Below are 55,335 nucleotides of genomic sequence, written 5' to 3'. Positions count from 1 at the left end.
CGCTACCGTGCGTGCGTCTCCTGGCGCGGTCATCGGCGTCCCCGCCTGTACCGCGGCTCCACCATCGCGCGTCAAGGTTAACACTCCGTTGCTTCTTCTGGCCGGAAATATCCCGGGGTGAATTGGCCGCAGGCCAAGAGGGGCAGCGCCCCTATTTCAACTGACTGTCCTTCGACCCGCGCCGGTTGACGCCGCCGCGCGGGACATTTCTGCGGTCACGCTCGGACGCGCAGTCGATGCAGAGTATGACGCCAAGGATAGCCTCGCGGCGCTTTTCGGGAATCGGCTCCTCGCATTCGGCGCAATGGGCCAGGCTTTCGCCGCTGTGGCTGGGCCGGGCCTTGAGACGGGCCAGTTCATCCCCGATCGAGGCTTCGATCTGTTCGCTCACGGCACCGTCGCGCGACCATCCTCCCGCCATTCGCCTGCCCTCCCTTGCGTCCCCAGGTCAGTCCAACTCGGTCCAAGGCCAGGGCTTCTCTTCCGAGGCGAAGGCCTGGTAGCGAGCGGCCTTGGCCACCCACATGCCCATGGTCGTTCCGAAATCGGCGGCGCGGTCGTTCGGGACCTTGTTGTTGACCAGCGTCAGGACGAACTGGATCACCGCGAGGATGCCGATGATCGTACCGGCGAAGGACAGCATGATCGCGATGATGATCATGTAGATGAGCCGGGTGAAGAGGTTTTCCGAGATCGGGCCCGCGGGGGCCGGCCGGGCGGTGTTCTCGGGCATCACGTCGTCGAACTCGTTGGGGTCGGGCATGGCGATTCCTCCTGTCGCCCCAGTCTAGCCCCGTCCGCCCTTTTCGAAAACAGCGTCGATCATGGACTGGGTCCCGCGGGCATCCTCCAGCATCCAGGGATAGGCGGTGCCGTCGCGGATCGTGCGGCCGAAATTCTCGACCTGCAGCTTGTAATGCCAATCCGAGGGGAAACGCTCGGTCCACTCTGACTCGCGATTGCGCACCTCAAGCTTCGCTTCGCCGTAGACAAGCGGGTTGAAGGGGGCCGTCAGCCGCAGCCAGCCGGTATCGCCCATGAAAAGCATCTCCTGGAAGGGATGCAGGCGCATCGAGTTGACGAAATGCGCGCTGAAGGTCTCGAAGCGGGCCGAAACCCGGGCCAGCACGTCGACGCCGTTCTCGAAGGCCAGGTCGGCATGGGTGATCTCGCGCGGGTCCTGCCCTGTCGCCCAACGGGTACTGCCGTAGGTGTAGACACCGATATCGGGGATGCCGCCGCCGCCCTTGGCGGGATCGTTGCGCACGTTGGCCGGATCGTCGGCGTTGTTGTAGGTGAAGACCCCCTCGACATGGGTCAGGGTCCCGATGCCCCCCGACCGCAGGATCTCGCGGGCCCGCCGCCATTGCGGATGGTGGACGATCATGTAGGCTTCGGTTGCCAGCAGGCCGGTCTTGTCGCGCAGGGCGATCAGGGCGTCGATCTCGTCGGCCTTCAAGGCGATGGGTTTCTCGGTCAGCACGTGCTTGCCCGCTTCCATGGCCTTCTTGGTCCATTCCACGTGCAGGTGGTTGGGCAGCGGCACGTAGACGGCGTCGATACCCGGGTCAGCGAGCAGGGCCTCATAGCTGTCATGGACCCGGACCCGTGGCTGAATCGCCTGGAACGGCGCGGCCTTGGCGGGGTCCGACGTGGCCAGGGCGGCCAGTTCGGCATTGTCGGCCATGTGGATGGCAGGGGCCATGTGGTCGCGCGCGAAACTGGCAGCGCCCAGGATACCCCAGCGGATCGGTTCGGTCATGTCGGTCCTCCCTTTGGCCCGCATGTTAGCGATCACGCCCGGGATGGGAAAGGGAGGTCCCGACCGGGGCAGATGATGGATTGTGCCCAGTCGTGGCGTGCGGACGGCCCTCGCCTGTGACCACATGCCAGAGCAGCGTGTTTCCGCCTTGCCGGACAGCTTGGAAACGGAAACGGGGCGCGGCCATGATCGGTGCGACCCCGTCCAGGGCCATGGGGCGGATCAGGCCGCCGGGACAATGCCTCGCTCCCGCGCGAGTTGCTGCATCTTCTTCTGCAACTTCTCGAAGGCGCGGACCTCGATCTGGCGGATGCGCTCGCGGCTGACGTCGTATTTCGACGACAAGTCCTCGAGCGTCACTGTCTCCTCGGCCAGGCGGCGCTGCATGAGGATGTCGCGCTCGCGCTCGTTAAGCACATCCATGGCCTCGGCCAGCAATTCGCGGCGCGCGTCCAGTTCATCTTTCTCGGCATAGTCCTCGGCCTGGTTGGCACCTTCATCCTCCAACCAGTCCTGCCACTGCATGGACCCTTCGCCCTCTTGACCGACGGTCGCGTTGAGCGAGGCGTCGCTGCCAGAGAGGCGCTGGTTCATGCTGATGACCTCGTCCTCGGTCACGCCCAGGTCATGGGCGATACGCTCGACGTTTTCCGGACGCATGTCACCCTCTTCGAGCGCACCGATGCGGGCCTTGGCCTTGCGCAGGTTGAAGAAGAGCTTTTTCTGGGCACTGGTGGTACCGAGCTTGACCAGCGACCAGGACCGCAGGATGTATTCCTGGATCGAGGCGCGGATCCACCACATGGCATAGGTGGCCAACCGAAAACCCTTTTCGGGATCGAAACGCTTCACGGCCTGCATAAGGCCGACGTTCGCCTCGGAAATGACCTCGGACTGCGGCAGGCCATAGCCGCGATAGCCCATGGCGATCTTGGCGGCCAGGCGCAGGTGGCTGGTCACCATCTTGTGGGCCGCTTCGGTGTCCTCGTGATCGACCCACCGCTTTGCCAGCATGTATTCCTCTTCCGGCTCCAGAAGGGGAAACTTGCGAATCTCCTGCATGTAACGGTTCAGGCCCTGTTCCGGCGAGGGTGCCGGCAGGTTGGCATAGGCACTCAGGTTCGTTGTCGTTTCTGCGTTGCTCATGTCGCGTCCCCTTGGGATGTATATGGGGTTAACATGAATATGGTCGCGATAACGGCCAATTCAAGACTTACGGGGTGAATTCTAGACGTTCCGTCGGGAGGGCGCAGCCGAAAACGGCGCTTGTTTCGCTGCGCTCACGCACATCCGATCAGATTTTACCGCGCATTGTCGCCAAATGCGAGGTTCCGTCGGCCTATGCGTCGGGATCGAGCACGGCCAGCAGCCCGGCCATGTCGGGCGGCACCGGCGCCTCGAAGCTGAGCCGATCGCCGGTGACGGGATGGGTAAAGCCGAGCGTAGCCGCGTGCAGGGCCTGGCGGGGAAAGGCCCGCGCCGCCGCGGCGCCAGCCTCGCCCGCCGCGGCGACCGGCAACTTGCGCCGCCCGCCATAGACTGGATCGCCGATCAGGGCATAGCCGACATGGGCCATATGCACGCGGATCTGGTGGGTGCGCCCGGTCTCCAGCCAGCAATCCACCAGCGCGGCGGCCGGGGGCCTGCACAAGGCGGACACGATCCGGACCCGGGTCACCGCGTGGCGCCCGCCAGAGCGGACCACGGCCTGTTTCTGGCGGTCGTGCTTGTGGCGGGCGAGCTCGGCCTGGATGCGCAGCACGTTACCGGATTCGAAACTTGTGCCCCTGAGTCCGCGCAGACGCGGGTCGCTGGCGTCGGGCACCCCGTGGCAGATCGCGCGGTAATGGCGGTCCACGTCGTGGGCCTCGAACTGGGCGGCCAGGCCGTGATGGGCCCGGTCGGTCTTGGCGGCGACAAGCAGCCCGGAGGTGTCCTTGTCGATGCGGTGCACGATGCCCGGGCGCTTCTCGCCGCCGACGCCCGACAGGCTGTCGCCGCAGTGGTGGATCAGCGCGTTGACCAGGGTGCCGCCGGGCGTGCCGGGGGCCGGGTGCACGACCATGCCAGCGGGCTTGTTCACGACGATCAGCTCCGCGTCCTCGAAGACGACCTCCAGCGGGATCGGTTCGGCGCCCATGTGGCTTTCGGCGGGGGCAGCAAGGGTCAGCACCACGCGGTCGCCCGCGCCGACCCGGCCCTTGCCGCTGGTGACAATCTCTCCGTTCACCGCGACGGCGCCATCTTCGAGCAGGCGCGCCAGGCGGGACCGGCTGAGCGCGGCATCGGCCGGCACGTCGCGGGCCAGGGCCTTGTCCAGCCGTGCGGGCGGATCGGGCTGAATCTCGAAGGTCAGGCGGGTTTCGGGCATCGGGTCCTCGGGCCGCCGGTCTCGCGACACGACCGGTCATTGGCGGGAAAGAGGTCTGATGGTACCGCCTCCCCGGCTCGAACGGGGGACCTCTAGATCCACAATCTAGCGCTCTAACCTACTGAGCTAAGGCGGCACTGGCCGGGGGATTAGCCCCGCGGTCTGGCAAATGCAAGGGGGTTTCGGGCGCCGCACACCCGCGCGAAGGCGGATTTCGCAGGCTGCGTCCGATCCGGCCGACCCCGAAGGACCGCACCGGGCGGCTGCCGGTGATCCGCCACCCCGACCGGGCATGGCGGTTGCAAGCCGCCCGATGGTTATCCCGGGGCCGCCGCCGCATCACGCGGCAAGCCGCATCGAGCCCGACTGTGATGCAGATCCACAACCACTGATGACCCAGCCCAGGTCCCCGAACAGGCCCCAGTCCCCGACCTGGAACGGGTCCAATCCAACATGCTGCACGATCCCGAGAAACACGGCCCCCTCTTGCCAAACATGGGTCTTGGCGGTAGAGGCCGAGCTTGCAAGGAGAAGCGACACCAATGGGCATAAACACCGAACGCGACATCGAGGCGAACCTCCAGATCGGGCCCACGGACAAGGGCATGGTGCGGCTGTTCGTGATCTCCGAAGGCATGGAAATTCCGATGGATTTCTCGCCCGAGGAGGCAGAGGAAATCGCCGAGGAAATCACCGCCGCCGCCAAGGGGGCACGCGCGCTGGAAAAGTGACCTGGTCCGGCGGGGCTTGCGCCGTCGCCCCCGCATCGGGCAGGCTTGCCCGGATGCGGACAGGGGGCAAGGCGTGCGGATGAGATGCGCAGATACCTGAACACGGATTCCCTGACAGGGCTGGCCAATATCGTGCTGGGCGGGGCGATCACATCGGCCGCGATGGTGGCCGGCGGGGTGCTGCCCAGCGGCGCCATCCAGGCGTCTTTCGGGCTAAGCGAACTCATGGGATCGGTCACCGCCCAGAGCCGCCGCGACATCGACATCGTCACGGGCCGGGTGCGCCGCCAGCTGGAAAGAGACTGGGAACGCTGGGCCGGTCTCGAAGCCATCGCCGACGAGGGATTGCGCGCCAGCGTCCTGCAAAGCTTCGACGACGTGCTGCCCCGGATCCGGCTCGACCCGGCGGAATTCGTCAACCAGCGGTTCGACGCCGCGGCCATGGCCGACATGATGCTGCGCAAAGCCGAACGGGAGATGCCCCAGGTCTACGGCCAGGCGCAGGCACGCGGACGGGACGGGGCGCTGGCGCGCGAGGTTCTTTGGAACCTCAGCCACCGTACCTACGCGACACTGGCCGCCGATCCCGCCTTTGCCACGCTGATTTCGCCGAAGCTGTGGTCGGGGGTCCTGTCCCAGACCGACCGCATCCTGGACGGGCAGAAGGTGCAGGATGACCGCATCGCCCGCATGGAGGACATGCTGCGAAAGGCCGTCAGCCAGGGCGCTGGCGCCCGCCAGAGCGGGATCGACGAGGCCGCGCTGATCGCGCTGGCGTCGCGCATCGCGGGCGAGGTTTCGGACGCGGGCGCGGCCCTGCGCGAACTGGAAAGCGCGGTGGAGATTGCCATGGCCGTCCAGGCCCGGGGCGACGGCGCCGACGCGGTCCTGCGGCAGGTCGCCGAGGCCTCGGCCCGGGGGGCACACGACCGCGCCGCCGAGACAATCGACGCCGAGCTTGACCGGCTCGAACAGGACCATGTCGCGCGCAAGCGCGCCCTGCTCGAGGCTGCGCTGGACCAGGACCTGCTGCGGCGCAACGCGGAGGCGGCGGCCAGGCGTCACCTGGCGCTAGCCGGTCTGGAGGCGGGCACGCCGCCCGATTTTGCCGCCATCCGCCAGTTGGCCATCGCCCGCTTTGCCGCTGGCCGTGACCGTGGCCTGCCGCTGGAGCTCGAGATTGCCGGCGCCCTGGCCCAGGTCCTGCGCGACCATGCCGCCACCGCCGAAGAGCGCGGCGCGGCGCTCAACCTCGCCGGGGTCGTGCATCACACGCTGGGCGAGCGCGCGGCAGGGCCACGCCACCTTCTCATGGCCACCGCCAGTTTCGAGGAAGCCCTGTATCACTGGGACCGCGACCGCCTGCCCGACCTCTGGGCCAAGGCGCAGATGAACCTGGCCAACTCCACCGTGGCGTTGGCGCTGCGCGACGCAGGCAACGACCGGCTGGAGCGTGCCATCGCAGCCTATCGTGAGACACTGAGCGTCCGCACCCGTGCGGCCAGGCCGGCCGAATGGGCCCGCACCCAGATGAACCTGGCCGGGGCGCTGCGGCATCTGGCCGAAGCCACGGGCGAGGCGGCGCACCTGGAGACCGCGCTCGCGATCCTTGACGAGGCCCTGTGCGTTCGCACACCGGCGGCCGATACCCATGAATGGGCCATCACCTTGCTCAACCGCGCCATGGCCAACCGCGCCCTCGGCGCGCTGACCGGAAGGGCGGCGCGGATCGAGACGGCCCTGGCCGACCTCGACCAGGCCGAGGCGGTCTTCGAGGCGGCCGAGGCCGTCTTCTACCTTGGCCATGGCGCACTTGAACGGGGGCAATGCCTATACAGCATGGCCGACCTGGTGCCCGACCACGCCGACGCGTTGCTCGCCGAGTCCATGGCAGCCCTCGGGCAGGCTGCGAGCCGCTTCGGGCCGGAGGGATCGCGCGTGGACATGCTGCTGGCGCAGGGTCACCTCGCGTTGACCCGGCTGCAACAGGGATACAACGCTGGCGACGGCAAGAAAGAGGACGCCGCCCGCCTGGACCTGGCCGCTGCAAGCGCGGCGCTGATCGAGACCGGCCACCGCCGCGGCGCCATGGTGCTGGAAGTCCGCGCACGGGCGATCGAAGGCGCGGCGCGCGGCACCACGCCGCTGCGCGATGCCGGTGCCTGAACCGACAGCCGGGCGTCAGCCGGCCTCGCGGAGGCGGGCCACGTAGCGCGCCATTGTGTCGACCTCCAGGTTGACGGCGTCGCCCACGGCCACGTCACCCCAGGTCGTCATCTCCTTGGTGTGGGGGATGAAGTTGATGCCGAAATCCGCGCCCTCGACCGCGTTCACCGTCAGCGAGGTGCCATTGAGCGCCACCGACCCCTTGGGCGCGATGAACTTCGCCAGCGCGTCGGGCGCGCGCAGGGTGACGCGGGTGCTGTCGCCATCGTCTTGCATGTCCACGACCTCTGCCACGCCATCCACGTGGCCCGAGACGATATGTCCACCCAACTCGTCGCCGACTTTCAGCGCGCGTTCCAGGTTCAGCCTTTTGCCCGGCACCCAGCCGCCACCGACATTCGTCGCGCCCACCGTTTCCGCCGAGATATCGACGTCGAACCAACCGCGAGGCTCGCTGCCCTTGGCCACGACGGTCAGGCAAACACCATCGCAGGCAATCGAGGCGCCGATGTCGATGCCCTCGATGTCATAGCCCGTGCCGATGCGGGCGCGCAGATCGCCGCGCTGGTCGACCTCGAGGATTTCGCCGATATCCGTGATGATGCCCGTGAACATGACCGCATTCCTTTTCTGACCCGCCTTGGCTAGACTGATCCGCGCGCCGGGGCAATCCCCGTTACCGGCCTTGGCCGCCGTCGCATCGCGGGCACGATCGGGTCATATTGCAGCCGCACGGATCGGTTAGGCACAGGGCATAACAGAATGACAAGGCAAACCCGCATCGTGACCGAGCCGTCCCGGAAGACATTCCTGTTCCTGCAAGGGCCGCACGGCCCCTTTTTCCACGGCCTGGGCCGGATGCTGACCCGGGCCGGGGCCGGAGTCTGGCGGGTCGGCTTCAACGCGGGCGACCGGGCCTTCTGGTTCGAAAGGCGCAGCTACATACCCTACCGCGCCCCTGCTGCCGACTGGCCCGACCGGTTCCGCGCCATCGTCGCAGAGAAGGGCGTGACCGACATCGTGCTCTACGGCGACACCCGGCCCATCCACGCCAGCGCCATCGCCATCGCGCGCGTCCTTGGTCTGACGATCCATGTCTTCGAAGAAGGCTACATGCGTCCCTACTGGGTGACCTACGAACGCGGCGGCGCCAACGGCCACTCGCCGCTGATGGACCTGCGGATAGAGGACATGCGCGCGGCGCTCGCCCGCAGCGAGATGGACCTGCCCGAGGCCCCGGCGCAATGGGGCGACATGCGCCAACACGTCTTCTACGGTGCGCTTTACCACTGGTTCGTGCTGTTCCGGAACCGAGAGTATCGCAATTTTCGCCCGCACCGCGACCTGCCCCTGCTGACAGAGACGCTGCTCTATACCCGCCGACTGCTACTGATGCCCGCCTTCGCGCTGAGCCGGATCGGGTCCACCTTCCAGATCAAGCGCGGCGGCTATCCCTATCATCTGGCCTTGCTGCAACTGGAACACGACTCCAGTTTTCAACAACATTCGCCGTTCTCCAGCATGGCCGAGTTCCTCGAAACGGTGATTGCCGGCTTTGCCCGGGGGGCGCCGCGTCATCACCACCTTGTCTTCAAGGCCCATCCGCTGGAAAACGGCCAGTCGCCGCTCAAGCGCATCATCAGCGCGCGGGCCAGCGCACATGGCGTGGCCGATCGCATCCACTACGTCCGCGGTGGCAAGCTGGCACAGCTTCTCGACCACGCGCGCACCGCCGTGACGGTCAATTCCACCGCTGCCCAGCAGGTATTGCACCGGGGCATCCCGCTCAAGGTCTTCGGCGACGCGGTCTACGCCAAGCCCGGCCTCGTCTCGGACCAGCCCGTCGAGGACTTCTTCGCAAGCCCCGGCCGTCCCGACCTGGCCGCCTACAAGGACTTCCGGCGGTTCCTGCTGGAGACCAGCCAGGTGCCCGGCGGGTTCTACTCCGCCCGCGGGCGGCGGCAACTGCTGCGGCAGGTGGTGGACATGATGCTCGACCCCGACGATCCCTACGAGGCGCTGCGCCTGGGCAAGGCCCCGCCGCGCCAGCAGTTGCGGGTGGTCAAGTAGCCATCCGCCCGATCTAGCGTTCCGGCCGCCAGGCAGCCACAGGATGTTGCGGGCGCGTGCAGCGTGGCAACACCACCGGCGGCGCGGAAGGAAATTCTGGCTTTTTCACCGCTTTGCCGGTAATTTATCAGCAAAACTTGAGGCAGAATAATAACAGGTCGAGGAGACCGGAGCAGTGACACCCTTCAGCTTGCGCCTTGCCAGGGGCGTGGCCATTCTGGCAGCCACACTGCTGGTATCATCCTGTGGCCTGCCACGGTCGGGCCCCAACAAGAACGAGATCTTCGCAGGGTCGGTCATGCGCGAGGGTGACGCCTTCGTCCTGCTGGTCGATGACCGCATCAACCGCATTGCCAGTGTCACCCCCGCACTCGACTTCTCGGAAAGTTTCCGGAACGCCGGGCGACTGGGCAGCGACACCATCAGCCCGGGCGATACCCTCAGCCTGACGATCTGGGAAAACGTCGAGGACGGGTTACTCGTGGCCCAAGGCCAGAACGCCACCGTCCTGGACGAGGTCCAGGTGGACGGTGCGGGCTTCATCTTCGTGCCCTACGCGGGCCGCATACGCGCCGCTGGCAATACACCCGAGGCGGTTCGCCGGATCATTTCCGAAAAACTGGACGAGCAGACCCCGGACCCGCAGGTGCAGGTGCGCCGCCTGGCCGGAGACGGCGCTACCGTCTCGATCGCCGGCGTGGTGGGCGGCCAGGGCGTTTACCCGATCGAACGGCCGACGCGCACGCTCTCGGCCATGCTGGCAGCGGCGGGCGGCGTCACCGTGCAGCCTGAAATCGCCCAGGTCACCCTGACCCGCGGCGATCATTCGGGCCAGATCTGGTTCGACGACCTTTATGCCCACCCCGGCCACGATATTGCCCTGCGCGCGGGCGATCGCATCTTCGTGGAACAGGACCGCCGGTCCTTCACCGCGCTGGGCGCCACCGGCACCCAGAGCCGCGTCCCCTTCGAAAGCCAGACCATCAGTGCCATCGAGGCCATCGCCCAGGTCGGGGGGCTCAACCCGTCCCTGGCAGATCCCACCGGCGTCTTCGTGTTCCGCAACGAACCCGAGCCCATCGCCCGGCAGCTACTGGACCGCGACGACCTCCAAGGCAGCCAGCGGGTGGTCTACGTGCTGGATCTGACCGGCCCCAACGGGATGTTCATGGCGCGCGATTTCGCGATCCGCGACGATGACACGGTCTATGTCACCGAGGCCCCCTTCAGCCAGTTCAACAAGACTATCTCCGCCCTGACCGGGACACTTGGCCAGACCACGTCTGCCGCGGACACACTGACCGGAAACTGAGGTGACGAAGCCTCGACCCGACAGCGCCGCGGGGGGCACCTCGCGGCGCCTTTACGTCTATAATGGCGGGTTCCTGACCCGGCCGCGCATCCGCCGCATCCTGACGCTTGCAGGCTACGACATCCGGGTTGGCCGTCCCGGCCCGGAGGACATGGTCGGCATCTGGGGCCGCTCGCCCACCAGTTGGCGCGGCGAAAGCGTCGCGGACAGCACGGGCACGCCGGTGCTGCGCGTCGAGGATGCCTTCCTCAGGTCAGTCAGGATGGGGCGGGACGGCGACCCCCCGCTCGGCCTGCTGCTGGACACCCGCGGCCTGCACTTCGACCCCACCCGGCCCTCAGACCTGGAGGTCCTGCTGGCCGAGCACCCGCTCGACGATACCGCCCTGCTGGACCGCGCGCGGGCGGGCATCGCCGCACTGGCCCGGGCGCATCTGTCGAAATACAACACCTTCGATCCCGAAGCCCCCTGCCCCGCGCCGGGCTACGTGCTGGTTGTCGACCAGACCGAGGGGGACGCCAGCGTCCGCGCCAGCGGCGCCGACCGCAACCGGTTCCTCGAAATGCTGTTCTGCGCGCGCGAGGATCACCCCGGCGCGCGCATCCTTGTCAAGACCCATCCCGAAACGCTCGCCGGGCACCGCGGCGGCCATTTTCGCGATGGTGATCTTTCCGAAGGGATGGAATTCTTCACCGATCCGGTCTCGCCCCATCACCTGCTGGAAGGGGCGGTCGCGGTCTATACCGTTTCCTCGCAACTGGGTTTCGAGGCCATACTGGCCGGCCACAACCCGGTCGTCTTCGGTCAGCCCTTCTACATCGGCTGGGGCCTGACGCAGGACCGCGCCCCGCTGGACCGGCGCCAGAGGCGTCTGACCCGGGCGCAATTGTTCGCCGCGTCGATGATCCTCTATCCGCACTGGTACGACCCCAATCGCGACCGCCTGTGCGACTTCGAGGATGCCCTGCGGGCACTGGATGCCCAAACGCGGGCCTGGCGCGACGACCGGGTGGGCTGGGTGGCCAGCAGCATGCGGCTGTGGAAACGGGCTCCCCTGCAAAGGGTTTTCGGGCGCGATCGCAAGATGGTTTTCGAAGACGAGCCCCGCCGCGCGGCGACGCGGGCGCGTCAGGACGGCAGACGGCGGATGGTCTGGGCGTCGAAAGCCACGGGACATGACGGCGCGGTCCGGGTCGAGGACGGCTTCCTGCGCTCTCGCGGGCTGGGCGCCGACCTGGTGCCGCCCCTGTCGCTGGTCCTCGATGACCTGGGGATCTACTACGACCCGAGGGAAGAAAGCCGCCTCGAACGCCTCATCATGGCAAGCCCGGATCTGTCGGTTGCCGAAACCCAACGGGCCGAACGGCTGATTGCGCGCCTCGTCCGGTTAGGCTTGTCCAAATACAACCTGAACAGCCCGACGGGACTCCCTGGCCTGCCTGCTGGGCGGCGCATCCTCGTTCCAGGCCAAGTCGAGGACGACGCCTCCATCCTGACGGGAACGGACACCATCCGCACCAACCGCGCCTTGCTTGAAGCCGCCCGCGCGGCCAACCCTGCTGCCGTGATCCTTTACAAGCCCCACCCGGACGTGGAGGCCGGCCTGCGCGCCGGAGCCGTCCTTGACGCCCGAGAGATCGCCGACGCGGTGCTGGACCGCACCGATGCCATTACCGCCATTGAAACGGTGGAAGAGGTCTGGACCCTGACATCCCTGCTGGGCTTCGAAGCGCTTTTGCGCGGCAAGTCCGTCACCTGCCTGGGCACACCCTTCTACGCGGGCTGGGGCCTGACCGACGACCGTGCCATGCCCTGCCCGCGGCGGACGGCACGACCTACGCTGGCGCAGCTGACCCATGCGGTGCTGATCGACTATCCGCGCTATCACGACCCGACCACCGGCCTGCCCTGCCCGGTCGAGGTCGTGGTGGACCGCCTGGCCTCCGGCGCGGTCCCGCGCCCCGGGGGGCTCAATCGCCTGCTGGCCAAGGCGCAGGGACTACTGGCCAGCTACGCCGCACTCTGGCGCTGAACCTGCCAGCGGTGCATCAGGTCCGGCCCAAGGGGGCGGCTTTCAATCAGGTCGAAGCGGGGCGCATCGGCCAGCGCATCCAGTCCCATGGCCCCCAGCGCCGGTGTCCCCTCGGCCCCCAACGCGACCCCGGCCGTGATACCCACGATCTCGTCCACCAGGCCGGCGCCCAGCAACGCCGAGGCCAGCGTTCCTCCGCCCTCGCAGAAAACCGAGGTCAGGCCTGCCGCCCCCAACTGGCCGAGCATATCGGCAAGATCGACCTGGCGATGCTCCACCGGGCATTCGAACAGTCGCGCGCCCCGATCACGCCAGGCCGCACGGCGGTCGCCTGTGGCCTCGCTTCCGTGGCATAGCCAAAGCGGCCCCTGGTCCAGGGTCTCGGCAAGACGTCCCTCGGGCAGATCCAGTCGGCGCGCAGCCACAACGCGCACCGGCTGCGGCATTGGCCCCAGCCCGCGCACGGTCAAGGCCGGGTCGTCGGCCCGCGCCGTGCCCGCTCCCACCAGCACCGCGTCATGCCGGGCCCGCATCGCATGAACGGTCCGTCGGGCCAGCGGCCCCGTGATCCAGCGGCTCTCGCCGGTGGCCGTGGCGATGCGCCCGTCGAAGGACGACGCCAGCTTGAGCGTGACCCGGGGCCGCCCGACCCGGCGGTTCATCAGGTAGCCGGCAAGGTCAGTCTCCGCCCGCACGCGCAGCATGCCCGTTTCGACCTCTATCCCGGCGTCACGCAGGGCTTCGATACCGCGTCCGGCGACGCGGGCGTCGGGGTCATGCACGGCCACGACCACCCGCGCCACACCGGCGGCGATCAGCGCGTCGGCACACGGTGGTGTCTTGCCGTGATGGGAACAGGGTTCGAGCGTGACATGGGCGGTGGCTCCACGCGCGGCCGCGCCCGCCATGGCCAGCGCCTCGGTCTCGGCATGGGGGCGGCCACCATCTGCGGTGCGCCCGCGGCCCAGCACACGGCCCCGCTTGGTAATGACGCAGCCCACCGCGGGGTTCGGCCAGACGCGCCCCAGCCCGCGCCGCCCGAGCGTCAGGGCCTGGGACATGTAACGCGCGTCGCTGTCGCGGGTCACTCTGACGCCGGGCCTTCTGGTTTGGCGTCGGCAACTTCGTCCTCGGCTGCCTTGGCCTGAGGCCGCAATTCGCTGACGAACTTGTCGAAATCGTCAGCCGCCTGGAAGTTCTTGTAAACGCTCGCGAAACGGACGTAGGCGACGGTGTCGATCCGCGCCAGCGCTTCCATAACGATCTCGCCGATCTGCTTGGAGGGGATATCGGTCTCACCCATGCTTTCGAGCCGCCGCACGATACCCGAGATCATCTGGTCCACCCGCTCGGATTCCACCGGGCGCTTCTGCATCGAGATTCGCACCGAACGCTCCAGCTTGTCACGGTCGAAATCCTCGCGCCGGCCGTTGGACTTGATCACGACGAGGTCGCGCAGCTGAACCCGCTCGTAGGTGGTGAAGCGCCCCCCGCAAGCCGGACAGAAGCGCCGCCGCCGGATCGCGACGTGGTCTTCCGCCGGGCGGGAATCCTTCACCTGTGTATCGACGTTTCCGCAAAACGGGCAACGCATGATCCTGTCCTTCTCGTATTTGCCGTGGTCCCTGCCGCTAGGGCCTTCTGTCCCGGTTGTCCACAGGCACTATAGGGGAGCCGCCAGGTTTTGGGTAGAGTCCAATTTTGACCCCAAGATGCGGATTGAAGCGGCGTTGCACGGGAGGCTCACAGCAGGGCACGGACGGGCAGTCCGGTCCGGCATCTGCGCGCTGGGGCCCTCGGCGATTGACGAGGCAAGACCGTCTTGGCCGGCGTGCGTTATCCCAAATCTGAAATTTCATGGCGAGATGGACGCTGGTTTGCCGGAATCAATATCTGAGAAGTGCAAACCGCGATTACGCCGGGACCATCATAGCCGCCACCTTCCGACGGTGCGCGCGGCGCCGATGTTCGAAGAGGTAGATCCCCTGCCAGGTGCCCAGCGCCAGCCGTCCATCCGTCACCGGCACCTGCAGACTGACCGGCAGCATGGCCGCCTTGATATGGGCAGGCATGTCGTCGGGGCCTTCCTGGACATGGGTCAGATAGGCCATGGCCGGATCATCAGCCGAGGGCACAAGACGGTCGAAGTAGGCCATCAGGTCGCGCTGCACCGCCGGATCGGCGTTTTCCTGGATCACAAGCGAGCAAGAGGTGTGCTGCACGAACAGCGTGACCACGCCTGTCCCCCGCACCCAGTCGGCCACCTGACCGGTGATCTCGTAAAGGCCGGGGCCGTCTGTGGCGATGGTGAACCGGGTCTGCATCGGCGCCTAGAAGATACCGTCACCCTGCTGGTCGATCACCTGCCGGCACTTCTGGAGCGTGGCATCGACGGCCTGATCGCGGTCAGCGACCACGTCGGCCCGGATCAGGCGGTGGGTCTTGGTCTCGCCGCCCACCTCGCGTTCGATGCGGCCGGCAATGCGATAGCCGCCCTCGGCCTTCATGGGCTCGGCGAAGATGCGGTAGCCGTTATAGGCCAGCGGCTCGGCCTCCTCGGGGGTGTTGCCCCCGCCGCCGCCAAAGAGTTTCTTGAGAAGGGACATGAACCGACTCCTTTCCTGAGTGGAAAGTGAAGCAGGCCGGGGCGGGGTTGTCCATGGGCTGACGGTGCTCGGTGGCGTCGCAGGAAGGGATGCGCGCATCCCTTCCAAGCCGTTTTCCGGGGTCGGATGCCCCCGGCCGTGGCCTTATTGATCCAGGAAGGAGCGCAGCTTGCGGCTGCGCGAAGGATGCTTGAGCTTGCGCAGGGCCTTGGCCTCGATCTGGCGGATGCGTTCGCGCGTCACCGAGAACTGCTGGCCCACCTCTTCAAGCGTGTGGTCGGTGTTCATGCCGATGCCGAAGCGCATCCGCAGCACCCGTTCCTCGCGCGGGGTGAGCGACGACAGAACCCGCGTGGTCGTGTCCTTCAGGTTGTCTTGGATCGCCGAATCCAACGGCAGGACGGCGTTCTTGTCCTCGATGAAATCGCCCAGCTGGCTGTCTTCCTCATCGCCGATGGGAGTTTCCAGCGAAATCGGCTCCTTGGCGATCTTCATCACCTTGCGGACCTTTTCCAGCGGCATCTGCAGCTTGGCGGCCAGTTCCTCGGGCGTGGGCTCGCGGCCGATCTCGTGCAGCATCTGGCGCCCCGTCCGGACCAGCTTGTTGATGGTCTCTATCATGTGGACCGGGATGCGGATGGTGCGGGCCTGGTCGGCGATGCTGCGGGTTATCGCCTGGCGGATCCACCATGTCGCGTAGGTCGAGAACTTGTAGCCGCGGCGATACTCGAACTTGTCCACGGCCTTCATCAGGCCGATGTTGCCTTCCTGGATCAGGTCGAGGAATTGCAGCCCGCGATTGGTGTATTTCTTGGCGATCGAGATCACCAGTCTCAGGTTGGCCTCAACCATTTCCTTCTTGGCCGCGCGGGCCTCTTTTTCGCCCTTCTGGACCTGGGCGACGATGCGGCGGAACTCGGAAATGTCGACGCCGACATACTGGCCCACCTGCGCCATCTCGGCGCGCAGGTCCTCGATCTTGTCGGTGTGACGCTCGACCAGCGCCTTCCAGCCCCGGCCTGCACGGCTGGCCATGTCCTCCAGCCAGCCAGGGTCCAGCTCGCGGCCACGGTAGGCCTCGATGAACTCGCGGCGGTTGATCCGCGCCTGGTCGGCCAGCTTCACCATGGAGCTGTCGATGGACATGATGCGCCGGTTGATGCCGTAGAGCTGGTCGATCAGCGCCTCGATGCGGTTGTTGTGCAGGTGAAGCGAGTTGACCAGTTCCACGATCTCGGCGCGCAGGGTCTGGTATTTCCTTTCGTCCGCCTCGCTGAAGGAGCCGTCCTCATTGAGGGTTGCCGACATGCGGGCGTCCTGCATCTCGGACAGCTTGGCGAAGTCGCCGGCGATCGTGTCGAGGGTTTCCAGAACGCGGGGCTTGAGCGTCGCCTCCATGGCGGCCAGCGACATGTTCGCGGCATCCTCGTCCTCGTCTTCGTCATCGTCCTTGGCGATGGGATTGCCGTCGGCGTCAAGCTCGGGGCCATCGTCCGCCTTTTCCTCGGGCTTGGGGGCGGCCTCGGGTGCCACGACAGGGGCGGCATCACCCGCCTCCTCGTCAAGCTGGTTGCCGAAGGTGGTTTCCAGGTCAATGACGTCGCGCAGCAGGATTTCCTCTTCCAGCAGCTCGTCGCGCCAGATGGTGATCGCCTGGAAGGTCAGCGGGCTTTCGCACAGGCCCGCGATCATGGTGTTGCGCCCGGCCTCGATCCGTTTGGCAATGGCGATCTCGCCCTCGCGGGACAGCAGCTCCACGCTGCCCATCTCGCGCAGGTACATTCGCACCGGGTCGTCTGTCCGGTCGAGTTTCTCAGAGCTCGAACTGCCCATGGCGACGTCGCGCCCGCCCACGGTGGCGACCTCGGTCGAGGTGGATTTCTCGTCCTCGCCCTCGGGGACTTCCTCGCTTTCCTCTTCCTCGGTGACCTGAATGCCCATCTCGTTGAGCATGGACATGACATCCTCGATCTGGTCGGAACTGACCTGGTCGGGCGGCAACACCGCGTTGAGCTGATCGTAGGTGATGTAGCCGCGGTCCTTGGCCTCGGCGATCATCTTCTTGACCGCGGTCTGGCTCATGTCGATGGAAATGTCGCCGTCCGCGCCGTTCTCGCTGCGATCCTCGGTGTCCTTGGCTGCCATGCGTGTCCCCTCTGGCTGTCTCGCAGTGATTCGGATGATTCGCGTTGTCCGAATCAATCCTGCCACCGCGCGATTCGCAATGCCCTCGCGCCCGCTTTTCAGCGCGCTGTTGCCCCGTTTCCCGTGGCGCCACGCCCGGGTCGTCGTGCCTTGGTTCGAGATGCCGCCCCAGCTAGCGCGGCCCGCGTCCCTTGGCAAAGTCGATCTTGCTTAACAATTCGTCAAAAGCGCTGCGTTCTTCCCGTTTCATGCGGGCCCCGTTCGGGCCGGTGTCATATTCGGCCCGATCATCGTCATCCTGTTTGCCAGCACGGTTCATCGCCGCGCTGGACTGGGCCAGCCGCGTCGTCAGACGTTCGTCGGCCACATCCGAGGACAGGTCCTCTATCGCTTCCTCCACCTCGTGCGTGTGACCGCGGCGGGCATTGAGCTTTGCCAGTTCCTCGGCCAGGCACATGGTCGCAACCTCGCCATTGTCGGGCCTGCGCACTGCAGGCGTGATGGCCACGTGGGCCTGCGCGAAGAGCTTTTCAAGAGGCTCGGTGCCGATCAGCGCCGCAATCTCGTCCGCCATCTCGGGACCCTCGGCGCGCAGCAGGGCATCGCGCAGCCTGGCATGGTCAGGCGTGGCGCACACCATCCGTTCCAGCTCGTGCAGGAAGTCGGGCAATAGCCCCGGGTTGCGGATCAACGTGGCCAGGATGACCGCCTCGCGCAGCTGATCCTCGACCGGGCCGCCGGTGGCCAGCAGCGAGGCCTTGCTGGCAGGCATCGGCGGGGCGATCTTCCACTCCGGCAGGGCCCATCGCCCACCGGGACGCCAGCCGCGGCGGCGCGCGCCCTGTCCCCGGGCCGGGCCCTGGCTTCGGGCCGTGCCGAACAGGTGCCCGCGCAACTCCCTGATCGCCTCGCCGTAGTGCCCCCGGATAGAGGGATCGCGAATCATGCGGATCTTGTCGCGCAGCGCCTTGTCGAGGGCCGCGCGGCGTTCGGGGCTGTCGAAGGACCTACCCTCGATCTCGCGTTGCCATAGCAGCTGCACCATGGGCAGCGCCGCGTCCAGCTGCTTGCGCATTCCGCCCGGGCCCTGGGCGCGCAGCAGGTCATCGGGGTCCATCCCTTCGGGCATCATGGCAAAACGCAGGGATGCGCCCGCCTCCAGCAGCGGCAGGGCCAGGTCCATGACACGGCCTGCCGCGCGCTGCCCGGCCGTATCGCCGTCCAGGGTGATCACCGGCTCGGGCGCGATGCGCCAGATCATGGCAAGCTGCTCTTGGGTGACGGCGGTGCCAAGGGGCGCGACCGCGGCCTCGAACCCGGCCTCCGACAGGGCGATCACGTCCATGTAGCCCTCGGCCACGATCAGGGCCTGGCCCTTGCCGGCGGCTTCGCGCGCGCGCTTGAGGTTGAACAGGCTGCGGGACTTGTCGAACAGCTCGGTCTCGGGCGAATTGAGGTATTTCGCGTTGTCGCCCGGGTCCAGTGCACGGCCCCCAAAGGCGATGCAGCGCCCGCGCGCATCGCGGATTGGAAAGATGATGCGGTTGCGGAAGGTGTCGTAGGGATCGCGCCCACGGTCGCTTTCGCGGGCCAGCCCGACGGCAACGATCTGGTCCTTTTCCACGCCCTTGCCCGTCAGGTGATCCCATAGATTGGACCAGCCCGGCGGGGCCAAGCCGATTTCCCAGCGCGCCTGCGCCTCCTCGGACAGGCCACGCCCGGCCAGGTAATCGCGCGCTGCCGCGCCGGCCTGCGTCTTGAGTTGCAGGCGAAAGAACTGCACGGCCAGTTCCATGACCTCGACCAGCTGGGTGCGCCAATCCGCCTTTTCCTGCGCCCTCGGGTCGCGTTCGGGCATTGGCATCCCGGCCTCTCCGGCCAGGATCTCGATCGCCTCCATGAAGCCGACGTTCTCGGTCTCGCGAACGAAAGAGATGGCATCCCCCTTGGCGTGGCAGCCGAAGCAGTAGTAATACCCCTTCTGGTCGTCCACGTGAAAGCTGGCGGTCTTTTCCTGGTGAAAGGGGCATGGCGCCCACATGTCGCCCTTGGCCTGGTTGGACTTGCGATTGTCCCACATGACCTTTCGGCCGACGACCCGGGCGATGCTCAGGCGGCTGCGCAATTCGTCTAGGAAACCGGGAGGCAGGCTCATGGTGAGAATATAGGCCCGGCCGCCGCCGACTGCGAGTCTTCTTCAGAGCTTTGGCGCATTGGGCGACGGCGTCACCACGCGCCGCGCCCGCGCCTCGCGCCAGGAAATGAAGCTGACCGAGGCGACGATGACCACCCCGCCCAGGATCACCCAGGCATCGACCCCTTCGCCGAAGACGAGGGCACCCAGGGTCACCGCCCAGATCAGCTGCAGGAAGGTCACCGGCTGCGTCACCGTCAGCGGCGCCGCGACGAAGGCAAGGGTCATCGCGTAGTGCCCGGTGGTCGCGAAACAGGCGACGACGAAGAACCACAGGAGCTGCGGGCCCGTCACCGGCACCCAAACGGCAAAGGCGAACGGGGCCAGCCCGATGGTGACGGTGATGGACAGCATGCCAACGATCACCGCCGCCGACACCTCGCCCGAGAGCCGCTTGGTGATCATGTAGCCTGACGCAAAGCCCATGGCGGTGACGATCATCGCAAGATGGCCCGCGTTGAGGTCACGCAGGCCGGGGCGCAGGATGATGAGCGCACCGATCAGCGCCATGATGACAGCCGCCATGCGGCGCGGCGGAAGGTCCTCGCCCATGAAGAGTGCCGCGCCCAGCGTGACGTAGATGGGGCTCATGTAGTTCATCGCCGTGACTTCGGCGATGGGAATCCGGGTCATGGCGTAGAACCAGAGGATGACCGCAACCGTATGCGCCGCCCCGCGCAGGGTGAAAAGCCTCAACTGCCGCGGCGTCAGCCGCGCGCGAAGCATGGGCCGGATCACCGGCAACAGGAAGACCAGCCCGAGCAGGTAACGCAGAAACGCCGACTGCGCCGCCGGGATGGCATCGCCCACGTGTTTGACCATCGCGGTCACCGCGACGAAGTTCAGGCCGGCGACGACCATCCAGAATATTCCGGCAAGGGGGCGGTGCTGCTGTGGCATCGTGCCAGATGATCCGAGTTTGGCAGGGGTCGCAAGAGGGCTCTGTCCGCTCTGCTTTCGGCATCCCCCTTGACGGTCTTTTCACCCCGGAAACACACGGCCTGCAGCGGTCAACGCGTCCCGGCCCGGTGGCGGCCGGACAACCAGGAACCGCGCGCCAGTTGGCATCGGCGCCTAGTGCCCCAGAACAAGGCTCAGCGCGATGGCCCACATGACGCAACCGATCCCCAGGTCCAGCACCTGCCAGGCCCGGGGCCGCGTCATCAGCGGGGCCAGCAACCGCGCACCGTACCCCAGCGAGAAGAAAAAGGCGAAAGAGGCCGCCACCGCCCCAGCCCAGAAGGCCCACGCCTGGTCCGCATGGCGCGCCGCCACCGCGCCGATCAGCACGACGGTATCAAGGTAGACATGCGGGTTGCCCCAGGTGATGGCCAGGCAGAAGACAAGCGCCGCCCGCAGGCTGATTGCCGTGCCATTGGCCGGGTCCAGGGCCTCGCCCCCCGCCCAGGCGCGCCGGAAACTCAACGCGCCGTAGACCAGCAGGAAGGCCGCGCCGAGCCAGCGCATGACAGGGGCGAGCCCCGGCAGCCACTCGGTCAGGGCCGCAAAGCCGAAGACGCCCACGCTGATCAGGATCGCGTCCGACACCGCGCAGGTCAGGACGATGGGCAAGACATGTTCGCGCCGCAGCCCCTGGCGCAGAACAAAGGCGTTCTGTGCCCCAATGGCGAGGATCAGGGAAAAGCCCAGCCCAAAGCCGGTAGTGAACGCGCCGAACATGGCCGTCTCTTTCGCCCACGGCGTGCGGGAAGGCAAGCCGTACAAACCGTAGCCTGTCGCGCGATATTCTTCACCCCACCCGGGTGCGTGCCATGGCGCCGATATGCCCGATAAACGGCGAGGCCCGCGCGCCGGATCGGCGGGCGGGCCTCGCAATTCGGTCGCGGCCCGGCCTTACTCCGCCGCGTAGGCCTCCATCACCTCGTCTGGGGCCTCGAAATTCGTGGTCACGTTCTGGACATCGTCATCGTCCTCCAGCGCCTCGACCAGTTTCATCACCTTCTGCAACCCTTCGAGGTCAACCGGCGCGGTCGTCTGTGGCCGCCAGACCAGCTTGGTCGAACTGGCCTCTCCCAGCTGGTCCTCCAGCGCGTTTGACACGTCGTTGAGATCGGTGTCGGCGCAGATGATGACATGGCCGTCCTCGGCACTCTCGCAATCCTCGGCCCCGGCCTCGATCGCGGCCATCATCACCGTGTCGGCATCGCCCGCCTCGGGCGGATACATGATCTGGCCCTTGCGATCGAACATGAAGCCGACCGAGCCGGTCTCGCCAAGGTTGCCGCCGTGCTTGGAAAAGGTCGACCGCACGGTCGAGGCGGTGCGGTTGCGGTTGTCGGTCATCGCCTCGACGATCACGGCCACCCCGCCCGAGGCATAGCCTTCGTAGCGGATTTCCTCGTAGTCCTCGGCATCGCCGCCCTGGGATTTCTTGATCGCGCGGTCGATCACGTCCTTGGGCACGGACTGCGTCTTGGCCTCCTTGACGGCCAGGCGCAGGCGCGGGTTCTTCTCGGGGTCGGGATCGCCCATCTTGGCGGCGACGGTGATCTCCTTGGCGAGCTTGGAGAAGAGCTTGGACCGCGCGGCGTCCTGACGCCCCTTGCGGTGCTGGATGTTTGCCCATTTGGAATGGCCGGCCATGATACTCCCCTGAGGTGTTTGGCGTATGGCGGCTGTCATACCCAAGCGCGGGGCGCTGGGCAATGGCGCGCGCCGATCCGCACGGCCCTGTGCAGCAATCCGAGCGGTCGCGGACGGCGGGATGCCGCTTTCGACCTATCATGGACCGCCACGCGCGGTTAGACTTTCCATCTGACGTTCACGCCAACGGGAGGGAGGACCCCATGCAGATCTACCCGACACTGGAATTGCAGGGCGGACGCTGCGTCTCGCTGCGCCGGGGCGGCCTGGACGCCCCGGAGATATGGCATCTCGATCCCGTCGAGGTCGCGCGGGATTTCACCGAGAAAGCCGGCTGGGTCCATGTCACCGATTTCGACGCCGTGGCCCGCGCCGAGACGGACAACACCGCGCTGATCGAGCAGATCATCCGTACCGTGCCCGGGTCGGTGCAACTGGGGGGCGGCATGCGCACGATGGATCGCATCACCCAGTGGGTCGAGGCCGGGGTGGCCCGCGTCGTCATCGGTCAGACCGCGCTGGTGACCCCCGACCTGGTGAAAGAGGCCGCGCTGGCCTATCCCGACCAGATCGTGCTGGCACTGGATGTCTACCAGGGCAAGGTCATGTCCGGGGGCTGGCGCGACACCACCGCCTTCGATCCGCTCGACGTGCTGGGCTGGTTCGAGAACGACGCGCTCGCCGCCATCGTGGTCACCGACATCGACGCTGACATCGAGGAGACCGAGGCCTCGGTCTCGCTCATCACCAGGGTGGCCGAGGCGTCGCGCACGCCCGTGATCGCCCGCGGCACGGTGCGCACGCTCGACGACATCAGCCGCCTGAAGTACGTCCCGCAGGTCGCGGGCACGGTGATCGGCCGGGCGCTTCTCAACAAGTCCGTCGACCTCGAAGAGGCCGTGGCCCTGGCCGCCCCCCGACCAGAGGAAACCGTCGCCCCCTTCGTTTGAAGAGGGCGCGACAGGCGATTGCCGACCGCGCATCGCCGCAATAGGGTTCGGGCATGACGACGGACCAGGCCCTTCTGTTCGCCCTGTTCGGGCTGATCTTCGCGCTGCTTCTCTGGGGGCGCATCCGCTATGACATCGTGGCCTTCGCAGCGCTGATGGCGGCCGTGGCCGGCGGGCTGGTGGAGGTGGAGGCGGCCTTTTCCGGCTTCGGCCACCCGGCCACGATCATCGTCGCGCTGGTGTTGATCGTCTCCGCAGGGCTGGTGCGCTCGGGCGCGGTCTACCTGATCACCCGGACAATGATCGACAGCACGCGCAGCCTTGGCGCGCATATCACCATCATGGGGGGGATCGGCGGGGTCCTGTCGGCCTTCATGAACAACGTGGCCGCGCTGGCGCTGCTGATGCCGGTCGACATCCAGACCGCACGCAAGGCGGGGCGTAGCCCGGGCATGTCACTGATGCCGCTGAGCTTCGCCACGATCCTGGGTGGCATGGCCACGCTGATCGGCACACCCCCGAACATCATCATCGCCTCGATCCGCGAGGACAGCCTGGGCGCGCCTTTTGCCATGTTCGATTTCGCCCCCGTGGGCGCGGTCACGGCGCTGGCGGGGCTGGCCTTCGTGGCGCTGATCGGCTGGCGGCTGATCCCGGCACAGGACGCGGCCACCGCCGGGGCCGTCGCCGACAGCTATGCCGATTACCTGGCCGAACTCATCGTGCCCACCGACAGCAAGCTGATCGGCCAACGCCTGGGCGAGCTGTACGAGACCGCAGAGAAGAACGACGTGGCCATCCTGGGCCTGATCCGCAACGGCGAGCGGCGGTATGGCGCCGCGTCCAACGCGGTGCTGCGCGGCGACGACATCCTGGTGCTGGAGGCCGCGCCCGGGCCGCTGGACGAGTTTCGCAGCGCCCTGTCGCTGAAGTTCACCACCAAGGACAACGCCGACAAGCTGGAGGCCGAGGGCGACGGGCTGGCCCTGATCGAGGTCGTGGTGCCCGAGGGCGCGCGCATCGCCGGCAAGACCGCGCAGGCGGTCGGTCTGCTCTGGCGGCATCAGACCGTGCTGCTGGGCATGTCGCGCAAGGGGCGCGCCATCAAGACCCAGATGCGCAAGACCATGGTCCAGCCGGGCGACATCCTGCTGCTGCTGGCGCCGTCGGCCCGGGCCACGGATGTCGCCGACTGGCTGGGCTGCCTGCCGCTGGCCGACCGCGGAATCTCGGTAACGGCCGACAGCAAGATGTGGCTGGCCATCGGCACCTTTGCCGCGGCAGTGGCGGCGGCCTCTTTCGGGCTGGTCTACCTGCCCGTGGCGCTGGGAATCGTCGTGACGGTCTATGCCCTAGCCCGCATCCTGCCACTGTCCGAGATCTACGACCATGTCGAATGGCCGGTGGTGGTCCTGCTCGGGTCGATGATCCCGCTGGGTGGTGCCCTGGAACAGTCCGGCGGGACCGAGCTGATCGCCGGTGCCCTGACCGGGTTGACCGGCGCCCTGCCGGCCTGGGCCATCCTGACGGTTCTGATGGTGGTCACCATGACCCTGTCGGACGTGCTCAACAACACGGCCACCACAATCGTCGCCGCGCCGATCGGGATCGAGATGGCGCGCACGCTCGATGTCTCGTCCGACCCGTTCCTGATGGCGGTGGCGGTGGCGGCCTCCTCGGCCTTCCTCACGCCCATCGGACACAAGAACAACACGCTGATCCTTGGCCCCGGCGGCTACAGGTTCGGGGATTACTGGCGCATGGGTCTGCCCCTTGAAATCCTGATCGTGGCGGTGTCTATCCCGGCCATCCTGACCTTCTGGCCGCTTTGACACATGACCAAGCCCTTCCTGATCCTGCAATTGCGCCCCGAGTCCGAGGCGAGCGATGACGAGTTCGCCGCGATCCTGCGCAAGGGCGGGCTGAGCCCCGACAGGACGCGCCGCGTCCGGCTGGACCGGGACGACCTGCCCGAGGATCTGGACCTGTCCGACCATGCCGGCGTGATCGTGGGCGGCGGGCCGGGCTGCGTCAGCGACGCACCCGCCGACAAGTCGCCCGTCGAAGCGCATATCGAGGCGGCCTGCCTGTCGCTGATGCCCGAGATCACCGACCGCGACATTCCCTTCATGGGCTGCTGCTACGGCATCGGCATCCTGGCGCACCACCTCGGCGCAGAGGTGTCGAAAGCCAGATATGGCGAACCCGTGGGCGCCGTGACCTGCCGGGTCGTGGGAGATGACCCGCTGCTTGACGGGCTGCCAGAGGTCTTCGACACCTTCGTCGGCCACAAGGAGGCGGTCCAGCACCTGCCCGAGGGGGCCGTGCACCTCTTGGAAAGCGGCCCCTGCCCGTTCCAGATGATCCGCCATGGCGAAAACGTCTATGCCACGCAGTTCCACCCCGAGGCGGATTCCGATGTCTTCGAAACCCGCATTCGTATCTACAAGAACCGCGGCTATTTCCCGCCCGAAACCGCCGACGACCTGATCGCCATGTGTCGCGCGGCCGATGTGACCGTGCCCGAACGCATCCTGCGCAATTTCGTCGCGCGCTACGGCTAGGCGCGTCTGGCAAGGCGCCTGTCGCGCTGTCCGCGCGCCAGCAGCCATAGGTTGCTGGCAACCATGGCGCCCAGCACGATGGCCCCGCCCAGCAGCGTGCGGGGGCCGGGATCCTCGCCCAGCACCCACCAGACCAGAAGCGGGCCGAATACCGCCTCCAGCAGCATCAAGAGACCGACATCGGCTGCCGGCAGATAGCGCGGCCCGGTCGTCAGGCAGGCAAAGGCCACCGGCACCACCCAGAGTCCCATCAGCCCCATCCAGATCCGGTCGCCAGCGGGCACCAACACGGTCTCGGCAAGCGCAGCGGCCGTCAGTCCCGCCAATAGCGCCCCCGCCCCCATTGCCGGCACCATCGACCGGCCCTTCTGGAACCGCGCGATGGAAAAGGTCACGGCGATCGCGAACGCCGACCAGAGTGCGGCGATATCCCCGCTGATCTGGCCGCCGCCCGCGCCCAGCGATCCGCTCGCGATCACGGCAATCCCGACCAGCGTGGCCGCGATCGTCAGCACCGTGCGCAGGCCTACGGCCTCTTTCAGCACGAAGCGCGCGATCAGGGCCGCGAAGATGGGAGAGGTCGCCAGCAGGAACAGGGTGTTGGCGACAAGCGTGTGCGTGGCCGAGTAGACGAAGGCGATATTGCCCGAGCCATAGACCACCGCCATCAGCAGATCCGCCCGCGTCGGCCGAATGAGTGGCCGCAACCCGCGCCCGCGCGTCACCACGGCAACCCCGACAAGCACCGCCAGCCCGCTGAGCGTGCCGCGCCAGAACAGCTGGGCCCAATGATCGGCCTCGATCAGCCGGATCAGCAGCGTATCGGGCGAAATGACCAGCACCCCGAAAAGGGTGATCAGGAACCCGCGCAAATAGTTCGACATCCCCGGCGTGGTCATAATGGGAACACCCATGGAATGACCGCCGAGGCCAGCAGGCCGACGGTAATGTTCAGCGGGATACCGACCCTCAGGAAGTCGGTGAACTTGTAGCCTCCGGGGCCATAGACCAGCGTGTTGGTCTGGTACCCGATGGGCGTGGCGAAACTGGCCGAGGCGGCGATCATCACCGCCACCACCAGTCCGCGCGGGTCGATCCCCATGGCCTGGCCCAACCCGATGGCGATGGGGGTCACGACAACCGCAACCGCGTTGTTCGACACCAGCTCGGTCAGCACGCTGGTCAGAAGGTAGACCGTCCAGACAACCATGAAGGGCGGCAGGGTTTGCAGCGTCGGCGCAATGGCATTGACGATCAGTTCCACCGCACCCGAGGTCTGGAGCGCCGCACCGATGGCCAGCATGGCGAAGATCAGGGCAAGCAGCCGCCCCTCGACGAAGGAGAAGGCTTCCTCGGCGTCGATGCAACCGGTGACGAGAACCACCGCCACGGCCACCACCGCCAGGGGCAGGATCGGTGCCACACCCGTTGCCGCCAGCGCGACAATGGCCAGCAATGCGCCCACGGCGATGGGGGCATGGCCGCGGCGGAATTCCTTGGCCGATGGGGTGGAGACATCGACCAGGTCCTGGTCGTCGGCCAGCCGCTTGATATCCTCGGGCGCCCCCTCCAGCAGCAGCGTGTCGCCCACGCGCACCGTCAGGTCGTCCAGCTGCCGGCCGATGTTCTGGCTGCGGCGATGCACCGCCAGCACGTAGACGCCGTAGCGGCGGCGCAGGCGCAGTGCCCCCAGCCGACGGCCCACCATCTTGCAGCCCGGCGTAATCAGGGTCTCGACCGTCTGGGTTTCCACCGCGCTGACCTGATCGACCCGGCGCAGGGACCTGTTGCGCTGCAGGCTGAGCAATTCCGTCATGGCGGTGCGCAGGACCACGCGGTCGCCCACCCGCAGGTCGACCCCCTGCAGGTCGCGCCGCAAGGACGTATCGCCGCGGATCACGTCGATCAGCCGCACGCCCTCGCGCTTGAACAGTTGCACGCCCAGCACGTCGCGTCCGATCAGGTTGCTGTCGGGGGGAATCACGGCCTCGGTGAAGAAGCGCATCTTGGACCGGTCGGACAGCAGGTTCGCCATGCTGTCGCGGTCCGGCAACAGCCGCGGGGCGATCAGGGTCAGGTAGACCAGTCCCCAACCCACCACCACCAGCGCGACCGGCGTGACCTCGAAGATGCTGAAGGGCGCGAGGCCCTGCGTGCGGGCCACGCCGTCGACCAGCAGGTTGGTGGAGGTGCCGATCAGCGTCAGCGTACCGCCCATGATCGCGGCATAGGACAGCGGGATCAGCAGCTTGGAGGCCGACAGCCCCAGGGTGCGGGCCAGTTGCACGAAGACCGGGATCATCACAACAACGACAGGGGTGTTGTTCATGATGGCGCTGGCCAGGAGAACGAAGGCAAAGACCATCACCATGGTCAGGCGCGGATTGGTGCGGACCCGCTGGTCGGCCAGGGTGGTCAGCGCATCGAGGGACCCGGTCCGCACCAGTGCGCCCATGACCAGGAACATCGCCGCGATTGTCCATGGCGCGGGATTGGACAGCACCGCCAGCCCGGCATCATAGGGCAATACGCCCGCGACCAGCATCAGCGCGACCCCGGCGATTGCCACGACCTCGGTCGGGTAGCTTTCGCGCATGAAGGCCAGGAACATCCCCAGCACGACGGCCAGGGTCAGAACGGCATCGGCGTTCCGGCCAAGGTCCAGCAAGTCGATCATCTTTGCCCCACACCCGTTGCCGGGCCAGCTTTTCCGCCCGCGGGCAAGGCTTCAACCGCTTTGTCCACACCACAGGAAGGGGCCAGACCGACGCACCCCGTCGGCTGCGTCGTGCCAGGCCGGGGCAACCTGTTCACGAGGGACCGGCCGGCGACAACCGCCCGCCCTCGCGAAAGTGGTCGACCCGCGTTGCCTTGCCGGTACGGTCGTCTGTTTCCACGTAGAGGCCGGACAGGGTGGCCGTGCCACTGGCGGGTTCGAACCGGGACTTGGGCATGCCGGTAATGAAACGGCGCAGGGGTTCCTCTTTCTGCATGCCGATGACGCTGTCGTAATCGCCGCACATGCCCGCGTCGGTCTGGTAGGCGGTGCCCCGCGGCAGGATCGTCGCATCGGCGGTGGGTACATGGGTATGGGTGCCGACAACGACGCTGGCGCGGCCGTCGCAGAAATGGCCCATGGCCATCTTTTCCGAGGTCGCCTCGCAATGCATGTCGATGAGCGAGGCATTGACCATGCCACCCAGCGGGTGGGTCCTGAGCACCGTTTCCACCGCCGAGAAAGGGTCGGCGAAGGCGCGTTTCATGAAGACCTGGCCCAGGACCTGCGCGACGAGGATCCTGCGCCCGCCCGGCACGTCGAAGACCCGCGCGCCCCGGCCCGGCGCGGCCTTGGCATAGTTCAGCGGGCGGAGAATGCGCGGCTCGGCCTCGCAGGCTTGCAGCATGTCCTTCTGGTCGAAGGCATGGTCGCCGAGGGTAATCGCATCCGCGCCCGCGTCGAGAAGCAGCTTCGCATGATCGCCGGTCAGGCCCATGCCGTTGGAGGCGTTCTCGCCGTTGACCACGACGAAATCGAGGCGCAGCCGCTCGCGCAGCCCCGGAAGGGTTTCTGTGATCGCCCGGCGCCCGGCCCGGCCCATGACATCGCCCAGGAAAAGAAGTCTCATGCGCGTCTTAAGACCAAGCCTGAGCGGCAGAGGCAAGGGTTTTCAAAAGAAGGGGCTGCAACACGCGGGTTCACCATGTCGTCCTCTTCCACGCCGGTTGCGGGGTGATAACCCCTTGTTCGGTCACGATCATGTCGAGCGGCTGGTCGGTGGGGTCGAGTGGCAGGTCGGGCAGTTCCTGGGCGGCATAGGCGAAGCCGATGCCCAGGGTGGGTCGTTTCGCGCGCAGGCCTTCCAGCGTGCGGTCGTAGAAGCCGCCGCCGTAGCCCAGCCGCCCGCCCTGCCGTGAAAAGGCGACCAGCGGCACGATGAGGATCTCGGGTTCGATCCAGGCGCCGGTTTCCGGTATCTGCGCACCGAATTCGCCCGCGATCATCCGGCAGCCTGGCGACCATTGGCGGAATCTCAGAGGTTGCCCCTTGCCCATGATCACCGGAACGCAGACGGGACCATGGTCCGCCGCCTCCTCCATGGCCGGGGTCGGGTCGATTTCGGTGCGCATGGCCATGTAGCCCGCAAGCGGCACGCCGCGGTGGTGCTCCAGCACGGCCGCGAGGTGCGCCGCAGTGCCGACGCCTTCGTCATGGGCCTGCTTGCGCGCCGCGAAGGCGACCTTGCGCGCCGCGGCCTTGCGATCCGGACCGGTCATAGCAGGACCACCGCAGCCAGGCCGAGGAAGGCGAAAAAGCCCACCACGTCCGTCACGGTCGTGACGAAGGCCCCCGAGGCGAGGGCCGGATCTATGCCCAGCCGGTCCAGCGCGATGGGCACCACCGTGCCCGCCAGCCCCGCCACCACCAGGTTGATGACCATTGCGATGGCGATGACCGCCCCCAGCAGGGGTTCACCGAACCAGGCCCAGCCGATCCCTCCCATGACCACTGCGAAGATCATCCCGTTCACCACGCCCACCAGCATTTCCCGCCGGATGACGCGCAGCACGTTGGCGCCGGTCAGGTCCTTGGTGGCGATGGCGCGCACCGCCACGGTCAGCGATTGCGTGCCCGCGTTGCCCCCCATCGAGGCGACGATGGGCATAAGCACGGCCAGCGCCACCAGCCCCGCGATGACATCCTCGAAGAGCGCGATGACAAGCGACGCCAGGATCGCGGTCACGAGATTGACCGCCAGCCAGGGCAGCCGCCGCCGGGTCGTCGCGATCACGCGGTCGGCCAGGCTGCCCTCGCCCACGCCGGCCAGCCGCAGGATGTCCTCTTCGTGTTCCTCGTCGAGCACGGCCATGGCATCATCGATGGTGATGATGCCCACCAACCGGTCATCGGCATCAACGACGGGAGCCGAGATCAGGTGGTACTGGTTGAAGGCATAAGCCACGTCCTCTTCGTCCTGGTCGACGCGGAAGGTGCGGAAGCTGCCCTCGGTCAGGTCGGTCAGCCTGGCGGCGCGCGGCGCGCCCAGCAACCGGCCCAGGGCGACATAGCCCTCGGGCTTCATTCGCGGGTCCACCAGCACGACATGGTAGAATTGTCCCGGCAGGTCGTCGTGACTGCGCAGGTAGTCGATGGTCTCGCCCACGGTCCAGTGGACCGGGGCGCGCACGACCTCCACCTGCATCAGGCGGCCGGCGGATTCCTCGGGGTAGCTGAGCGCGGTTTCCACGGCGACCCGGTCGGGCGCTTCGAGCGCGTCCAGCACCGCTTCCTGCCGGTCGCTGTCCATGTCCTCGACCAGGTCGACCACGTCATCGGATTCCAGGTCGCGCACGGCAAAGGCCAAGGCATCGGCGGGCAGCGCAGCGATGACATCCTCGCGCAGCGCCTCGTCGAGTTCCGACAGCACATCGCCATCCACCCCGTGAGACCAGAGCCGCAGCAGGTCCCTGCGGTCACGATCGTCGATCTGTTCCAGCAAGTCGGCAATGTCGGCGGCATGCAGCGGCGAGAGTATCTCGTCGAGCGCGGTGGTGTCGCGCGCTTCCACGGCGTCCAGGATCATCGCGACGATGCGGTCGGTCAGCTGGTCCTTCTCGCCCTCGATGGTCTCTGCCGTGTCAGACATTGCGCCCCCTGTTGCCCTAGCCGGAGCATAGAGAAAGCCGGCCCGCTCTCAAGGCCGGATGCGCCCCGGTTTCGTCCAAAACCGAAAGCTGTGTGTCGCCGGAAAGCGATGGACCCGGCCCCGGGGGCTGTCTAATTTGCGGCGCATGGACGAAAAGCTGCTTCTGGGCCAGGTGCTAACCTTCATGGACGACCCCTTTGCGCGGGGCTGGCAGGCGGCGAGCCGGCACAGCACGCGCAGCGGCATCGTCTTGCGCGACGGGCGCATTGCCGCCACGGGCGAGGCCGATGCGCTGCGCCGCGCCCACCCGCGCGCGCAGGTGACCGACTACGGCGAGGCGCTGATCCTGCCGGGCTTTGTCGATGCGCATATGCACTACCCCCAGACGGGGATCATCGCCAGTTGGGGCAAGCGGCTGATCGACTGGCTGAACAGCTATACCTTCCCCGAGGAAATGCGGTTCGGCGAGGCGAGCTATGCGCGCACCCAAGCCGATCTGACGCTGGATCTTGCGCTGGCGCATGGCACCACGACACTGGCCAGTTTCTGCACCATCCACTCCGAAAGCGTGACAGCCTTTTTCGAGGCGGCCGAGGCGCGCGGCATGGGCGTTGTCGCGGGCAAGACCTGCATGGACCGCAACGCGCCAGAGGGGCTGCGCGATACGCCCCGGTCGGCCTTTGATGACAGCAAAGCCCTGATTGAGACATGGCACGGACGGGGACGCGCGGCCTATGCCATCACGCCGCGGTTCTCGCCCACCTCGACACCGGATCAGCTGGCGGCCCTGGGCGCGCTCTGGGCCGAGCACCCCGATTGCCTGATGCAGACGCACCTGAGCGAACAGACCGACGAGATCGCGTGGGTGCGCGGCCTGTTCCCGCAGGCGCGCGACTACCTGGAAACCTATGAACGGCACGGGCTGCTGGGGGAACGGGGTCTTTATGGCCATGCCATCCACCTGGAACCGCGCGAGATCGACAGGCTGGCCGAGGTCGGCGCGGCAGTCGTGCATTGCCCGACCTCGAACACCTTCATCGGATCGGGGCTTTTCGACATGGCCGGGATGAAGGCGCGCGGGATACCGGTTGGTCTGGCCACCGACACCGGCGGCGGGTCCAGTTTTTCCATGCTGCGCACCATGGCGGCGGCCTACGAGATCGGCCAGCTGCGTGGCACCCCGCTGCACCCGGCGCAGCTGCTCTGGCTGGCGACCGAAGGCTCGGCCCGCGCGCTGCACATGGGCGGGCAGATCGGCACGCTGGCGCCCGGCGCCCATGCGGATCTCTGCGTGCTGGACCTGGCCTCGACGCCGGCCATCGCCCAGCGCAGCGATAGGGCCGAGGACATCTGGGAAGCGCTTTTTCCCACCATCATGATGGGCGACGACCGCGCGGTACGCGACGTCTGGGTCTCGGGCGCATCGCGCCGGGGGTGAGCACGTCAGCCCCGGCGCATCAGACGGTAGAGGGTAACTTGTGAGGGTCCGGACCCTGTCCAAAGCCCCTCGGGAGGCAGGTCCGCAGTCCCGCCCGCCCCCACCAGAGCACCCCTGGCAGGATCGCGGAAAGCCCAGCCCCGCTGCGGATCCCAGAAGATGACCAGATCGCGAGCCTTCGCGTCGCGGTAGATCGGGCGACCGTTGCGCGTCCCGGCCGGGCGGAAATGGTATTGCCGCCCGTCGGCGAGCCGCTCAAGCGTGAGATGCGTCATGATTGCCTCCTTGAAACGGGGGGCTGGAAATCGGGGCCTCAAACGAAAAAGGCCGCGCTCTTGCGGCGCGGCCCTGTCGGTGCGGATATGCGAAGATCGGTTACTTGATCTTGCCTTCCTTGTACTCGACATGCTTGCGCGCGACCGGATCATATTTCCGCACGACCATCTTTTCGGTCATGGTGCGGGCGTTCTTCTTGGTCACGTAGAAATGCCCGGTCCCCGCGGTGGAGTTCAGGCGGATCTTGATGGTGGTCGGCTTCGCCATTTTTACGTCTCCTGATCCGCGGGCCGCTGGGCCGCGCGTGAATTCGTCTGAAGCCCGCCTTCTACCGGCTTTGCGGTGCGAGTCAACCGCCAATGCGGGCGGAATCAGGCCCCGCTCCGCCCCGTCCGGGCCCATGACCTGAATCAAGGCGCGGCCCGGCGTCACCCGGCATGGTCCCCTCGAAACGCGACAGGAGGACGGCATGGCCGACAACGTGATCTGGTTCGAACATCTGCGCCGCGGAGACGTGGCCAAGGTGGGGGGAAAGAACTCCTCGCTTGGGGAAATGGTACAGGAACTGGGCGGGCGCGGCATTGCCGTGCCGGGGGGCTTTGCCACCACCTCCGACGCCTACCGCGCCTATATCGACCACAACGACCTTGGCGCGCGCATCGCCGCCGAGATGGAGGCGCTGACCGCCCACAAGATCACCCTGGCCGAGGCCGGCACCCGCGTCCGCGCCATGATCGTGGGCGGCGACTGGCCAGCGGAGGTGCTGGAGGACATCCGCGCGGCCTATGTCGAGATGGCAAGCCGCACCGGGCAGGACTCTCCCTCGGTCGCGGTCCGGTCTTCGGCCACCGCCGAAGACCTTCCGGATGCCTCTTTCGCGGGCCAGCAGGAAACCTTCCTCAACGTCGAGGGCGAGGCGGCGCTCCTGGCGGCCTGCAAGCGCTGTTATGCCTCGCTCTTCACCGACCGGGCAATCAGCTACCGGACCGTTCAGGGCTTTGACCACATGGAGGTGGCGCTTTCGATCGGGGTGCAGCAGATGGTGCGCGCGGATACCGGCGGGTCGGGGGTGATGTTCTCGCTGGACACCGAAAGCGGCTTCGACAAGGTCGTGCTGATCAACGCCGCCTGGGGCTTGGGTGAAAACGTCGTGCAGGGCGCGGTCACGCCCGATGAATACATGGTCTACAAACCCCACCTTTCGAACCCGGACCTGATGCCCATCGTCGAACGCAGCCTTGGTGCAAAAGAGATCAAGATGATCTACGCCGGGGACGGCAAGGCGGTCAAGAACGTGAAAACCTCGAAGGCCGAACGCGGGAAATTCGTCCTGTCCGAGGCCGAGACGGTGGAGCTGGCCCGCATGGCTGCCACTATCGAGGATCACTACGAATGCCCCATGGACATGGAGTGGGCGCGCGATGGCGACACTGGCGAACTGTTCATCGTCCAGGCCCGGCCCGAAACTGTCCAGAGCCGCGCCGGCGCGGGTGCGCTCAAGTCCTACGAGATCGCCGACAAGGGTCCGGTGCTGACCACGGGCCTGTCCGTTGGCGGCGCCATCGCCAGCGGCCAGGCCTGCCTGATCGAAAGCGCCGCCGACATCGAGAATTTCGTCGACGGAGCGATCCTTGTCACCGGCACGACCGATCCCGATTGGGTGCCGATCATGAAGCGTGCCAGCGCCATCATCACAGACCACGGGGGGCGCACCAGCCATGCCGCGATCGTCAGCCGCGAACTGGGCCTGCCGGCCATCGTGGGCACGGGCGATGCCACCCATGTGCTGCATGACGAACAGGTGGTCACGGTATCCTGCGCCGAAGGCGAGGATGGCTATGTTTACGACGGCCGTGCCAGTTTCCATGTCGAGGAGATCGACCTGGGCCAGCTGCCCGATACCAGGACAAAGGTGATGTTCAACATGGCCAACCCCTCGGCCGGGTCTCGCTGGTGGCGCCTTCCGGCCGATGGAGTCGGGCTCGCCCGGATGGAATTCGTGGTCAACAACGCGATCAAGGTGCACCCCCTGGCGCTGACCCGCTTCGACCAGGTCACGGACGAGGCCACGCGCGAAGAGATCGAGACCCTGACCGCGGCCTATCCCGACAAACCCGCCTATTTCGTCGATCAGCTGGCCACCGGCCTGTCCCGTATCGCCGCTGTCCACTACCCCGACCCGGTCATCGTGCGCATGTCGGATTTCAAGACCAACGAATACGCCGCGCTTCTGGGTGGATCGGGGTTCGAGCCGGACGAGGAGAACCCCATGATCGGCTGGCGCGGGGCCTCGCGTTACTACTCGGAGGGCTACAAGGACGGTTTCGCGCTGGAATGCGAGGCCATCGCCAAGGCGCGCGGCATCAAGGGCTTTGACAACATCATCATGATGATTCCCTTCTGCCGGTCGCCCGAAGAGGCCGACCGCGTTCTGGAAGTCATGGCCGAGAACGGACTGGAGCGTGGCAAGGACGGCCTGCAGGTCTACGTGATGTGCGAGATCCCCGCCAACGTGATCCTGGCCGAGGAATTCGCCAAGCGCTTCGATGGTTTCTCGATCGGGTCCAACGACCTGACCCAACTGACCCTTGGCGTGGACCGTGACAACGAGAACCTCGCCCATGTCTTCCGCGAACGCGACCCGGCGGTGCAATGGATGATCGAACAGGTCATCATCCGCGCCCATGCGGTCGGTGCCAAGGTCGGGTTCTGCGGGCAGGCCCCCTCGAACGACCCCGAATTCGCCGCGCTGCTGGTCGGCTACGGGATCGACTCGATTTCGGTCACGCCGGATGCCTTCCGGGCGGTGAAGATGAACGTGGCCAAGGCGGAAGGGAAATAGGCGCGGCCGGCCTTGTCGCGACGTGCGGCCAAGGCGGGACCCGAGGCAGGACGCCGTCCCGTCCCGGGCCCGGCATGACCACCGGATGCGACGGACAGCAGGCCGACGCCAACCGCCCCTGCGCAGGCGTTCAAACGCACGTGCGTGCGTTTGAACGGGCGCGAAGGACCTGTAAGCCGGATTCTGTTCCCCGGGTCGCCCCGGTTCGATGACCATTCCTCTGGGGGCACCGTTGCCGATGCCCTCTAGCTGCCAACCCGGATCCCCGGGGCCAAGGCGGCCCTTGCGGCGGTATGCCTGACGGCACCGGACCCGCGGCGAGATCCCTATTCGGCATTGCTCCCGGTGGGGCTTGCCATACCGGCGATGTTGCCATCCCCGTGGTGGGCTCTTACCCCACCTTTTCACCCTTGCCGCGTCAGGCGCGGCGGTCTGTTCTCTGTGGCGCTTTCCGTCAACGCCGGTGATTCCACCGGCCCCGCCCGGGCGTTACCCGGCACCGTGCCTTGATGGAGTCCGGACTTTCCTGGAACGGGCTGACGCCCGCCCCCGGCCATCCGGCCCTCCGCGCCCGGTCGATTTATGCATTGGCCAGTCCCGGGTCAACGGGAAAGCCACCGGCAAGCTGGGCGGCCAGGGCGCAGTCCACCCCGTCCAACGGGCCGCCATGCCCCAGGCGATGGCGCAGGCGAAAGGCGGCCAGTTGCGCCTCGGTCCCCGCCTGCGCGGTGTAGCCGATCCTGTGCAGGTCGCGGCGGAAGCGACCTTCGTCAAGGGCGGCCGGTGCGAGTACGGGCGGGGTCGACATCGCCAGTCCAGAGCGCGCGAGCCGGGTCCAGTCGAAGCGCGGACCGGGATCGATCTTGCGCCCGGGGGCACAGTCGGAGTGGCCGATCACGCCTTCGGGCGGGATGGCCCAACGGGCCATGATCCCGGCAAGCAAAACCTCCAGCGCGTCCATCTGGGCCGCGGCAAAGGGCGCGGTGCCCGGATTGGCCAGTTCGATCCCGATGGAATGGGAATTCACGTCTTCGATGTCGCCCCAGGCGCCGGCGCCGGCATGCCAGGCGCGCTTGTCCTCCGGCACCAGGGCCTCGACCGTTCCCGCCTCGGAAACGAGATAATGCGCCGAAACCTGCGAGTCCGGATTACAAAGCCAGGCCCGCGCCGCGCCGCTGTCCGCCATCGCCGTGTAGTGCAGGACCACCAGCTGGGGACGCGCCGCGCCGCGCCGGTCCCCGAAATTCGGAGAGAGCGCCACCTGCGCCGTCAGTTGCCGCCCGCCAGGGTACGGAACGGCGTCGGGTCCCAGCCACATGCAAATCCGTCGCCGTCCGGGTCGAGACCCAACCGGTCGCGCGCGGGCCCACCGCGGGCCAGGAAATCGCGCTGAGCGTCGTCGGGCGTGTTGTAGCGCGCGCAGTTGCGCTGAAAGCGGCTTTCGCTGAACAGCCCGGCCCTGGAATAGACCGGCTCGCCCTTGTCGTTGGGCGCGTCCAGCGCAAACTGCACGATATTGGGGCCGCCGTTGCTCGGGCGCTGGGGCAGGGCCGTTGGCTCGACCACCTCGTAGGCGGCGGCCTGGCGTTCGCGACGTTCGGCATCGCTCTCGATGGTCTCGCGCGCGGCCACGGCCTCGAAATCCTGTTCGTCCGAAATCCCGGGGTTGGCGGCCAGGTCACTGGCGTCGGGCGCGGCCGACCCGTCCTGCACCGGGGTGTCGCTCGGCGCCGCTCCTGCGGACCCGCCGATGCCTGCATCGGCCAGCTCTGTCGTGGATATCTCCGCGTTGGCATCGCCGTCGTCGGGCATCGCCGCCTCGGCGCGCGCCTCGCCGCGCAGGGCGGCTTCGCGCCGGGCGCGTTCCAGTTCATACTGGTTGAAGTCGGAAAACCCGACACCGCGCCCGCTGTCGGGAATCTGTGGGGTGCAGCCGACAAGCGCGATCAGCGCCGCCCCTACCGCAAGAGTCCTGCCGGTTGTCATTGCCATACTGCCATACGCCTTTCCACCAGGCCGTCCCGGGCCACCGTTCCTACCACCACCGGCCGGGTTTGGCCACGAAACCGGCCGCCTGTTCCAGCGCGTAGGCGGTATTCAGCAGATCGCCCTCTTCCCACGGGCGCCCGATCAGTTGCAGACCCAGCGGCAGGCCCCGCGAATTCAGCCCCGCGGGCACGCTGATGCCCGGCAAGCCGGCCAGGTTCACCGTGACGGTGAACACATCGTTAAGATACATCGCGACCGGGTCCGCCTCGGCCATCTCGCCCAGCCCGAAGGCCGCCGACGGCGTGGCCGGGGTCAGGATCGCGTCAACGCCCTGGGCAAAGGCCTCCTCGAAATCGCGCTTGATCAGGGCGCGCACCTTGCGGGCGCGGTTGTAGTAAGCGTCGTAGAACCCCGCCGAGAGAACATAGGTGCCGACCATGACGCGGCGCTTGACCTCTTGTCCGAACCCCTCGGCACGGGTCTTTTCATACATTTCGGTGATACCGTCGCCCTGCCCCAGCTTGGCGCGGTGGCCGAAGCGCACCCCGTCATAGCGGGCCAGGTTCGACGACGCCTCGGCCGGTGCGATCACGTAATAGGTGGGCAACGCGTATTTCGTATGCGGCAGGCTGATATCGACCAGCCGGGCGCCGGCATCCTGCAGCATCCTGCGGCCCTCGGCCCAGAGCGCCTCGATCTCGTCAGGCATGCCCTCCATGTGATATTCGCGCGGGATGCCGATGGTCTTGCCCTTGATGTCGCCGGTCAGCATGGCCTCGAAATCCGGCACGGGCAGGTCGGCGGAGGTGCTGTCCTTGGGGTCATGGCCGCACATGGCCTGAAGCATGATGGCCGCGTCGCGCACATCCTTGGTCATCGGCCCGGCCTGGTCGAGCGAGGACGCGAAAGCCACGATTCCCCAGCGCGAGCAGCGCCCGTAAGTCGGCTTGATGCCGGTTATGCCGGTAAAGGCTGCGGGCTGGCGGATCGACCCGCCGGTATCTGTGCCGGTCGCGCCAAGACACAGGTCGGCGGCCACGGCGGCGGCCGACCCGCCCGAGGACCCGCCCGGCGTCAATGCGCGGTCGTCCACCTTCCATGGGTTCACCGCGTCGCCGTATATGCTGGTCTCGTTCGACGAGCCCATGGCGAATTCGTCCATGTTCAGCTTGCCCAGCATGACCGCACCGGCGTCCAGCAGGTTCTGGCTGACCGTGCTCTCGTATTCGGGGCGGAACCCGTCGAGTATCTTCGAGGCTGCCTGGCTGGCAACACCCTTGGTGCAGAACAGGTCCTTGATGCCCAGCGGGATACCATTGAGGCTGCCCCCATTCTTGCGCGTATCGGCCGCCTTGGCCTGTTCCAGCGCCAGGTCGGGCGTGTCGTGGACAAAGGCGTTCAGCGCGCCCCCGCCCTCGATTTCGGCCAGGCAGGCCTCGGTCAACTCGACGCTGGTGACCTCGCCCTTGCGCAGCGCATCGCGGGCCTCGGAGATTTTCAGTCTGCTCAGCTCGCTCATCACTCAACCACCTTCGGCACGGCAAAGAAGCCCTCGCGGGCATCGGGGGCATTGGCCAGCACCTTGTCCTGCTGGTCGCCATCGGTCACCACGTCCTCGCGCCGCTTGAGCCGTTGCGGCGTGACGGATGTCATCGGCTCCACGCCCTCGACATCGACTTCCTGGAGCTGCTCGATGAAACCCAGGATGGCGTTGAATTCTCCGGCCAGGGCGGGCAGTTCCTCCTCCTCGACCCTGATCCGGGCGAGATGGGCCACCTTGCGGGCGGTTTCCGTGTCGATGGACATGGGGGCGCACTCCCTTGTTGCGTTGCGGCCCGCTTTAGCGTCCCGCCGCGCGGCCTTCAAGCATGTGGCGGCGGTATATCTCGATCATCCAGCCCAGCATCACGGCATTGAGAAGATGCCAGAACAGATGCGTGCCCACGGGGAAGGCCGCGCAAAGCGTCTCGTCCAGGCTGCGCGCGGTGATCGACAGGGTCAGGATCGCCGCCCCGACCGCGAAACCGCGCACCAGCACCGGGAAACGACGGCGCAACACGGCGCCATAGATCACCAGCAGGATCGGGACGGTCCAGTAGAAGGACGAGACCGCGAAGAAGGGCACGTCGCTTAACAGGAACGTGATCCCGGCCGCATAGGGAAGGAACCCGGCTGTCGCCAGCCCCGCCGCCCAGCCGGGCCAGCCAAGCACGTCACGGTGCACGGCAAAGAGATAGAGCAGGATGAAGCCCAGGATCGGCACGGTGTCGGTCATGGCCGCCCAGACCGTCGCCAGCGTGTGGAACAGAAAACTGCCGATTCCGATGGCGAAAAGCACCGCCGCCAGCGCGCGGGCCAGGGGCACACCGGCGCTGCGCCGCCACATGATCACCGCGGCCACGATGAAGGCCAGGTTCGTCACCGCGTTCACCGGTTCGGCCCAGAAGCTGAAATCCAGACGCTCGCAATAGCCGTCGATCTGTTCGGCCAGGTTCATCCGCCGTGCCCCGTCTGGTTTGTCCGCCAATCCGTGTTACCCTCGCCCCGGCAACAAACCAAGAGAGAGTGTCATGAAGATCACCTGGCTTGGCCACAGCGGCTTTCGCATCGAGATCGGCGGCAAGGTGCTGCTGATCGACCCGTGGCTGGCGGGCAACCCCGGCTTTCCCGAGGATCGCGCCGCCGAGGCGACCAAGGGCGCGACGCATATCTGCCTGACCCACGGCCACGGCGACCACGCGTCGACCACGCTGGCGATCGCGCGAGACCAGGGTATCCCGGTACTCTGCATCCACGAGATCGCCCAGCTCTGGGACGGAAAAGACGATGTCGAGGTCATGGGGTTTGGCAAGGGCGGCACGCTCGACCTCGACGGGGTCAGCGTCACCATGACCCATGCCGTGCATTCCTCCTCTTTCGACTTCACCGGCGAGGGGTTGCAATACGCGGGTGACCCGGCAGGATTCATCATCCGCGGCGAGGGGCATTCGATTTATGTCAGTGGCGACACCGACGTTATGGCCGACATGGAGGTCATCGCGGATCGCTACGCGCCGGATATCGGTATCCTCTGCGCGGGCGGGCATTTCACCATGGACATGGAAGGCGCAGCCTATGCGGCCAACCGCTATTTCGACTTCAAGATCGTGATCCCCTGCCATTACAAGACCTTCCCGCTGCTGGCCCAGGATGCCGAACCGCTGCGCGCACGGCTGCCCGAGGGCACACGCCTTGTGGAGCCGCAGGTGCTGGAGCCGATCACCATCTAGCCGATGGCGCGGTCAACGGTCGGGCCCGGGCCTATTCGTTTTCGTCGCGCCGGGCCGCAAAGAAATCCTTGAGCAACCGCTCTGCCGCCTCGGCGCCGATACCGTCGTACACCTCGGGGGTGTGGTGGCATTGCGGGTGCTCGAAAACCCGAGCGCCATGCGCCACGCCGCCGGACTTGGGATCGGCCGCGCCGTAGTAGAGCCGCCCGATCCGGGCGAAGGAAATCGCCGCCGCGCACATCGGGCAGGGTTCCAGCGTCACGTAGAGATCGTAGCCGGTCAGCCGTTCCGTGCCGAGCGCCTCGCAGGCCGCCCGGATCGCCAGCACCTCGGCATGGGCAGTGGGATCGTTGCCTTCGCGGGTGCGGTTGCCGGCCCGTGCCAGCACCTCACCTGCCTGAGCGACCACTGCACCCACCGGGACCTCGCCGCGTGCGGCAGCGGCGCGGGCCTCGTCCAGGGCGGCGTCCATATGGCTGCGAAAGGTCATGTCCTTAGATCGGCTGGCGGGGGCGGCTTGGCAAGGGCGAAACATGCGTTTTTTGCCAAGATGACGGCCAGGCGATTGCACGACGGGCAACGGGCCACTAAGCCCCTGACCATGTCAAAGCCCGTTTCCCAACCCGGCGACCGTATCGCCAAGGTTCTTTCGCGCGCCGGGATCGCCTCGCGCCGCGAGGCCGAGCGCATGATCGCGGCGGGTCGTGTCGCCGTGAATGGCAAGCGCATCGACAGCCCGGCGCTGAACGTGACGGGCCAGGACAAATTGACCGTGGATGGCAAGCCGGTCTCGGAACCGGAACCCCCGCGCGTCTGGCTCTATCACAAACCTGCGGGCCTGGTGACCAGCGCCCGCGACGAGCACGGCCGCGAGACGGTCTTCGACACCCTGCCCGATGACATGCCGCGGGTAATGAGCGTGGGCCGGCTGGACCTGAATTCCGAAGGGCTTCTGCTGCTGACCAACGACGGCGAGATCAAGCGCCGCATGGAGCTGCCCAGCACCGGGTGGCAGCGCCGCTACCGCGTGAGGGTCAAGGGCGCGCCCGAAGAGGCCGCGCTGGACAAGCTGCGCGCGGGCATCACCGTTGACGGCCTGCACTATCAGCCCATGACCATCACGCTGGACCGCACGCAGGGCGCCAATGCCTGGCTGACCGTGTCGATCCGCGAGGGCAAGAACCGCGAGATCCGCCGCGCCATGGAGGCCATCGGCCTGACCGTGAACCGGCTGATCCGGGTCAGCTACGGGCCATTCCAGCTGGGCAGCCTAAAGCCCGGCGCGGTAGAGGAGCTGCGCCCCCGCGTTGTGCGCGACCAGCTGGGGCTGGAGGCCGAGAAGCAGCCGCAGCGCCGTCGCAGGCCCGCGGCAAGGCGGTCAAGGGCGGGGAAAACCCGACCCGATTGACCCTTGCCGCACGGGGCCGGCTGTGCATCCTTGTTGTCAGGGCTGCTTGCGGCGGATCGGGCACCCCTCGCAACCGGGCTTTCATTCGCCTATCTTGTCAAGGATACGACACGTGGAGCACGATGGCGCGACTGATCCTCATCCTTGCCGCGGTAGCGACACTGGTGCTGATCGCCGGCATCATGGCGCGCCTGCTGGCCCCGCTGCAAGCGGTGGCGCCGCGCGCGGTGCCACAAGATGGAGGCCGCCGGTTGCCTGACACTATCAAGAACGTGGCCTATGCGCTGCTGATCGTCCTCATGTTCGGCGTCGCAACCGGCTGGCTCGGGGGGCTTTGACGATGGCCCGGCGTTATGGCGGACAACACAGCCCCGGCGGGGCATCGGATGCACCGCGCGATCCCGTCCTGCATGAGGACCGGCAGGTCGATGCCGCGGGTGCGCGGGCCAATGTGCTTTTCGTGCCGGGGATCGTCCTGGCGTTCACCTCGCTCAACGAGGGGGCGACGGGGCTGGTGCTGGGCCTGGCCGGGGCAGCGGTCCTGACGCTGGCCGCCTGGCTGACCCGCGACGGGCTGCGCGCCCATGCCGCATTTGACGCGCGGCGGGTGGCGCGCCGGCCCGCCCTGCCGCGCAAGATTCTCGGCGCGGTGCTGACCGGCTTCGGGATCGGCATTGCCGCTTATGCCAATGGCGACGGGCTGCTGGCTTGCGCGCTCTTCGCGCTGGCCGCGGGCGGGCTGCACGTCGCCGCCTTTGGGCCGGACCCGCTGCGCGACAAGCACGTCGAGGGCATCGACACGTTCCAGCAGGACCGCGTGGCCCGCGTCGTGGACGAGGCCGAGGCCTATCTGGAAGCCATGCGGAACCATGTTGCCAGGTTAAAGGACCGCCGCCTGGAAGGCCGCGTGATGCAGTTCCAGACCACGGCCCGGCGCATGATCCGCACCGTTGAACAGGACCCGCGGGACCTGACCGGCGCCCGCAAGTTCCTCGGCGTCTACCTGATGGGCGCGCGAGACGCGACCGCCAAGTTCGCCGAGCTTTACGCGCGCAGCGGCGATGCCGCGGCCCGCGCCGACTTCGAGGCGTTGCTGAGCGACCTGGAAGAGAATTTCGCCGCCAGAACCGAGAAGATGCTGCTGGACGACCGCAGCGACATGGACGTCGAGATCAAGGTGCTGCGCGATCGTTTGCAGCGTGAAGGGCTATGAAGTCCGTTTCCATTGGGGATAATTGAAATGTCTGAGAGAACAGCCGAGACCATGCAGAAAGCACAGGCCGCCCTGGCAGAGGTGGAGAAGGTCTCCGCCGTCGTCCTGCCCGACCCCAGCGCCGAGATCGTGCCGGCCGACAAGGCCGACAAGCCCACCGCCGCCGAGATCAACAAGCGCATGGCGGAACTGGACATGACCGACACCAACTCGATCATCTCCTTCGGGTCGGCCAGCCAGGCCGAGTTGCAGGAGATATCGCAGTCCATGTTGCAAGGCGTGCGCAACAAGGACGTGGGCCCTGCCGGCGATAGTCTGCGCGAGATCGTGACCACCATCCGCGGCTTCAACGTCAGCGAACTGGACGTGCGCCGCGACAGGTCGTGGTGGGAAAAGCTGCTGGGCCGCGCGGCCCCGGCGGCCAAGTTCGCGGCCCGCTTCGAGGACGTGCAGGGCCAGATCGACCGGGTGACCGATGACCTGCTCAAGCACGAACACGTCCTCCTAAAGGATATCGAGAGCCTTGACCGGCTCTACGAGAAGACGCTGGCCTTCTACGACGAACTTGCACTCTACATCTCGGCCGGCGAGGCGAAGCTCAAGGCGCTGGACGAGACGGATATCCCCGCCAAGGCAAAGGAGGCCGAGGCCGCCCCCGAGGAGGCCGGTGTTCTCAAGGCGCAGGAACTGCGTGATCTGCGCGCCGCCCGTGACGACCTGGAGCGCCGGGTGCACGACCTCAAGCTGACGCGGCAGGTGACCATGCAGTCGCTGCCCTCGATCAGGCTGGTGCAGGAAAACGACAAGTCGCTGGTCACCAAGATCAACTCGACGCTCATCAACACCGTTCCCCTGTGGGAAACCCAGCTTGCCCAGGCCGTGACGATACAGCGGTCATCCGAGGCCGCCGCGGCGGTGCACGAGGCCAACGACCTTACCAACGAGTTGTTGACCGCCAACGCGGAAAACCTGCGCAGCGCCAACAAGACCATCCGGGAGGAAATGGAACGCGGCATCTTCGACATCGAGGCTGTCAAGCAGGCCAACGCCGACCTGATCGGCACCATCGAGGAAAGCCTGCAGATCGCCGACGAAGGCAAGCGCCGCCGTGCCGCGGCCGAGAAAGAGTTGCAGACGATGGAGTCCGAGCTGAAATCCACCCTGGCCGCCGCCAGCGCCGGCCAGACCCCCGGTGACGCGACGGACCGTTCGGCCGCGGCCGGGGCCTGATCGCGTGGCCTTTCAAGGGACGGCAAAGACACTGTCGGCGGGCCTTGTCGCTCTGCTGCTGACGGGCTGCGACGCCTATGTCGGCACGCAGGGCAACACTGGCCCGGCATCAGAGACCGCGTCACAGCGGCCCGCACCGCCCGACCTTTCGCCCGAGAGCGAGGCCCTGCGTCGGCACTACCAGCGCATCCAGAACAACCTGGTGGCGCAGGGGCTGCTGCGCACCGACGGCGGCGGACCCGAGACACAGTTCACCGACACGATACTGGCGCGCAACTTCGTGCGCATTGCCCTGTTCAACGAGTATATCGATACCGGCAGCGAGTTGCGCGCCCAGGCCAATGTCAGCCGCCTGCGGCGCTGGGAAACCCCTGTCCGGCTGACGGTGGAATTCGGCAAGACGATCCCACCGGCCCAGCGCGAAGCGGACCGTGACGCCGTGAGCGACTACGTCGCGCGGCTGTCCGAGGTCTCGGGGCTGGATATATCGGTCACCGGACAGAACCCGAATTTCCATGTCCTGTTCCTCAACGAAGACGACCGGGCGGGCTTGCCCGTCCGCCTTCGCCGGTTGCTGCCCGGCATCACGGACAGCACCATGCGCGCCGTCACCGACCTGCCGCGCGAAACCTTCTGCCTTGTGCTGGCCAGTTCAGCGCCCGACGGGCCCGGCTACGGCCGGGCGGTCGCGCTGATCCGGGGCGAGCACCCCGACTTGATGCGCCTCGCCTGCATCCACGAGGAGATCGCCCAGGGGCTGGGCCTGGCCAACGACAGCCCGCAGGCGCGCCCCTCGATCTTCAACGACGACGAGGAATTCGGCCTGCTGACCTATCACGACGAGCTTCTGCTCAAGATGCTCTACGACGACCGACTGAAGGCCGGCATGACCGCCGCCGAAGCCGCCCCCATCGCCCGCGAGATTGCGCGCGATGTGATGGGCGGCCCCGCCTGACACGAAAGGACACAGGGACATGGGCATCTTCGACTTTCTGACCGGGGAATTCATCGACGTCATCCACTGGACGGACGACCGCCGTGACACGATGGTCTGGCGATTCGAGCGCGAGGGTCACGAGATCAAGTACGGCGCCAAGCTGACCGTGCGCGAGGGGCAGGCGGCGGTCTTCGTGCACGAGGGGCAGATGGCGGATGTCTTCACCCCCGGCCTCTACATGCTCGAGACCAACAACATGCCGGTGATGACGTCGCTCCAGCACTGGGACCACGGCTTCAAGTCGCCCTTCAAGTCCGAGATCTACTTCGTCAACACGACGCGTTTCACGGACCTCAAGTGGGGCACCAAGAACCCGATCATGCTGCGCGATCCGGAATTCGGCCCCACCCGCATTCGCGCCTTCGGCACCTATACGGTCAAGGTCGCGGACCCCGCGCGGTTCATGTCCGAGATCGTCGGCACGGACGGCGAATTCACCATGGACGAAATCGGCTTCCAGCTGCGCAACATCATCGTGCAGGAATTCAGCCGCGTGATCGCGGCCAGCGGCATCCCGGTGCTGGACATGGCTGCCAATACCGCCGACCTGGGCAAGCTGGTGGCCGGGGCCATCGCCGAGACAGTGGCGCAATACGGGATCACCATCCCGGAGTTCTACATCGAGAACATCAGCCTGCCACCGGCTGTCGAAAAGGCGCTGGACACCCGTACCAGCCGCGGTCTGAGCGGCGACCTGGACGCGCACATGAAATACGCCGCCGCCGAGGCCCTGCGCCAGGGCGGTGAGGCGTCGGGCGCAATGGGCGCCGGGATGGGCGCAGGGCTGGGCATGGCCATGGGCCAGCAGATGGGTGGGCCATGGGGACGCCCGGGCGGGGGCCAACAGGCCGCCGGCGCCCCGGTCGCCCCGCCTCCGCCGCCGGTGGAACACGTCTGGCACATTGCCGAGAACGGACAGACCAGCGGACCCTTTTCCAAGGCGGCCATGGGCAAGATGGCCCAGTCCGGCGACCTGCGCCGCGACAGCCATGTCTGGACCCCGGGCCAGGACGGCTGGATGCGCGCCGAGGACGTGGCAGAACTGGCCCAGCTTTTCACCGTCATGCCCCCGCCACCCCCGCCGCCCGGCTGACGGCGGCCAAGGGCGATCTGAAACTTTCCACGGCGTCTTGCCGTTATTCATGATATGGTCGCCCTGCCCCGCATATCCCGGCTGCGCTCGCGCCGTCCGACGCGGCGAACCTGCCTCAAGGCGTTGCATGCGCTGATGATCCCGCTCACCTTCTGGTTCATGATCGCGACACCGGATTTCGTGCGCGAGGTCTTCGGGCCCAGGGGCGCGGCAATCAATTCCGACATCGCGCTGGTCTTCGTCACGCTGGCGCTGATCTGGTCGCTGGACTTTTTCCTGCGCGGGCTGGCCGGGCGACCGGGTCCCAAGCTGTCGCCCCGCCTGCGCCTGTTCCATCGCATCCTGCACCGGGCGCTGCTCATCGGGCTGTTCCTGGTGCCGGTGGGTGGGTTTCTTCTGGGGCTGACATCGCATCGGCTGCTCAAGGCAGGAGGCTGGCTGCCCATCGCCCCGCCCATGGACATGGAGCGCGCCAACGAGATCGTAGGCACATTGCACATCATCGAGTTCTACACCCTGGGCGGATTGGCGACGATCCACGCAGGCTTTCACATCTGGCGGCACGTGAAACTGCGCGACAACGCCCTGCGGATCATGGCGCCGAAGGTCCTGCATCGCTTTCTCTAGCGCTTTTCCATGTGGCAATGCGGCAGGGCGCTTGGTAATCATTCCTCATGCGCGAGACCCCGCCCCCCGCCGCGCCCGCCAAGGGCGACGAACATCGCTTTCCCTGCGACCAGTGCGGCGGCGACCTGCGCTTCGATCCGGGCGGCGGGCGCTTGGTCTGCGACCATTGCGGCGCGGCCGAAGCCCTGGACGGCACGGCCCCCGCCACGACCCCGCGTGAACTGGACTTCCGCAGCGCGGTCAGCGGCAGCCTTGACGCCGCCGAAATCGAGGAAACCCGGGTCATGTCCTGTCCCAACTGCGGCGCCCAGACCGAGTTCGACAGCGATATCCATGCCGCCGAATGCCCCTTCTGCGCGACGCCGGTGGTCACCGATACCGGCACGCACCGCCATATCAAGCCGAAGGGCCTGCTGCCCTTCGCGCTCGAGGAAAGCACCGCCCACGCGGCCATGACAGATTGGCTGGGCCGGCTTTGGTTCGCGCCGAACGGCCTGAAGACCTATGCCCGCAAGGGCCGCCGGATGCAGGGCATCTACGTGCCCTACTGGACCTTCGACGCCGATACCACGACCCGCTACCGCGGCCAGCGCGGCACCCACTATTACGAGACGCGCACCGTCGTGCGGGACGGCAAAAGCAAGCAGGTGCGCGTGCGCAAGACCCGCTGGCGCAGCGTTTCCGGGCAGGTCGCACGGTTCTTCGACGACGTGCTTGTGCTGGCCTCGCACTCGCTGCCGCGCCGGTACACCGATGCGCTCGAACCCTGGGACCTGTCGGACCTGGAGCCCTATCGCCCCGACTACCTGGCCGGGTTTCGCGCCGAGGGCTACCAGGTGGAACTGGAGGAAGCGTTCGGCGAAGCGCGCGAGAAAATGGACCGGGTAATCCGGCGTGACGTCAAGTTCGACATCGGCGGCGATGCCCAGCGTATCCGCGACATGGATACCGATATCGGCAGGCTGACCTTCAAGCATGTCCTGCTGCCCGTCTGGCTGGCTGCCTACTCCTATCGAGGAGAAACCTATCGTTTTGTCGTCAACGGGCGCACCGGAAGGGTGCAGGGGGAACGGCCATGGTCCGCCATCAAGATCGCGGTTGCGGTGGTCCTGGGGCTGCTTGTTGCCGGGGCCGTCGGTTACGCGGTGGCCCTTGGCCAGGGGCAGATATAGGGGCGGGTTTGCGCTTGACCGGGGCCCGCCTGGTCCTGTTTACGAACAGCCACGTTATGTTGGCGCTAACATCCGGGTGAACACATGATCCTCTGCTGCGGCGAAGCCCTGATCGACATGCTGCCCCGGCAGTCCACCATGGGCGAGGAGGCCTTCGCCCCCCATGCCGGTGGCGCTGTCTTCAACACCGCCGTGGCACTGGGGCGGCTGGAGGCGCAGACGCAGTTTTTCTGCGGGATGTCATCGGATTTCCTGGGCGACCTGCTACGCGACCGCTTGGCCGAGAGCGGGGTGGACGCCGGACCGTCGCCCCGGCTCGACGCGCCCTGCACCCTCGCCTTTGTCCGGCTGGTCGCGGGCCAGGCCACCTATGCCTTCTACGACGAGAACTCGGCGTTGCGATCCCTACGGCCCGAACACCTGCCCGACGTGACGGCAAACGCCCTTTTCTTCGGCGGGATATCCCTGGTCGGCAATGGCTGCGGCCAGGTCTACGAGGACCTGATGCTGGCACAGGGGGAAACCCGCGTGACCATGCTCGATCCGAACATCCGCCCCGGTTTCATCCGCGACGAAGCGGCCTACCGCGCGCGGATCGAGCGGATGCTGCGCGCCGCCGACATCGTCAAGCTGTCCGACGAGGATCTGGTCTGGCTGCGCGGCGCGGGCGACCTCGCCACCCAGGCGCGCGGGCTTCTGTCGGAGCGCACCCGTCTGGTCTGCATCACCGAGGGGGCCCGGGGCGTGACAGGCCATACCGCCACGGGCGCCGTCTTCGTGCCGGCCCCGCAGGCGCAAGTCGTCGATACGGTCGGGGCTGGCGACACCTTCAACGCGGGGTTGCTGGCCGCGCTGGACGACGCCGGGGCGCTGACCAAACCGGCACTGACCGCGCTGGACGAGACCCCGCTTCGGGCCGCCCTGACGCTCGGCGCGCAGGCCGCCGCCGTGACAGTGGCCCGCGCCGGGGCCAACCCGCCTACGAGGGCCGAGCTGTGAGGGCCGTGGTTCAGCGCGTTTCCGAAGCCGCCGTGGATGTCGACGGCGTCCGGATCGGCCAGTGCGGTCCGGGCCTGTTGGTCCTCGTCTGTGCCATGCGGGACGATACGGCTGACCTGTCCGGCAAGCTGGCGACCAGGATATCCAGACTGCGCATCTTCAAGGACGAGGCCGGGCGCATGAACCGATCGGTGCTCGATGTAGGCGGCTCGGCGCTTGTCGTCAGCCAGTTCACACTGGCCGCCGATACCAACCGAGGCAACCGCCCCGGATTCTCCATGGCCGCCAGTCCGCAGGACGGCGAGCGACTGTATCTGCACTTCGCAAAGGCTCTTGCAGGGCTTGGCGTGCCGGTGGAAACCGGGCGGTTCGGCGCCGACATGAAGGTGTCGCTGCTCAATGACGGGCCGGTGACGCTCTGGCTGGACACGGGGGGCTAGAGGAACCCGCGCCAGGCCAGCACCGCCAGAACCCCGAGCGCCACCACCACCAGGTTGAAGACAAGCACCCCCGCAAGGCCCAGCAGCCGATCGAGGCGCTGCGCCTTGGGGTCGATGCCGCGCAGGTGCCCAGCAACGCGTGCAGCCGCGGCCCTCAGCGCCGGTCCATCGACCATCGGGACCAGCCGGGGATGAGCCGACAACGCGCGCGCGCGCAGGATGCTGGCCAGGTCCCGGCGCACCGCGCGCGGTAGCGACCGCCCGGCCCGCCGTGTCAGCACGTCCAACGAGGCGCCGCGAAGACCCAATCGCGCGTGCATGAGGCGGGTCAACTCCGCCTCCATCCGGTCCAGATCCTGATCCATCATGCCTTCATATCGCCCCGCCCGGGGGCTTTCAATTCTGCGACCACGGGGCTAAGCCATTGCCCATGCTGAACGTGATAGAACATGGCGAGCCGGGGCGGCCACAGGTGCTTATCGCTCACGGGCTGTTCGGGTCGGGCCGAAACTGGGGCGTGATCGGCAAGCGCCTGGCGGACACCTTCCACGTGCTCTGCCCGGACATGCGCAATCATGGCGACAGCCCATGGTTCGACAGCCATTCCTATGAAGACATGGCCGACGATCTGGCGGGCCTGCTGGACGGCCCCGCAGACGTGGTCGGGCACTCCATGGGGGGCAAGGCGGCGATGATGCTGGCGCTGACCCGGCCCGACCTGGTGCGTCGCCTGGTGGTCGCCGATATCGCCCCGGTCGCTTACGGGCACAGCCAGTCACACAACATCGCCGCCATGAAAGCGGTCGATCTGTCCGGCGTGACCCGGCGATCCGAGGCGGCGCCGTTACTGGACGCGGATGACGAGGTCAAATCCTTCCTGCTCCAGTCGCTGGACGTGGCCGAGGCGCGCTGGAAACTGAACCTGGACGTGCTCGACCGCGAGATGGACAGGATCATCGGCTGGCCCGAGGTGTCGGGCCGGTTCGACGGCCCCGCCCTGTTCCTTTCTGGTGGTCGGTCGGATTACGTCCGGCGCGAACACCGCGAAACGATCAAGGCGTCTTTCCCGCAGGCACGGTTTGCCAGGATCCCCGATGCGGGGCATTGGCTGCATGCCGAGAACCCCCGCGACTTCGAAGCCACGCTGCGCGCGTTTCTGGCGTGATCAGACCTCTTGCGCGTCGGGGTCGGGGATCAGGTCCCTGTCCTTTTCGCGCGTGTGGTCAAAGGCCGGGTCGTTGCGCTTGATGCGGCGCGAGACGTAGTGCGAGGCCGGCCAGGCCGACAGTAGCCCGACCGCGAAAGCGCCAAGGATGGCGGGCCACGTGTAGTAGCCCAGCGACATTACGGCGATGACCAGTCCCCCCGACAACACCGGGAAAAGGGCGGAAAACATCAGGATGAGTTTCAGGCGATCCATGATTGGCCTCCTTTCTTGCACCGAGGGTATGCAGCAGGCCGACCGGACCAAGAGGATTTCAACAGGTTGTGATCCTCAGCCCCCAAGCCCCCGCGCCACCAGTGCCGAGACCGGAAGCGCCACGATACCCCCTGTCGCCGCGGCGCCCAGCAGCGGCCAGAGCCCCGTCATTCCCGCCACCAGCGCGACCACCACGCAGGTGCCCGCAAGGGTCGAGGCGATGACGCCGAAAAGCGCCTTGGCCAAATGACTCATCCCCGGTTCAGGATCGCCCGGGCGACCATGATCGACACGGGCACGGCAACGGTAAAGCCCAGCGCGGCGGCAATGATGATCGGCCGGGCGGTATCGAGGCCCATGACCAGCCCGGCGATGATGAAGGTCCCGGCCAGCGAGGTGCCGATGACGAAGAACAGAATGGCGGCAAGACGGCCCATGTGAGACTCCCTTGGGTGTTTGTATGGGGAGTGTGGCATGTGTCGGGGGTCGGGGCGTTGATTTGGGTCAAGACGCCGCCATCGCCGACAGCGCCCCGGCAGCAGGTGCCGCGCGATGGCCAGACCGCGGGATGGCGACCCGAGGTCGGGGCAGCGCGCTTTATGCCCGCCAAGTCCGGACGACGCTTAAGCGAAGCGCCAGCGACCCCAAATCGCCAGCCCGTCGGAGCGGTCTGGCGATCGCGCGGCACCTGCGGTGCTATTCGCGCGGAGCGCAACTAGACCAAACTTCAAAAACTGAAAAGAACTCATTATCTAACTCTATCTGTTCTGCCTGCACAATCACGCTCAATTGCCTGAAGTATGATCTCGCGAGCGCAGTGCGAAAGCGCGAGGGTACCAGAAAGAGATCCTAACCGTCCATGGGCGAAAGCATTTCTAAAACCAACACAAACTGCGAAGAAATTTTTCTCATCTTCGCCGTCCGCAAATTCCCTTATTTTCGACTTCAATCGGCAGTCCTTTTGTGCTCCAATCAAGCGAGAGTAGAAGTTAGCTTCCAAATTTTGGCTTTGCGCCTTTGCGCGAAACCGCTTTCCATCATCAATCGTGAATATATCTCTATAGACATCAAACCAGGGGCTATCCCGAAGTCGACAATACGTCTCAAAAGCAGCCGCAGACAAAGTGAATATTAATTGTCCTGTATAATTATCGACAGGTTCTTCACCTTTATACCCGTCAGCGTTCAAACCAGTCACATTCCTGGCCAAGAGAAACTTTGACGCTGCTTGAGAAATTGGGCTTGTTACGAACCATTTGCCGCATTGCGATCTTCCCAAAGAGAACCCTGTGTCGTCTAAACAGCTGCGCTTATGCCCTAACTGGTCGATTTTGTAATGAAGTTCTATAAAGAACTCTGGCGCCCCATTGAATGGGTTTACCATATTAAAGTTTCCCTTTTTTCGTATCATTTAAGCCTGAGACAGCAACCATCTCATTATAGCGAATATCACTTTTTAAGTAATTGCAACAAAAATTTTCGTAGGGGTTAAATCTTCGATGAGCGAAGCTATTACGAACACGACCCGCAATCGGCTGCGCCAATCACCTACCCGTTCCGCCCTTGTACACGCCAAAACTGGATCACCCCTCCACCATCAACGCCGATCTTATCCAGCCCCAACCGTGTGCGGCCACATTTGGCTGCGCCAAACGTATACCCGCACGCGCCTAAAAATGGCCAGCTTCAGCTGTCCATTTTTAGTGCGGAAATAAACGCCTCCTGCGGGATATCCACCTTCCCGAACTGGCGCATCTTCTTCTTGCCGGCCTTCTGCTTGTCCAGCAACTTGCGCTTGCGCGAGGCGTCGCCGCCGTAGCATTTCGCCGTCACGTCCTTGCGCATGGCGCTCAGCGTCTCGCGGGCGATGACCTTGCCGCCGATGGCCGCCTGGATCGGGATCTTGAACATGTGGCGCGGGATCAGGTCCTTGAGTTTCTCGCACATGGCCCGGCCCCGCATTTCGGCCCGGTCGCGATGAACCATCATCGACAGGGCATCCACGGGCTCGTCGTTCACCAGCACCTGCATCTTGACGAGGTTGTCCTCGCGGTAACCCGTCAACTGGTAGTCGAAACTGGCATAGCCCTTGGTCACCGATTTCAGCCGATCGTAGAAATCGAACACCACCTCGTTGAGCGGCAGGTCGTAGACCACCATGGCACGGCTGCCGGCATGGCTGAGATCGAGCTGGATGCCGCGCCGATCCTGGCAGAGCTTGAGCACGTCGCCCAGGAATTCGTCCGGCACGAGGATCGTGGCCTTGATGCGCGGCTCTTCCACGTGGGCGACATGGGTCAGGTCGGGCATGTCGGCGGGGTTGTGCAGTTTTTCGCACGTCCCGTCTTTCATGTAGACGTGATAAACGACAGAGGGCGCGGTGGTGATCAGCTCGATATCGTATTCGCGCTCGATCCGGTCGCGAATGACCTCGAGGTGCAAAAGCCCCAGGAAGCCGCAGCGAAAGCCGAAGCCCAGCGCCGCGGACGACTCCATTTCATAGCTGAACGAGGCATCGTTGAGGGCCAGCTTGTCGATGGCATCGCGCAGGTCGTTGAACTGGGCGCTGTCAACCGGGAACAGCCCGCAGAACACCACCGGCTGCGCCGGCTTGAACCCTGGCCAGGGCGTGTCGCAGGGGTGCTTGTCGTGGGTGATTGTATCGCCCACGCGGGTGTCGCGCACCTGCTTGATCGAGGCGGTCAGAAAGCCGATCTCGCCCGGGGCCAGTTCATCCACCGTCTGCATCGAAGGTTTGAACACGCCGATCCGGTCCACCTGGTGGACCGAACCGTTCTGCATCATGCGGATGCGGTCGCCCCTTTTCAGTACCCCGTCGCGGATGCGTACCAGAACGATGACGCCCAGGTAGGGGTCGTACCAGCTGTCCACCAACATGGCCTTGAGGGGGGCGTCGCGCGTGCCCTCCGGCGGGGGCAGATGGGCGATGATCGCCTCCAGCACGTCGCGGATGCCCTCGCCCGACTTGGCCGAGACGGGGATCGCGCCGCTGGCGTCGATACCGATCACGTCCTCGACCTGTTCGGCGACCCGGTCGATATCGCTGGCGGGCAGGTCGATCTTGTTGAACACCGGGATCAGCTCGTGATCCGCGTCAATCGCCTGGTAGACATTGGCGAGCGTTTGCGCCTCGACCCCTTGCGTGGAGTCCACCACCAGCAAGGACCCCTCGACCGCGCGCATGGACCGGCTGACCTCGTAGGCGAAATCCACGTGGCCGGGCGTGTCGATGAGATTGAGCACATAATGCTGCCCGTCCAGCGCGTCATACTCGATACGCACGGTGTTGGCCTTGATGGTGATGCCGCGCTCGCGCTCGATATCCATGGCGTCGAGCAGCTGCTCCTTCATGTCGCGGTCGGGCACGGTGTTGGTGGCCTGGATCAGGCGATCGGCCAGCGTCGATTTCCCATGGTCGATATGCGCCACGATCGAGAAATTGCGGATATGGGTCAGGTCGGTCATGTCGCCCGATATGTCCGGGTTTGCGGGCTTTGGCAATGGGGCAAAGCTGCGCGGGCGCTGCAGGTCGAGGCGCCCCGGGGGTATCCTGCGCTCCACCGCGAGCGGTGACGGCAAGGGATAGAAAGGACCCGCGCAGGCCCGTTGCGGTCAGGCTGCTGGCGCCGTGGGTCACGTCGATGCTGATCGAATAGCGAAGGGGCTTTTCCGCCTGTCCAGGGTGGCGACGCGGCCGCGGCACGGACCAAGCGCCATAAGGAACTGATCGACGGGACTCAGGGATATGG

57 protein-coding genes, 1 tRNA gene and 1 other RNA gene are annotated in these 55,335 nt (G+C 66.5%); 22 read left to right on the top strand and 37 right to left on the bottom strand.

Features of this window, described 5'->3' with window-relative positions:
* Positions 1-151: 151 nt before the first annotated feature.
* The 7 genes from VJ897_RS04015 to VJ897_RS03985 form a co-directional block, all read right to left on the bottom strand.
* Positions 152-421, bottom strand: a complete 270-nt coding sequence (locus VJ897_RS04015; RefSeq protein WP_324053484.1) for a DksA/TraR family C4-type zinc finger protein — start codon at positions 419-421, stop codon at positions 152-154.
* Between the two features lie 27 nt (positions 422-448).
* The gene (locus VJ897_RS04010; RefSeq protein WP_324053481.1) at positions 449-763 is read right to left on the bottom strand and encodes a DUF4389 domain-containing protein; all 315 of its coding nucleotides are present in this window, start codon (positions 761-763) and stop codon (positions 449-451) included.
* 24 nt (positions 764-787) lie between these two features.
* Positions 788-1,762, bottom strand: a complete 975-nt coding sequence (locus tag VJ897_RS04005) for a Gfo/Idh/MocA family protein (protein ID WP_324053479.1) — start codon at positions 1,760-1,762, stop codon at positions 788-790.
* A gap of 222 nt (positions 1,763-1,984) precedes the next feature.
* On the bottom strand, positions 1,985-2,881 hold the full coding sequence (gene rpoH / locus VJ897_RS04000; protein WP_324053493.1) for an RNA polymerase sigma factor RpoH: 897 nt from the start codon (positions 2,879-2,881) through the stop codon (positions 1,985-1,987).
* A gap of 220 nt (positions 2,882-3,101) precedes the next feature.
* A complete protein-coding gene (locus tag VJ897_RS03995; RefSeq protein ID WP_324053491.1) occupies positions 3,102-4,133 on the bottom strand; it encodes an RluA family pseudouridine synthase in 1,032 nt (343 codons plus the stop codon).
* Positions 4,134-4,192: 59 nt separating this feature from the next.
* Positions 4,193-4,269, bottom strand: a tRNA-His gene (locus VJ897_RS03990).
* A gap of 203 nt (positions 4,270-4,472) precedes the next feature.
* The gene (locus VJ897_RS03985) at positions 4,473-4,673 is read right to left on the bottom strand and encodes a hypothetical protein (protein WP_324053477.1); all 201 of its coding nucleotides are present in this window, start codon (positions 4,671-4,673) and stop codon (positions 4,473-4,475) included.
* 2 nt (positions 4,674-4,675) lie between these two features.
* Here VJ897_RS03985 and VJ897_RS03980 point away from each other — a divergent pair, with 2 nt between their 5' ends.
* Together VJ897_RS03980 and VJ897_RS03975 are read left to right on the top strand one after the other, a co-directional pair.
* Positions 4,676-4,864, top strand: a complete 189-nt coding sequence (locus tag VJ897_RS03980; RefSeq protein WP_324053476.1) for a DUF6324 family protein — start codon at positions 4,676-4,678, stop codon at positions 4,862-4,864.
* An 84-nt stretch (positions 4,865-4,948) separates the two neighbouring features.
* The gene (locus VJ897_RS03975; RefSeq protein WP_324053475.1) at positions 4,949-7,030 is read left to right on the top strand and encodes a hypothetical protein; all 2,082 of its coding nucleotides are present in this window, start codon (positions 4,949-4,951) and stop codon (positions 7,028-7,030) included.
* A 15-nt stretch (positions 7,031-7,045) separates the two neighbouring features.
* Here the strand turns inward: VJ897_RS03975 and VJ897_RS03970 are convergent, their stop codons facing one another.
* A complete protein-coding gene (locus tag VJ897_RS03970; protein WP_324053474.1) occupies positions 7,046-7,645 on the bottom strand; it encodes a riboflavin synthase in 600 nt (199 codons plus the stop codon).
* 147 nt (positions 7,646-7,792) lie between these two features.
* On the opposite strand from VJ897_RS03970, the gene VJ897_RS03965 reads away from it, so the two are divergent.
* The 3 genes from VJ897_RS03965 to VJ897_RS03955 all read left to right on the top strand — a co-directional run bounded on the left by VJ897_RS03965 (position 7,793) and on the right by VJ897_RS03955 (position 12,444).
* Positions 7,793-9,100, top strand: coding sequence for a capsule polysaccharide biogenesis protein (locus VJ897_RS03965; protein WP_324053472.1), 1,308 nt, complete (start codon positions 7,793-7,795; stop codon positions 9,098-9,100).
* Positions 9,101-9,275: 175 nt separating this feature from the next.
* Complete coding sequence (locus VJ897_RS03960; protein WP_324053470.1) at positions 9,276-10,412, top strand: polysaccharide biosynthesis/export family protein; 1,137 nt, start codon at positions 9,276-9,278, stop codon at positions 10,410-10,412.
* Between the two features lies 1 nt (position 10,413).
* Complete coding sequence (locus VJ897_RS03955; protein WP_324053468.1) at positions 10,414-12,444, top strand: capsule polysaccharide biogenesis protein; 2,031 nt, start codon at positions 10,414-10,416, stop codon at positions 12,442-12,444.
* Here the strand turns inward: VJ897_RS03955 and ribD are convergent.
* From ribD to VJ897_RS03910, 9 genes are all read right to left on the bottom strand, one after another.
* Positions 12,423-13,532, bottom strand: coding sequence for a bifunctional diaminohydroxyphosphoribosylaminopyrimidine deaminase/5-amino-6-(5-phosphoribosylamino)uracil reductase RibD (gene ribD, locus VJ897_RS03950; RefSeq protein WP_324053466.1), 1,110 nt, complete (start codon positions 13,530-13,532; stop codon positions 12,423-12,425). The two genes, VJ897_RS03955 and ribD, sit on opposite strands and share 22 nt — an antisense overlap.
* Positions 13,529-14,038: a transcriptional regulator NrdR gene (gene nrdR, locus VJ897_RS03945; protein WP_324053464.1), complete on the bottom strand. Its 510-nt coding sequence runs from the start codon at positions 14,036-14,038 to the stop codon at positions 13,529-13,531. The genes ribD and nrdR overlap by 4 nt, the downstream gene beginning before the upstream one ends.
* 319 nt (positions 14,039-14,357) lie before the next feature.
* Positions 14,358-14,768: a secondary thiamine-phosphate synthase enzyme YjbQ gene (locus tag VJ897_RS03940; RefSeq protein WP_324053462.1), complete on the bottom strand. Its 411-nt coding sequence runs from the start codon at positions 14,766-14,768 to the stop codon at positions 14,358-14,360.
* Between the two features lie 6 nt (positions 14,769-14,774).
* Positions 14,775-15,050 carry an HlyU family transcriptional regulator gene (locus tag VJ897_RS03935; RefSeq protein WP_324053460.1) on the bottom strand — a complete coding sequence of 92 codons (276 nt, stop codon included), beginning with the start codon at positions 15,048-15,050 and terminating at the stop codon, positions 14,775-14,777.
* A 144-nt stretch (positions 15,051-15,194) separates the two neighbouring features.
* The gene (rpoD, locus tag VJ897_RS03930; protein ID WP_324053458.1) at positions 15,195-17,195 is read right to left on the bottom strand and encodes an RNA polymerase sigma factor RpoD; all 2,001 of its coding nucleotides are present in this window, start codon (positions 17,193-17,195) and stop codon (positions 15,195-15,197) included.
* Positions 17,196-17,367: 172 nt separating this feature from the next.
* The gene (dnaG, locus tag VJ897_RS03925; RefSeq protein WP_324053456.1) at positions 17,368-19,350 is read right to left on the bottom strand and encodes a DNA primase; all 1,983 of its coding nucleotides are present in this window, start codon (positions 19,348-19,350) and stop codon (positions 17,368-17,370) included.
* A gap of 42 nt (positions 19,351-19,392) precedes the next feature.
* Entirely contained in the window at positions 19,393-20,289 is an 897-nt protein-coding gene (locus VJ897_RS03920; protein WP_324053455.1) for a DMT family transporter, read from the bottom strand.
* Between the two features lie 174 nt (positions 20,290-20,463).
* A complete protein-coding gene (locus VJ897_RS03915; protein WP_324053453.1) occupies positions 20,464-21,069 on the bottom strand; it encodes a LysE/ArgO family amino acid transporter in 606 nt (201 codons plus the stop codon).
* Positions 21,070-21,243: 174 nt separating this feature from the next.
* Entirely contained in the window at positions 21,244-21,993 is a 750-nt protein-coding gene (locus VJ897_RS03910; RefSeq protein WP_324053452.1) for a YebC/PmpR family DNA-binding transcriptional regulator, read from the bottom strand.
* Between the two features lie 203 nt (positions 21,994-22,196).
* Here VJ897_RS03910 and VJ897_RS03905 point away from each other — a divergent pair, with 203 nt between their 5' ends.
* From VJ897_RS03905 to VJ897_RS03895, 3 genes are read left to right on the top strand one after another with little or no spacing between them, the layout of a single operon-like run.
* The gene (locus tag VJ897_RS03905; protein ID WP_324053450.1) at positions 22,197-22,943 is read left to right on the top strand and encodes a 1-(5-phosphoribosyl)-5-[(5-phosphoribosylamino)methylideneamino] imidazole-4-carboxamide isomerase; all 747 of its coding nucleotides are present in this window, start codon (positions 22,197-22,199) and stop codon (positions 22,941-22,943) included.
* A gap of 53 nt (positions 22,944-22,996) precedes the next feature.
* Positions 22,997-24,775 (top strand): SLC13 family permease, encoded by a 1,779-nt coding sequence (locus VJ897_RS03900; protein WP_324053448.1) that lies wholly within the window; start codon positions 22,997-22,999, stop codon positions 24,773-24,775.
* Between the two features lie 3 nt (positions 24,776-24,778).
* Positions 24,779-25,507 carry a glutamine amidotransferase gene (locus VJ897_RS03895; RefSeq protein ID WP_324053446.1) on the top strand — a complete coding sequence of 243 codons (729 nt, stop codon included), beginning with the start codon at positions 24,779-24,781 and terminating at the stop codon, positions 25,505-25,507.
* On the opposite strand, the gene VJ897_RS03890 is transcribed toward VJ897_RS03895, so the two are convergent.
* The 5 genes from VJ897_RS03890 to mgtE all read right to left on the bottom strand — a co-directional run bounded on the left by VJ897_RS03890 (position 25,504) and on the right by mgtE (position 31,152).
* Complete coding sequence (locus VJ897_RS03890; protein ID WP_324053445.1) at positions 25,504-26,421, bottom strand: DMT family transporter; 918 nt, start codon at positions 26,419-26,421, stop codon at positions 25,504-25,506. The genes VJ897_RS03895 and VJ897_RS03890 overlap by 4 nt on opposite strands.
* A complete protein-coding gene (locus VJ897_RS03885) occupies positions 26,403-28,184 on the bottom strand; it encodes an SLC13 family permease (protein ID WP_324053443.1) in 1,782 nt (593 codons plus the stop codon). Before VJ897_RS03885 ends, VJ897_RS03890 begins: the two co-directional genes overlap by 19 nt.
* A gap of 133 nt (positions 28,185-28,317) precedes the next feature.
* Positions 28,318-29,133, bottom strand: coding sequence for a TIGR00282 family metallophosphoesterase (locus tag VJ897_RS03880; RefSeq protein ID WP_324053441.1), 816 nt, complete (start codon positions 29,131-29,133; stop codon positions 28,318-28,320).
* 70 nt (positions 29,134-29,203) lie between these two features.
* Positions 29,204-29,782, bottom strand: a complete 579-nt coding sequence (locus VJ897_RS03875; RefSeq protein ID WP_324053439.1) for a 5-formyltetrahydrofolate cyclo-ligase — start codon at positions 29,780-29,782, stop codon at positions 29,204-29,206.
* Positions 29,779-31,152: a magnesium transporter gene (gene mgtE, locus VJ897_RS03870; RefSeq protein WP_324053437.1), complete on the bottom strand. Its 1,374-nt coding sequence runs from the start codon at positions 31,150-31,152 to the stop codon at positions 29,779-29,781. The genes VJ897_RS03875 and mgtE overlap by 4 nt, the downstream gene beginning before the upstream one ends.
* 145 nt (positions 31,153-31,297) lie before the next feature.
* On the opposite strand from mgtE, the gene guaD reads away from it, so the two are divergent.
* Complete coding sequence (gene guaD, locus VJ897_RS03865; RefSeq protein WP_324053435.1) at positions 31,298-32,590, top strand: guanine deaminase; 1,293 nt, start codon at positions 31,298-31,300, stop codon at positions 32,588-32,590.
* 5 nt (positions 32,591-32,595) lie between these two features.
* Here the strand turns inward: guaD and VJ897_RS03860 are convergent, their stop codons facing one another.
* Positions 32,596-32,865, bottom strand: a complete 270-nt coding sequence (locus tag VJ897_RS03860) for a hypothetical protein (protein WP_324053434.1) — start codon at positions 32,863-32,865, stop codon at positions 32,596-32,598.
* 100 nt (positions 32,866-32,965) lie between these two features.
* Positions 32,966-33,133: a 50S ribosomal protein L33 gene (gene rpmG, locus VJ897_RS03855; RefSeq protein WP_039682682.1), complete on the bottom strand. Its 168-nt coding sequence runs from the start codon at positions 33,131-33,133 to the stop codon at positions 32,966-32,968.
* A gap of 202 nt (positions 33,134-33,335) precedes the next feature.
* Between rpmG and ppsA the strand changes: the two genes are divergently transcribed.
* On the top strand, positions 33,336-35,708 hold the full coding sequence (gene ppsA, locus VJ897_RS03850) for a phosphoenolpyruvate synthase (RefSeq protein ID WP_324053431.1): 2,373 nt from the start codon (positions 33,336-33,338) through the stop codon (positions 35,706-35,708).
* Between the two features lie 156 nt (positions 35,709-35,864).
* Here ppsA and rnpB read toward each other — a convergent pair.
* The 6 genes from rnpB to VJ897_RS03820 all read right to left on the bottom strand — a co-directional run bounded on the left by rnpB (position 35,865) and on the right by VJ897_RS03820 (position 40,224).
* An RNA gene (gene rnpB, locus VJ897_RS03845) (RNase P RNA component class A) lies at positions 35,865-36,277 on the bottom strand.
* An 11-nt stretch (positions 36,278-36,288) separates the two neighbouring features.
* Positions 36,289-36,969 (bottom strand): N-acetylmuramoyl-L-alanine amidase, encoded by a 681-nt coding sequence (locus tag VJ897_RS03840; RefSeq protein ID WP_527251206.1) that lies wholly within the window; start codon positions 36,967-36,969, stop codon positions 36,289-36,291.
* A gap of 8 nt (positions 36,970-36,977) precedes the next feature.
* Positions 36,978-37,700, bottom strand: a complete 723-nt coding sequence (locus VJ897_RS03835; RefSeq protein ID WP_324053428.1) for a hypothetical protein — start codon at positions 37,698-37,700, stop codon at positions 36,978-36,980.
* Between the two features lie 43 nt (positions 37,701-37,743).
* The gene (gene gatA / locus VJ897_RS03830) at positions 37,744-39,216 is read right to left on the bottom strand and encodes an Asp-tRNA(Asn)/Glu-tRNA(Gln) amidotransferase subunit GatA (protein WP_324053426.1); all 1,473 of its coding nucleotides are present in this window, start codon (positions 39,214-39,216) and stop codon (positions 37,744-37,746) included.
* A complete protein-coding gene (gene gatC, locus VJ897_RS03825; RefSeq protein WP_324053424.1) occupies positions 39,216-39,503 on the bottom strand; it encodes an Asp-tRNA(Asn)/Glu-tRNA(Gln) amidotransferase subunit GatC in 288 nt (95 codons plus the stop codon). The genes gatA and gatC overlap by 1 nt, the downstream gene beginning before the upstream one ends.
* A 34-nt stretch (positions 39,504-39,537) precedes the next feature.
* Positions 39,538-40,224: a ceramidase domain-containing protein gene (locus VJ897_RS03820; RefSeq protein WP_324053422.1), complete on the bottom strand. Its 687-nt coding sequence runs from the start codon at positions 40,222-40,224 to the stop codon at positions 39,538-39,540.
* Positions 40,225-40,267: 43 nt separating this feature from the next.
* Between VJ897_RS03820 and VJ897_RS03815 the strand changes: the two genes are divergently transcribed.
* On the top strand, positions 40,268-40,966 hold the full coding sequence (locus VJ897_RS03815) for a metal-dependent hydrolase (protein ID WP_324053420.1): 699 nt from the start codon (positions 40,268-40,270) through the stop codon (positions 40,964-40,966).
* A 31-nt stretch (positions 40,967-40,997) separates the two neighbouring features.
* Here the strand turns inward: VJ897_RS03815 and VJ897_RS03810 are convergent, their stop codons facing one another.
* On the bottom strand, positions 40,998-41,456 hold the full coding sequence (locus VJ897_RS03810; RefSeq protein ID WP_324053419.1) for a nucleoside deaminase: 459 nt from the start codon (positions 41,454-41,456) through the stop codon (positions 40,998-41,000).
* A gap of 111 nt (positions 41,457-41,567) precedes the next feature.
* Between VJ897_RS03810 and VJ897_RS03805 the strand changes: the two genes are divergently transcribed.
* The 10 genes from VJ897_RS03805 to dtd all read left to right on the top strand — a co-directional run bounded on the left by VJ897_RS03805 (position 41,568) and on the right by dtd (position 50,145).
* The gene (locus VJ897_RS03805) at positions 41,568-42,374 is read left to right on the top strand and encodes a pseudouridine synthase (protein ID WP_324053417.1); all 807 of its coding nucleotides are present in this window, start codon (positions 41,568-41,570) and stop codon (positions 42,372-42,374) included.
* Positions 42,375-42,496: 122 nt separating this feature from the next.
* Positions 42,497-42,712, top strand: coding sequence for a hypothetical protein (locus VJ897_RS03800; protein ID WP_324053415.1), 216 nt, complete (start codon positions 42,497-42,499; stop codon positions 42,710-42,712).
* Positions 42,713-42,714: 2 nt separating this feature from the next.
* The gene (locus VJ897_RS03795) at positions 42,715-43,587 is read left to right on the top strand and encodes a 5-bromo-4-chloroindolyl phosphate hydrolysis family protein (RefSeq protein WP_324053413.1); all 873 of its coding nucleotides are present in this window, start codon (positions 42,715-42,717) and stop codon (positions 43,585-43,587) included.
* Positions 43,588-43,614: 27 nt separating this feature from the next.
* Positions 43,615-44,817, top strand: coding sequence for a toxic anion resistance protein (locus VJ897_RS03790; protein WP_324053411.1), 1,203 nt, complete (start codon positions 43,615-43,617; stop codon positions 44,815-44,817).
* A 4-nt stretch (positions 44,818-44,821) separates the two neighbouring features.
* On the top strand, positions 44,822-45,772 hold the full coding sequence (locus VJ897_RS03785) for a DUF2927 domain-containing protein (protein ID WP_324053409.1): 951 nt from the start codon (positions 44,822-44,824) through the stop codon (positions 45,770-45,772).
* Positions 45,773-45,791: 19 nt separating this feature from the next.
* A complete protein-coding gene (locus VJ897_RS03780) occupies positions 45,792-46,907 on the top strand; it encodes an SPFH domain-containing protein (RefSeq protein WP_324053407.1) in 1,116 nt (371 codons plus the stop codon).
* A gap of 54 nt (positions 46,908-46,961) precedes the next feature.
* A complete protein-coding gene (locus VJ897_RS03775) occupies positions 46,962-47,534 on the top strand; it encodes a cytochrome B (protein ID WP_324053405.1) in 573 nt (190 codons plus the stop codon).
* Between the two features lie 47 nt (positions 47,535-47,581).
* Entirely contained in the window at positions 47,582-48,706 is a 1,125-nt protein-coding gene (locus VJ897_RS03770; RefSeq protein WP_324053403.1) for a TFIIB-type zinc finger domain-containing protein, read from the top strand.
* 84 nt (positions 48,707-48,790) lie between these two features.
* Positions 48,791-49,705, top strand: coding sequence for a carbohydrate kinase family protein (locus tag VJ897_RS03765; RefSeq protein ID WP_324053401.1), 915 nt, complete (start codon positions 48,791-48,793; stop codon positions 49,703-49,705).
* A complete protein-coding gene (gene dtd / locus VJ897_RS03760) occupies positions 49,702-50,145 on the top strand; it encodes a D-aminoacyl-tRNA deacylase (RefSeq protein ID WP_324053399.1) in 444 nt (147 codons plus the stop codon). The genes VJ897_RS03765 and dtd overlap by 4 nt, the downstream gene beginning before the upstream one ends.
* Here the strand turns inward: dtd and VJ897_RS03755 are convergent.
* A complete protein-coding gene (locus VJ897_RS03755; protein WP_324053397.1) occupies positions 50,142-50,513 on the bottom strand; it encodes a hypothetical protein in 372 nt (123 codons plus the stop codon). The genes dtd and VJ897_RS03755 overlap by 4 nt on opposite strands.
* A gap of 62 nt (positions 50,514-50,575) precedes the next feature.
* Between VJ897_RS03755 and VJ897_RS03750 the strand changes: the two genes are divergently transcribed.
* On the top strand, positions 50,576-51,310 hold the full coding sequence (locus VJ897_RS03750; RefSeq protein WP_324053395.1) for an alpha/beta fold hydrolase: 735 nt from the start codon (positions 50,576-50,578) through the stop codon (positions 51,308-51,310).
* Here VJ897_RS03750 and VJ897_RS03745 read toward each other — a convergent pair whose 3' ends face one another.
* The 5 genes from VJ897_RS03745 to lepA all read right to left on the bottom strand — a co-directional run bounded on the left by VJ897_RS03745 (position 51,311) and on the right by lepA (position 55,051).
* The gene (locus VJ897_RS03745) at positions 51,311-51,565 is read right to left on the bottom strand and encodes a hypothetical protein (protein WP_324053393.1); all 255 of its coding nucleotides are present in this window, start codon (positions 51,563-51,565) and stop codon (positions 51,311-51,313) included.
* Between the two features lie 75 nt (positions 51,566-51,640).
* Positions 51,641-51,820 carry a CTP synthetase gene (locus VJ897_RS03740; protein WP_324053391.1) on the bottom strand — a complete coding sequence of 60 codons (180 nt, stop codon included), beginning with the start codon at positions 51,818-51,820 and terminating at the stop codon, positions 51,641-51,643.
* Positions 51,817-52,002 (bottom strand): CTP synthetase, encoded by a 186-nt coding sequence (locus VJ897_RS03735; RefSeq protein WP_324053389.1) that lies wholly within the window; start codon positions 52,000-52,002, stop codon positions 51,817-51,819. The genes VJ897_RS03740 and VJ897_RS03735 overlap by 4 nt, the downstream gene beginning before the upstream one ends.
* A 311-nt stretch (positions 52,003-52,313) precedes the next feature.
* Positions 52,314-52,949, bottom strand: coding sequence for a hypothetical protein (locus VJ897_RS03730; protein ID WP_324053387.1), 636 nt, complete (start codon positions 52,947-52,949; stop codon positions 52,314-52,316).
* A gap of 302 nt (positions 52,950-53,251) precedes the next feature.
* Positions 53,252-55,051: a translation elongation factor 4 gene (gene lepA / locus VJ897_RS03725; protein WP_324053385.1), complete on the bottom strand. Its 1,800-nt coding sequence runs from the start codon at positions 55,049-55,051 to the stop codon at positions 53,252-53,254.
* Between the last annotated feature and the right edge of the window lie 284 nt (positions 55,052-55,335).

The sequence above is a fragment of the Salibaculum sp. genome (genome assembly GCF_035270045.1).
Classification (GTDB): Bacteria; Pseudomonadota; Alphaproteobacteria; order Rhodobacterales; family Rhodobacteraceae; genus Salibaculum.
This window is presented reverse-complemented; position numbering and strand designations above follow the sequence as displayed.

What these genes read in the sequence shown, in the direction of transcription:
- VJ897_RS04015 (WP_324053484.1), bottom strand. Translation starts at nt 421, where the DNA reads ATGGCGGGAGGATGGTCGCGCGACGGTGCCGTGAGCGAACAGATCGAA.
- VJ897_RS04010 (WP_324053481.1), bottom strand. Translation starts at nt 763, where the DNA reads ATGCCCGACCCCAACGAGTTCGACGACGTGATGCCCGAGAACACCGCC.
- VJ897_RS04005 (WP_324053479.1), bottom strand. Translation starts at nt 1,762, where the DNA reads ATGACCGAACCGATCCGCTGGGGTATCCTGGGCGCTGCCAGTTTCGCG.
- VJ897_RS03995 (WP_324053491.1), bottom strand. Translation starts at nt 4,133, where the DNA reads ATGCCCGAAACCCGCCTGACCTTCGAGATTCAGCCCGATCCGCCCGCA.
- VJ897_RS03980 (WP_324053476.1), top strand. Translation starts at nt 4,676, where the DNA reads ATGGGCATAAACACCGAACGCGACATCGAGGCGAACCTCCAGATCGGG.
- VJ897_RS03975 (WP_324053475.1), top strand. Translation starts at nt 4,949, where the DNA reads ATGCGCAGATACCTGAACACGGATTCCCTGACAGGGCTGGCCAATATC.
- VJ897_RS03970 (WP_324053474.1), bottom strand. Translation starts at nt 7,645, where the DNA reads ATGTTCACGGGCATCATCACGGATATCGGCGAAATCCTCGAGGTCGAC.
- VJ897_RS03965 (WP_324053472.1), top strand. Translation starts at nt 7,793, where the DNA reads ATGACAAGGCAAACCCGCATCGTGACCGAGCCGTCCCGGAAGACATTC.
- nrdR (WP_324053464.1), bottom strand. Translation starts at nt 14,038, where the DNA reads ATGCGTTGCCCGTTTTGCGGAAACGTCGATACACAGGTGAAGGATTCC.
- VJ897_RS03940 (WP_324053462.1), bottom strand. Translation starts at nt 14,768, where the DNA reads ATGCAGACCCGGTTCACCATCGCCACAGACGGCCCCGGCCTTTACGAG.
- VJ897_RS03935 (WP_324053460.1), bottom strand. Translation starts at nt 15,050, where the DNA reads ATGTCCCTTCTCAAGAAACTCTTTGGCGGCGGCGGGGGCAACACCCCC.
- rpoD (WP_324053458.1), bottom strand. Translation starts at nt 17,195, where the DNA reads ATGGCAGCCAAGGACACCGAGGATCGCAGCGAGAACGGCGCGGACGGC.
- dnaG (WP_324053456.1), bottom strand. Translation starts at nt 19,350, where the DNA reads ATGAGCCTGCCTCCCGGTTTCCTAGACGAATTGCGCAGCCGCCTGAGC.
- VJ897_RS03920 (WP_324053455.1), bottom strand. Translation starts at nt 20,289, where the DNA reads ATGCCACAGCAGCACCGCCCCCTTGCCGGAATATTCTGGATGGTCGTC.
- VJ897_RS03915 (WP_324053453.1), bottom strand. Translation starts at nt 21,069, where the DNA reads ATGTTCGGCGCGTTCACTACCGGCTTTGGGCTGGGCTTTTCCCTGATC.
- VJ897_RS03910 (WP_324053452.1), bottom strand. Translation starts at nt 21,993, where the DNA reads ATGGCCGGCCATTCCAAATGGGCAAACATCCAGCACCGCAAGGGGCGT.
- VJ897_RS03905 (WP_324053450.1), top strand. Translation starts at nt 22,197, where the DNA reads ATGCAGATCTACCCGACACTGGAATTGCAGGGCGGACGCTGCGTCTCG.
- VJ897_RS03900 (WP_324053448.1), top strand. Translation starts at nt 22,997, where the DNA reads ATGACGACGGACCAGGCCCTTCTGTTCGCCCTGTTCGGGCTGATCTTC.
- VJ897_RS03895 (WP_324053446.1), top strand. Translation starts at nt 24,779, where the DNA reads ATGACCAAGCCCTTCCTGATCCTGCAATTGCGCCCCGAGTCCGAGGCG.
- VJ897_RS03890 (WP_324053445.1), bottom strand. Translation starts at nt 26,421, where the DNA reads ATGGGTGTTCCCATTATGACCACGCCGGGGATGTCGAACTATTTGCGC.
- VJ897_RS03885 (WP_324053443.1), bottom strand. Translation starts at nt 28,184, where the DNA reads ATGATCGACTTGCTGGACCTTGGCCGGAACGCCGATGCCGTTCTGACC.
- VJ897_RS03880 (WP_324053441.1), bottom strand. Translation starts at nt 29,133, where the DNA reads ATGAGACTTCTTTTCCTGGGCGATGTCATGGGCCGGGCCGGGCGCCGG.
- VJ897_RS03875 (WP_324053439.1), bottom strand. Translation starts at nt 29,782, where the DNA reads ATGACCGGTCCGGATCGCAAGGCCGCGGCGCGCAAGGTCGCCTTCGCG.
- mgtE (WP_324053437.1), bottom strand. Translation starts at nt 31,152, where the DNA reads ATGTCTGACACGGCAGAGACCATCGAGGGCGAGAAGGACCAGCTGACC.
- guaD (WP_324053435.1), top strand. Translation starts at nt 31,298, where the DNA reads ATGGACGAAAAGCTGCTTCTGGGCCAGGTGCTAACCTTCATGGACGAC.
- VJ897_RS03860 (WP_324053434.1), bottom strand. Translation starts at nt 32,865, where the DNA reads ATGACGCATCTCACGCTTGAGCGGCTCGCCGACGGGCGGCAATACCAT.
- rpmG (WP_039682682.1), bottom strand. Translation starts at nt 33,133, where the DNA reads ATGGCGAAGCCGACCACCATCAAGATCCGCCTGAACTCCACCGCGGGG.
- ppsA (WP_324053431.1), top strand. Translation starts at nt 33,336, where the DNA reads ATGGCCGACAACGTGATCTGGTTCGAACATCTGCGCCGCGGAGACGTG.
- VJ897_RS03835 (WP_324053428.1), bottom strand. Translation starts at nt 37,700, where the DNA reads ATGGCAATGACAACCGGCAGGACTCTTGCGGTAGGGGCGGCGCTGATC.
- gatA (WP_324053426.1), bottom strand. Translation starts at nt 39,216, where the DNA reads ATGAGCGAGCTGAGCAGACTGAAAATCTCCGAGGCCCGCGATGCGCTG.
- gatC (WP_324053424.1), bottom strand. Translation starts at nt 39,503, where the DNA reads ATGTCCATCGACACGGAAACCGCCCGCAAGGTGGCCCATCTCGCCCGG.
- VJ897_RS03815 (WP_324053420.1), top strand. Translation starts at nt 40,268, where the DNA reads ATGAAGATCACCTGGCTTGGCCACAGCGGCTTTCGCATCGAGATCGGC.
- VJ897_RS03810 (WP_324053419.1), bottom strand. Translation starts at nt 41,456, where the DNA reads ATGACCTTTCGCAGCCATATGGACGCCGCCCTGGACGAGGCCCGCGCC.
- VJ897_RS03805 (WP_324053417.1), top strand. Translation starts at nt 41,568, where the DNA reads ATGTCAAAGCCCGTTTCCCAACCCGGCGACCGTATCGCCAAGGTTCTT.
- VJ897_RS03800 (WP_324053415.1), top strand. Translation starts at nt 42,497, where the DNA reads ATGGCGCGACTGATCCTCATCCTTGCCGCGGTAGCGACACTGGTGCTG.
- VJ897_RS03795 (WP_324053413.1), top strand. Translation starts at nt 42,715, where the DNA reads ATGGCCCGGCGTTATGGCGGACAACACAGCCCCGGCGGGGCATCGGAT.
- VJ897_RS03790 (WP_324053411.1), top strand. Translation starts at nt 43,615, where the DNA reads ATGTCTGAGAGAACAGCCGAGACCATGCAGAAAGCACAGGCCGCCCTG.
- VJ897_RS03780 (WP_324053407.1), top strand. Translation starts at nt 45,792, where the DNA reads ATGGGCATCTTCGACTTTCTGACCGGGGAATTCATCGACGTCATCCAC.
- VJ897_RS03775 (WP_324053405.1), top strand. Translation starts at nt 46,962, where the DNA reads ATGGTCGCCCTGCCCCGCATATCCCGGCTGCGCTCGCGCCGTCCGACG.
- VJ897_RS03770 (WP_324053403.1), top strand. Translation starts at nt 47,582, where the DNA reads ATGCGCGAGACCCCGCCCCCCGCCGCGCCCGCCAAGGGCGACGAACAT.
- VJ897_RS03765 (WP_324053401.1), top strand. Translation starts at nt 48,791, where the DNA reads ATGATCCTCTGCTGCGGCGAAGCCCTGATCGACATGCTGCCCCGGCAG.
- VJ897_RS03755 (WP_324053397.1), bottom strand. Translation starts at nt 50,513, where the DNA reads ATGATGGATCAGGATCTGGACCGGATGGAGGCGGAGTTGACCCGCCTC.
- VJ897_RS03750 (WP_324053395.1), top strand. Translation starts at nt 50,576, where the DNA reads ATGCTGAACGTGATAGAACATGGCGAGCCGGGGCGGCCACAGGTGCTT.
- VJ897_RS03745 (WP_324053393.1), bottom strand. Translation starts at nt 51,565, where the DNA reads ATGGATCGCCTGAAACTCATCCTGATGTTTTCCGCCCTTTTCCCGGTG.
- VJ897_RS03740 (WP_324053391.1), bottom strand. Translation starts at nt 51,820, where the DNA reads ATGAGTCATTTGGCCAAGGCGCTTTTCGGCGTCATCGCCTCGACCCTT.
- VJ897_RS03735 (WP_324053389.1), bottom strand. Translation starts at nt 52,002, where the DNA reads ATGGGCCGTCTTGCCGCCATTCTGTTCTTCGTCATCGGCACCTCGCTG.
- VJ897_RS03730 (WP_324053387.1), bottom strand. Translation starts at nt 52,949, where the DNA reads ATGGTAAACCCATTCAATGGGGCGCCAGAGTTCTTTATAGAACTTCAT.
- lepA (WP_324053385.1), bottom strand. Translation starts at nt 55,051, where the DNA reads ATGACCGACCTGACCCATATCCGCAATTTCTCGATCGTGGCGCATATC.